This window comes from Colwellia sp. BRX10-1, assembly GCF_014077545.1.
Taxonomy (GTDB): Bacteria; Pseudomonadota; Gammaproteobacteria; order Enterobacterales; family Alteromonadaceae; genus Colwellia_A.
The window spans coordinates 230,686-288,356 of sequence record NZ_JACGWC010000002.1 but is presented as its reverse complement, the minus strand read 5'-3'; the positions used below and the strand labels follow the sequence as shown (position 1 = coordinate 288,356).

The window sequence follows — 57,671 nt, the reverse complement described above, 5'->3', positions numbered from 1 at the left end:
AAAAGGATAAACTCATCTATATTATGGCAAAAAGTTGATTGCAAATTACCTGCATATCGAGGCATGCTAGGGGCTGGATCATAGGGGAACAACAATGAATTTTAATCGTGCGGTAATTAAAGTAGGCAGTGCTTTAGTTGCACCAGACAATAAGGGCTGTAGTGGTAAGTATATTCTTGCTATTGCTCGTTTTATTACCGAATGCCAACAGGCAGGTAAAGAAATTATTATCGTTTCATCTGGCAGTGTTGCTGCAGGACGACAATTAATTAAGCACGGCTCTCCCGTACCCTCTATTCCCACTAAACAAGCGATGGCATCTGTTGGGCAAATGAAAATGATGGCGAATTGGCAGCGATTTTTTGATGTTCCTTGTAGCCAGTTACTCATTACCCATGGAGATTTAAAAGATCGCCAGCGCTACATCAATATTAAAAACACCCTACGCATTTTATTGGAAAATGGTGTTATCCCTATTGTTAATGAAAATGACACGGTCGCGACTGATGAATTGAAAGTCGGTGATAACGATAATTTAGCCGCCTTAGTCGCTTTAGTGAGTGAAGCTGACTGCTTATTCATCTTAAGCGATATCGACGGTGTTTATGATCAAGACCCGCGTGAAAACCCTAAGGCAAGGTTACTCCCTGAAATTCACGAAATTACCGCTGAAATTCATGCCATGGCTGGAACAACAAATAACGTTATTGCCACCGGTGGTATGAAAACAAAAATTCAGGCCGCCGAAAAAGCGGTTGAAAATGGCATAGAGACTTATATTTTAAATGGTAGTCGTAGTGAAGTTTTTCAACAGATATTAAAAGGTGAAAACCCAGGTACACATTTTAGTGCCAAACAAGCGGCGACAAAAGCACGCAAACACTGGTTAAAACATACCTTAAAAAGCAGTGGAAAAGTACATCTTGATGCGGGTGCAGTGCATGCTGTGGTTAATGAAGGTGCTTCGCTATTACCCTCAGGTGTCAGTCAAGTTGACGGTGACTTTGTCGCTGGAGAGTCTGTTGATATTATTGACGCACATTCTAAAAAGCTGATTGCTAAAGGTATTTGCCAATACAGTCAACGAGATTTGTTGCGTATTATGGGCTGTAATAGTGAACAGATAATCACTTTATTAGGCTGTTGTCCCAGTAAAGTGATTATTCATCGTGATGATATGGTTGTTTTATAAGGCTAGGTAACGGGATAATTAACTGAGGCTCTAGCGGCCAAACTGTTTACTTTGTGTTGGCTTTTGCTTAGTCACTCTTAATTTTAGACGTTCAGGCCATTGACCACTATGGTCACGTAAGCAAGACTCTTCACTATCTAAATGGACATTGTGGCGAACGTTTTTTAAGACAATACCCACTTTGAGTAACTGCTTTTGAATGACATCACGCAAGTGATCATCAACTTTTTGTTCTTTCGCTGCAATCACTTCTGCATCGATATCGAAAATACAGGTCACCACTAAACTTGCGGGAAAATTAGTGTAATTAGCACGGTGGGTTAACCAACAGAAACCATCAACTTCGTTAGTGAAGTCTTCGCAGGCTAATTTAAGTGCTTTACAAACATTATTATCGATTTTTTGCGTGGTTTTATTGAGTTTCATTATTTATATTCAGCAATGGCTATTAAAGATGATTTTTTCATTAAATGAGTATTATTGATAGTAAATCAGCAATGTTTTTAGTGGCGAGGTGTTAAATAAGGTTTAGCGGTTATCGGCAAGAGCGAGTTAAATTATAATGATAACTTAACGTTAAATGTCGAAGTCCGTTTTAAGAAGGTGTCACTTTTAAGGTATCAGTGAGTTTTTGTCGATAAGGGTGACTTAAGCTAATGATAAGCACCTCCATTATCTTCGGAGGTACTGTTAAAGCCAATAGATGTGGCTTTATGCTGCTATATAAGAACAGCAATAATCAGCTAACGTTTTTACTTTGATATCAAATTTAGCATCGGCGTCGACATAAAAGTGTCCACCTGCAGAAATGCTTTGCCATTGCGTCTCATTAGGTAATAATATTTCAACCTCACCAGCGATAATTTCCATCAATTCTTTTTCTGCCGTAGCAAAGGTATACTCGCCAGGCATCATAATGCCTAAGGTTACTACTGAACCATCTGCTAGCGTTACTTTTCTGCTAGTTACGTTGCCGTCAAAATAAACATTAGCGGCCTTGGTCAGTGTTACATTCTTTAATTCTGTCATGATAATTTTCCTCTTTGATATAAAATAAAGCGCTGCAGTGTAGCACTTGCTGGCCAGAAAATAATACCATTAGACTCTCTGGCCTAAGTGTTTACCTTTAGTGACCTACAACGCTCGTTTTATTTTATTGATTTGACTCTACAATGCGTTTCATATCTGTCATGTAACCACGTAATTTTTTACCTACGCTTTCGACACCATGGCTGCGAATTGCTTCGTTAACTTCAATTAAGCGTACGTTATCAACACCATTTGAGCTTTCTTTTAAGCCTTCACCTAATTCTTCAAGTGACAATTTGCTGGCAAAATCGCTAAGTAAAGGTTGTGCAGCATGGGTAAATAAATAGTTACCGTATTCAGCGGTATCTGAAATGACTACGTTCATTTCGTACAATTTGTTACGGGCAATACAGTTAGCAATTAACGGTGTTTCGTGTAATGACTCGTAATACGCTGACTCCTCAATGATACCGGCAGCAACCATAGCTTCAAAGGCTAGTTCAACACCGGCTTTTACCATAGCAACCACAAAGATGCCTTTGTCGTAGTATTCTTGTTCGGTAATTTCAATGTCGCAATCAGCTGCTTTTTCAAAAGAAGACTCAGCTGTTTCTTCACGCCATTTTAATAAGTTCACATCATCATTTGCCCAATCTTCCATCATAGTGGCAGAGAAGCGACCTTCGATAATGTCGTCCATATGTTTTTCAAATAACGGACGTAAGATGACTTTTAATGCTTCAGACATATCAAACGCTTTAACTTTAGCAGGGTTTGATAAACGGTCCATCATATTGGTAATACCGCCATGCTTTAAGCCTTCCGTTGTTGTTTCAATGCCGTATTGTAATAGCTTACGTGCATACGCAGCATCCATACCTTGCGCAACTAACTGCTTATGGCCAAGTACTGCAGCGGTTTGCAACATGCCGCATAAAATAGTTTGCTCGCCCATTAAGTCAGACTTCACTTCAGCAATAAATGATGATTCAAGTACGCCGGCACGATCGCCACCAGTAGCTGATGCGTAAGCCTTAGCTATTGCTAAGCCGTTACCTTGTGGATCATTCTCAGGGTGAACAGCAATTAAAGTAGGTACACCAAAACCACGTTTGTATTCTTCACGTACTTCAGTACCCGGACATTTAGGGGCAACCATGACTACAGTAATATCTTCACGAATTTTCATACCTTCTTCAACGATATTAAAACCGTGTGAGTAGGCTAAAGTTGAACCCTGTTTCATATGAGGCATAACAGCAGTAACAGCAGAGGTATGTTGCTTGTCTGGTGTTAAATTAAGCACTAAGTCAGCTTGTGGAATTAATTCAGCGTATGTACCTACGGTAAAACCGTTCTCTGTTGCCCATTGCCAAGATTGACGTTTTGATGAAATGGCAGCTTCGCGTAATGCGTAAGAGATATTTAAACCTGAATCACGCATGTTCAAACCTTGGTTTAGTCCCTGCGCACCACAACCAACAATGACAATGTTCCAGTCTTTAATAAAATTACAGCCATCGCTGAATTCTTCACGCTGCATAAAACGACATTTGCCTAACTGACCTAATTTTTCGCGTAAACTTAACGTATTAAAATAATTGCTCATTGGGTTATCCTTTTGTCTCAAATCGACTCAACGTAATGCTGGCGATGTGATCATTAAATAGCTTTATCGGTCTTTCCGACGATGAAGTTATCATAGCGCAAGATTAATGTTGCTTAAAATGATATATTCGCAAGATGGTGTTGCATAAAGTGCAACGATTGGTGGGAAAAATGTTGTCAATGAATGGTAAGAGTAAATAATGGATCTTAAATCGTTAAAAATGTTTGTGCATTTAACCCACAGTCTTCATTTTGGGAAAACCGCTGAAGCGCACCATGTCAGTACTTCTACCTTAAGTCGAATTATTCAAAGGCTGGAAGATCAGTTAGGTTGTTTGCTATTACATCGTGATAATCGTTCAGTCGTGTTAACTGAGGCAGGCATGTTATTTTATAAATATGCCGAACAGCAACTTGAACAATGGCAATTATTGCAATTGTCGCTCGACCAAAAGCAGGCTGAACTACAGGGTAAACTTCACATTTATTGTTCTGTTACTGCCGCTTATAGCCATTTACCACCGCTATTGGAACGCTTTCGCCAACAACACCCGCTAGTTGAAATTGTATTAACGACCGGTGATGCTGCTGATGCCTTTGACCAAGTACAGCAAAAGTTGGTAGATTTTGCTTTTGGTGTAAAACCTGAAAGCTTATCAAGAATGTTTTATTTTCAGCATATTGCTACTGTGCCGTTGGCCGTTATTGCACCAACGATGGCTTGTCGAGTTCAGCAACAATTACAAGACGAAACAATTATTTGGTCTGAAGTACCGATTATTTTAGCTGAGCATGGTGCGGCGCGTAAGCGTTTTGAACTTTGGTATCGTAAAAAACAACAAGGTAAACCCAATATTTATGCAACAGTTTCGGGTCATGAAGCGCTTGTTAGCATGGTTGCTTTAGGTTGTGGTGTCGGCATGGCCCCAAAAGTTGTTGTTGAAAATAGCCCGGTAAAAGACCGGGTGCAATATTTACAAAATGTTGGTGATATTGAGCCGTTCGACCTCGGCATTTGTTGTTTAAACCAAAGTCGAGAACAAACCTTAGTGAAAGCCTTCTTTGGGGCAATTAAATAGTCTCAGCAACCGCTTTATCGCTAGAGAATAGCCATTATTATTGGCTAGAAGGCTTTTTGATAAGATGCTAATGCCAGATATATTCAATATGACGACTTTAATCTTATTAATTGTGATGTCCGGTTAAAAAGAAACAGCATCGGTTAAGTGTCTCAGTAATCGGTCCATTGCGCGATAAGACAGCGCTTCAATGATATGTTCATGTTGAATATCTTCAATACTATTCATGTCTGCCAAGGTGCGCGCTATCTTTAATATTTTATGGTGGGCGCGGGTAGACAAACCAAGTTTTTCAACGGCAAGCTCTAAAAACTCATGCTCATCAGTACTCAGTTTGCAAAATATCCGTGTTTCAGCACTCCCTAAGTGAGCATTTGCTTTCCCTTGCCGCTGTAATTGTAATTCTCTACACAGCGCAACCCTTTTCTGTATTTGCGCAGAACTTTCATTGTTATGATCATCCTTTGCCCACATACCCTTGGGTAAACGGGTCACCTCAATTTGAATGTCAATTCGGTCAAGAAAAGGCCCCGATAGGCGATTTAAATAACGTAGCACTTGTTCGGGTGTGCTGCGGTTATCATTGTAAAATCCGGTTGGGCTAGGATTCATCGCAGCCACTAATTGAAATTTTGCTGGGAAGGTTTGTTTGTACATTGCTCGAGAAATGGTGACTTCGGCTGATTCCATGGGTTCACGTAAAACATCGAGCACTTTACGAGCAAATTCTGGTAATTCATCCAGAAATAATACGCCATTATGCGCTAATGAAATCTCTCCCGCTTGTGGTTGGCTGCCACCACCAACCAGTGCCGCAGAAGAAGCCGTATGATGGGGGGCGCGAAAGGGGCGAGTTAACCAAGATTTATGATTGATTTTTTGATGACTAATCGAAGCGATAGCTGCAGCCTCTAACGCTTCACTTTCGCTCATTGGTGGTAATATTCCAGGTAAACGGCTCGCTAGCATGGTTTTGCCCGTACCGGGTGGCCCAATAAAAAGTAGGTTGTGCGCGCCACAAGCGGAGATTTCTAGAGCTCTTTTTGCCAGTGGTTGGCCAATAACATCAGCAATGTCTTTACTGGTAGGCACTTGATAATGCTCTACTGCTTTTGCAGACACCAAAGGTAGCGAGCGTTGCTTTAAAAAGTGTGGGTATAATTGACTTAAATGTTCTATTGATAAAATATTGGCCTGCTTAACCCAACTCGCTTGTTCAGCATTTTGTTTAGGAATAACTAAGGTTCTTTTAGCGTTAGCGCAAGCAATTGCCATTGGAATTTCACCAATAATTTCACGCAATTCACCAGAAAGCGCAAGTTCGCCAGCAAACTCATATTGGCTTAAATCTGTATTAGGCAGTTGCTCACTGGCAACCAAAATACCAAGCGCTATCGGTAAGTCGAAGCGACCTCCTTCTTTAGGTAAATCAGCGGGGGCTAGATTTATGGTAATTCGCTTTGCTGGGAACTGATAACCACAATTGATGATAGCGCTGCGCACCCGATCTTTTGATTCACGTACCGAGGTTTCTGGTAAACCGACAATATTAAATACCGGCAGTCCATTGGCTAAATGCACTTCGACAGTGACAAGGGGAGATTCAAGCCCAACCCGGGCTCTGCTATAAATACAAGCTAAGCTCATAAAAATCCATTTAGTTAGCATCCTGTAAGTTAAGTTTAGGCAGGATTTATCTAAAGTGCTAACGCATCATATAACTAAATTATTTATTTCAATTAAAAAACGCTAGTAAAAAAACTTGCACTTAATATTAGAGCTATGGTACTAATTTAAATAGGCAGCGCAATAGCCAACAAATTTAAAAGTTTTTCATTTTGTTTTTATAAAGAATCAAGGTAATTGAATAAACATGCAAAAATTTAGTTCAGTGATTATTAACATTCTCGTCGTGGTGATTATTAAATCATCGCGAGGTTGTTTGTTGAGCTAAGAAAAACTAAAGCAAAAAACAAACCCTCGCTCCGAAAGGAACGGGGGTTTTTTTATAGATAAAGATGAAAATAATGATGGTCAGTTTTAATATCAATATTTTATATCAATAAATCATACCAACTCAGCGCAAAGGAGAAAGCTCAAACTAACGGTTATGCAAAATGTATTCAGTTGGGTGGGTTAAAAAAAAGATGACAAGTGAAAAGAAACAAACAGGCGGTTCATTACTTTTTGACGTACTTCAGCAACACGGTGTTGAGCATGTTTTTGGTTATCCTGGTGGCGCTATAATGCCAATTTATGATGCACTTACCGACAGTGACATCCAACACTTCTTGTGTCGTCATGAGCAAGGTGCGGCATTTTCAGCAGTAGGTTATGCAAGAGCATCCGGTAAAGTAGGGGTTTGTTTTGCGACTTCTGGACCGGGGGCAACTAATTTAATTACTGGCCTTGCTGACGCCCTTGCCGATTCAATTCCTATTGTTGCCATAACTGGACAAGTTGCTACTTCGGTGATGGGCTCTGATGCTTTTCAGGAAATCGATATTTTTGGTTTATCACTCGCCTGTACTAAGCATTCTTTTCAGGTAACAGATATTAATGATCTTGAAAAAGTTTTACATCAAGCCTTTGCTATAGCATTGGAAGGGAGACAAGGTCCTGTTCTTGTCGATATCCCAAAAGACATTCAAATTGCGCATGTGGTTAGCCAAGGCAGTGTAGTTTCAACCTTGAAAAATAAAGTTAATTTACCACCGGCTAATGTTGGTTCTGCAATCGCTATGCTTTGTCATGCAAAACAGCCTGTTTTGTATGTGGGTGGCGGTGTAGGTATGGCAAACGCGGTCGATGAATTACGCGATTTTATTGATATTACCCATATACCGAGTGTTTCAACATTAAAAGGTTTAGGTGCTATTTCGCCTAATAATGAAAACTATCTTGGCATGTTAGGCATGCACGGCACTAAAGCGGCAAACTTAGCGGTACAAGAAAGTGATTTATTGGTGGTTGTTGGTGCACGTTTTGATGACCGAGTTACTGGGAAATTAACTGAGTTTGCGCCCCATGCGAAAGTTATTCATTTTGATATAGATACAGCCGAGATTAATAAACGCCGAGCCGCTGATTCAGCGATCTTAGGTGATTTAAAAACTAATCTACCTGCCTTATCGATTCCTTTAGAAATCAAAAGTTGGCAACAAAAATGTCAGCAAATGAAAGCTGATTTTTCTTGGGATTATAATCATCCTGGCAGCACTATTTTTGCACCAGCGGTACTTAAAGAGTTGAGCGATAAAATGCCGCTAAACAGTTGTGTTACCACTGATGTTGGTCAACATCAAATGTGGGCGGCACAGCATATGTCATTTGATCACCCTAGTAACTTTTTAACCAGTGCTGGAATGGGCACCATGGGCTTTGGCTTACCGGCCGCGATCGGTGCACAAGTTAGCCGACCAACAGATTGTATTATTACTGTTTCAGGCGATGGCTCTATCATGATGAATGTGCAAGAACTCTCAACAATAAAGCGTTTTCAGTTACCGGTAAAAATTGTTCTCATTGATAATGCCAAATTAGGTATGGTCCGCCAATGGCAAGATTTATTTTTTGATGGACGTTTAAGTGAAACAGATCTTTCTGATAACCCTGATTTTGTCATGCTTGCAAATGCATTTGACATTAAAGCTAAACAGATAAGCTCTAAGGCAGAGGTTTCTGAGGCGATTGAAGAGATGTTAGCGCATAACGGGCCTTATCTTTTACAAGTTAAAATAGATGCCGCAGATAATGTTTGGCCACTAGTTCCACCCAATACAGCCAATGATAAAATGATGGAGAGTACTTAAGATGAACCATTATCAATTACGTATAAAGGCTGATGATAAGCAAGTGGTGTTAGAGCGTATTTTACAAGTCACCCGCTACCGAGGCTTCCTAATCGAAGGCATTAAGGCGCGAGTTAATACCGGTACAAATATCGGCACTATAGAATTAATGGTGCGAAGTGAGCGACCTATTTCACTTTTAGTTGATCAAATTAATAAACTGATTGATATCAAAGACGTCAAGGTAGACAAAAATACCACGAAGTAATGTCGCTCATAACCAGTTATAATAATTGCGCAACAAGCACCCATAAAAATTCAGAGTTGGTTGGGTAATTAAACTACAGCTAACTCGTTAAAAATATTATAAATTAGGAAGAAAAATGGCTAAAGTAAATGCAGAACTAATTTGGTTTAATGGTGAACTCATGCCTTGGAAAAATGCTACCGTGCATGTAATGAGTCACGCTTTGCATTATGGTTCCTCGGTATTTGAAGGTATCCGTGCTTATGATACTCATAAAGGTACGTGTATTTTTCGTTTAGAAGAACATATTAAACGTTTATTTGATTCAGCAAAAATCTATCGAATGAATATCCCTTTTACCCAAGAAGAAATTGTTCAAGCCTGTAAAGATGCCGTTGCTGAAAATGGTTTAGCTTCTGCTTACTTACGTCCGTTGGCTTTTTTGGGTGATATCGGTATGGGGTTACGTCCACCTATTGATGCAAAAGCTGATGTAATGATTGCTGCATTTAGTTGGGAAGCTTACCTAGGCGCTGATGCTATTGAGAATGGTGTAGAAGTTGGAGTGTCAAGTTGGAATCGATTAGCACCTAACACTATGCCAACAGCAGCAAAAGCCGGTGGTAATTACCTTTCATCACAACTGATTTCAGCTGAAGCTGCTCGTCATGGTTATGCTGAAGGTGTCGCACTTGATATCAATAATATGGTTAGTGAAGGAGCCGGTCAAAACTTATTTTTGATCCGCAAAGGTATTCTTTATACCCCTCCTGGAACGGCTTCTATTTTACAAGGTTTAACCCGCGATACTGTATTTTTTCTTGCAGAACAATTGGGTTATGAAGTACGTGAAGAGCCAATTTCTCGTGAGTCATTGTACTTAGTTGATGAGTTCTTTATGTGTGGCACAGCAACGGAAGTTGTACCAGTAAAATCAGTGGACGGAATGCTTGTCGGTAATGGTACCCGTGGACCGATCACTAAAGCTATTCAAGAAGCATTTTTTGGTATTTTCAACGGAACGACTACTGTTCCTGATAATTGGTTAGATCCCGTTAAATAACGGTAATAAAAGCAACTCGTTGTCATTACCACTTTACCGGCATCGGCAATACTCGCTTCTCGCGATAAGCCCGTTACGCCTTCTTTGCTAAAGTGGCAAATGTTGAAGAGTTGCTATCACCGTAAACTATAAATAAAACCGATAAGGTTTTATTTTAAGAGCTTCTTGGAACAGTAGCTTTCAAAATAAAATTTTTCACAATATTAATTCACATTATCAATTGGAATGTAAATATCATGCCTAAATTAAGATCTGCAACTTCTACTCAAGGCCGAAATATGGCTGGGGCTCGTGCTTTATGGCGCGCAACAGGAATGACGGATAATGATTTTGGCAAACCAATTATTGCGGTTGTTAACTCCTTTACTCAGTTTGTACCCGGTCATGTACATTTAAAAGATATGGGGCAGCTTGTTGCTGGCGCTATTGAAAAAGCGGGTGGTGTCGCTAAAGAATTTAATACCATTGCGGTTGATGATGGTATTGCCATGGGTCACAGCGGTATGCTTTACAGCTTACCTTCGCGTGATTTAATTGCCGATTCGGTTGAATATATGGTTAATGCGCATTGTGCCGATGCTATGGTCTGTATCTCAAACTGTGACAAAATCACGCCGGGCATGTTAATGGCGGCTATGCGCTTAAATATTCCAGTGATTTTTGTTTCCGGTGGTCCAATGGAAGCCGGTAAAACTAAGCTTTCTAACCAAATTATCAAACTTGACCTTGTTGACGCGATGATCCAAGGTGCTGACCCAAAAGTCTCTGATGCGCAAAGTGACCAAGTTGAACGTTCTGCTTGTCCTACTTGTGGCTCTTGTTCGGGGATGTTCACTGCTAATTCAATGAACTGTTTAGCAGAAGCGCTAGGTTTAGCACAACCGGGTAACGGTTCAATGCTTGCAACCCATGCTGACCGTGAACAACTGTTCTTAAACGCGGGTAAAGAAATTGTTAAATTAACTAAGCGCTACTATCAAGAAAATGACGAGTCGGCGTTGCCACGTAATATTGCTAACAAAGCGGCGTTCGAAAATGCCACTTGTTTAGATATTGCTATGGGTGGTTCAACAAATACCGTGTTGCATTTAATCGCCGCTGCGCAAGAAGCTGATATTGATTTCACCATGAAAGATATGGATCGCTTATCAAGAGTTGTCCCGCAGTTATGTAAAGTTGCTCCTTCTACACCTAAATACCATATGGAAGATGTACATCGCGCTGGTGGTGTCATTGCAATTTTAGGTGAATTAGCTCGCGCTAATTTATTAACCATGGACATCAAAAACGTACTGGGTTTAACACTTGATGAAATGCTTGAAAAATACGATATAACGTTAACTAAAGACCAAAGCGTGATCGACTTTTTCCGAGCAGGCCCTGCAGGCATTCGCACCACTAAAGCTTTTAGTCAAGATTGTCGTTGGGATACTGTTGATGACGATCGTGAAAACGGCTGTATACGTTCACTTGAACACGCGTATTCATTAGAGGGTGGCTTAGCGGTATTAGCCGGTAATATTGCCCCTGATGGTTGTGTTGTTAAAACGGCGGGTGTATCAGATGATAATTTAGTCTTTACCGGTCCAGCTCATGTTTTTGAAAGCCAAGATGATGCGGTTTCAGGTATTTTAGCGGGCAAGGTTGTTGCTGGCGAAGTGGTTGTTATTCGTTACGAAGGCCCTAAAGGGGGTCCTGGTATGCAAGAAATGCTTTACCCAACCACTTACTTAAAATCTATGGGGTTAGGTAAAGAATGTGCCTTATTAACCGATGGCCGTTTCTCTGGTGGCACTTCTGGTTTATCAATTGGCCATGTTTCTCCTGAAGCTGGCAGTGGCGGTATGATTGCCTTAGTTGAACAAGGTGACATTATTCATATCGATATTCCTAATCGCGATATTACATTAAACGTCAGCGAAGCAGTTTTAGCTGAACGTCGCACTAACATGGAAGCAAAAGGCAAGGATGCTTGGAAACCACTTAACCGTGTACGCCCAATTAGCTATGCCTTGAAAAATTACGCGATGTTAGCAACAAGTGCTGACAAAGGTGCAGTACGTAACCGTGATTTACTTGACGGTTTAGTTGGGGCGTAAGGTGAATTTCTTGATGACCTTTTGGAATAAATATAATGACTGAAGCTGAACAGCAAGCTTTAGTGCTTGCGAAAGAAACTCAAGAACAAGGGCTCGACTATTTACGAAGAATTCTATTGGCACCCGTTTATGATGTTGCTATAGAAAGTGAATTAACATCATTAACTAAGTTGTCATCACGTTTAGGCAATCAAATTTTCCTTAAACGTGAAGACCAGCAACCGGTTCATTCTTTTAAGATCCGTGGTGCTTATAATAAGCTTGTTAATTTAACTGAAGAGCAGTGTATTCATGGGGTGATTGCCGCTTCTGCCGGTAATCATGCTCAGGGCTTGGCACTTGCAGCAAATAAGCTCGGTATTAAAGCCACGATTGTTATGCCAATAACAACACCTGATATAAAAGTTGATAATGTACGTCGTTTTGGCGCCGAAGTGCGCTTAGTCGGTAAAAGTTTCAATGAAGCGCAAGTTGCTTCATTAGATTTTGCCCGAGATGAAAATAAAACAATAGTTCCTCCTTTTGATGATATCGATATTATCGCTGGACAAGGCACGGTTGCCAAAGAACTTTTACAGCAGCACCCAAAAATTGACGTTGTTTTTGTTCCAGTCGGTGGTGGCGGTTTACTAGCAGGTATGTCGGTTTATTTAAAGCAACTACGACCCAATATAAAAGTTATCGGTGTTGAAGCAGAAGACTCTGCTTGCTTGAAAGCCGCTATGGAAGCCGGTAAACCGGTCGACTTAGAACAAGTGGGACTGTTTGCTGATGGGGTTGCAGTAAAGAGGATTGGTGAAAACACCTTCAATGTCATTAAACATTATTGCGATGATGTCATCACGGTAACAACCGATGAAATTTGTACTTCTATCAAAGACATCTTTGAACAGACGCGCGTGATTTCAGAACCTGCTGGCGCATTGTCACTGGCGGGCTTACAGAAGTATTGTAAAACCAGTGCTGGAGATGAAGCATTAGTTGCTATTCTGTCTGGCGCTAATATGAATTTTCACACGTTACGATATATTTCAGAGCGATGTGAATTAGGTGAGCAAAAAGAAGCGGTGCTCGCAGTAAAAATTCCAGAAAAGAAAGGTAGTTTTAGAACCTTCTGTCATGCCTTAGATGGACGAGTGATCACTGAGTTTAATTACCGTTATGCAACAAAAGCCGATGGCAGCCATAAAAGTGCTAATATTTTTGTAGGTGTTAGAACCAGTGGTGAAGATGATCGAAATCACTTACTGTCACAGTTAACTAAAAGAGATTATCGAGCAACAGATCTTACTGATAACGAATTAGCTAAACTTCATGTCCGCTATATGATTGGTGGCCAAAACTCTTCACCAACGCCAGAGCGTATTTTTCGTTTTCAGTTTCCTGAATATCCAGGCGCATTGGAAAAGTTCTTAGATACCTTAGGTGAGCATTGGAATATTACTTTATTTCATTACCGTAATCATGGTGCGGCTTTCGGTCAAGTATTAGCTGGCTTTGAAGTGAAGAATGATGATCAGCTTGCCTTTTTTAATCATCTAAAAGATTTAGGTTATGAGTGGCAAGAAGAAACCGAAAATAAAGCCTATCAAGCATTTTTAAATTAAATCGAGCGATTATTTAAATAACCTTTACTGATCATATACTAAAGCCACTTTAATTGAAGTGGCTTCTTATATTTTATACTTTTCAATTGCAGAAAAATTAGTTTATTCTATATCCATAAAAACTATATGGACAATTCATGATGCAAGTAAGCCAAGAAGATGAATCGGTAATACCCCCCTCTAAGTTAAAACCCTTGGATAAACATAAACGTGTTGATGCCTTAGATATTTTACGCGGCCTAGCTCTCGTTGGTATTTTATTGATGAATATTGAATGGTTTAACCGTGCAATTATTTCTTTAGGCGGACACGATACAACATTAACGGGTATTGACCATGCAATTGGTTGGTTAATTCGTTGTTTTGTTGAAGGTAAATTTTATAAATTATTCGCCCTTATCTTTGGAATGGGCTTTGCTGTTATGTTGTTACGTGCCAAAGATGCAGGTCGACCCTTTGGTGCTTGGTTTGTTCGTCGTATGTTGGTATTGCTGCTCATCGGTATAGCCCATATGATTTTTTTATGGGGCGGTGATATTTTACACCAGTACGCTATCGCGGGTTTAATCCTATTAGCTTGGGTTACCTATAAAAAAACAGAAGACCCAAAAGCTTATTTAAAACTAGCCTTAATGTGGCTAATGATTCCTCTTTTTCTGGTGAGTTTTTTGGGTTCTATATTGGGCATGGTTTTTAACGAGTCTAAGTATCAAGAAATATGGCAAAACGACCTTGATATATATACAGCAGTTGAACAGCAATTACTGACAAATACTGATGTTATATTAGAAAAGAACGATGCTATTGATAGTGAAGAGTCTAGTGCTGAAGAAGCTATACTTACCGATGAAGAACTGAGAGAAATCACTATTGCTGAAACTATTGAGCAACGTAAAGCATTACAGGCGGATATTGCTGAAGAAGATAGTGCCTTTATGCAAAATAGTTATTGGCAAGCTACAGAATACCGGCTTGGCTTTCTGGGATTTATGTTGATGTTCACGCCTATTATGTCGTTGTTCGTTTTAATACCAATATTTATTTTAGGTTTTTGGCTGGTGGTGACAGAAAAAATAACCAAACACCAAGAGCATCATAAATTTTTTAGTCTCTTGGCTAAAGTTGGTTTATGCGTTGGTATTCCATTAAATGTTGCTAGCATCTTAATTATTCAACACCCTGCCGCAGCTATTTCAGTCATGCTGCAAGGTGTTGGGCAAACACTTTTTTATATCGGCCAATATTTACTCTCGGCAGGATATTTAGGTCTCGTTGTTTGTGCGTTAAACAAACAAAAGTGGCAGCAGTTTTTTGTCGCATTTTCACCCATGGGGCAAATGGCATTAACCAATTATTTAATGCACTCAGTTATTTTAACGAGTATCTTTTATGGTTATGCGGGAGGGCAATACGGTGAGATATCAAGAGCACCGCAAATGCTTATTGTTATAGCCATTATAGTGACTCAAATAATATTATCTAAATGGTGGTTAAACCGCTACCGCTTTGGTCCCATGGAATGGTTATGGCGTAGCCTAACCTATAAACAAATGCAGCCAATGAAGTTGTAACCTGTGGTAAATTGAAGCGAGTTTACCTTTAAAAGTTAACAAGCAGCCATTGGCTGCTTGTTACATAAAGAAGATAGATTAACTTGTTTTATTGTTTACTTTAATGACGACAATTCTCTTTGTTTAGCAGAAGCAGTTAAGCAAAGAAGAGCCACCAGGTAATATAAGTTTACTTAGTGAAACTCTCAGGTATAGTAATTTATAATTAAGTTTTACTAATGCGAGTGAGTTTTATATGACCCAAAAAAGATTGCTCGTTGTTGAGGACAGTAAGTCAATTGCGCTAGTTATTGAAAAAATTGCTGTTTCCTTAGGATATTCCGTGACCATCGCTCACACCTTTGCTCATGTTAAAGTGTTGCTCGCCCAAGAACATAGTTTTTTCTTAGCGACGCTTGATTATGGTTTACCTGATGCGCCTAATGGTGAAGTTGTTCCCTATATTGTTCAGCACAATATTCCCAGTATTATCATGACGGGCCGAATTGATGACGCTACACATAAGAAATTACTTAACCAACCCATTATTGATTACATTACAAAAACGAATGCTCAGGCTTATCATTACTTACTTCGAATCCTTCATGGTCAACTTCATAACCCAAAAATTGGTGTTTTAGTCGTTGATGATTCTTTAGCCTCAAGAAATCATGTTTGTCAGTTACTTAAACGAAGAAACTTTACAGTTTATGATGTTGAAGATGGTACCAAAGCAATTAAAAAGCTTGAGGAGCAACCAGATATAAAAATTGTGATCCTTGAGCAAGATTTAACCGGGGTGAGTGGCTTAGAATTAGTGCATAAAATTAGAGCCAAACACCCAATTAATGAGTTAATCATTATAGCGGTAGCGAGTTCAGAAAAGAGTTTTCAATCAGCACGATTCATTAAAAATGGTGCCGATGATTTTCTACGAAAACCTTTTTGTCCCGAAGAATTCTATTGCCGCGTTATGCTAAATATTGAGAAGCTACAATATATTGAGAAACTAAAAGATATCAATTAAATTAAGTTTATCCTTAAAATAAAAAAGCAGCCGGTGGCTGCTTTTTTATGGGTAAGCAATGACAATAAACATTTATGTCAAATAACCCTAACAACATTTCTATATTCAACAATATTCTTAAATATTCACCTTTATATTATTGCAGGAATAACCAAGAATAAGTCTGCTGTCGACGGCATTTTAATACTTAATCTAAAAAGGAAAAGCAAATGACGCTTGGTGAACAGTTAAAAAAACTTAGAAATGAAAAAGCATTAAGTCAGCCTGATTTAGCTGATTTAACGGGAATAGAGCAATCTTATTTATCAAAGTTAGAAAATGATAAGTCAATGCCATCAAATGATATTTTTAGAAGGTTATTAGCCGCTTATGAGTTATCTTTAGCTGATTTTATAGCTGCATTCGACAGACGCTACGCTGAGTCTCAGCTTAAGCAAATACCTGATATAGAGCATTGGTTAAAGCAGCAACAGCAATCACAAATGTTAAATCAAAGGCGTTATCTTTATATATGCAGTGCACTGATTGTCCTTGCGCTTACTTTATTCTATGTCGGACAAAGTAAAATATTGTTTCCAGAGGTACAGTTTGGATACTATTCTCAAGGCGTTGTTTTAGCGGGAGAGCCAAAAGATATATTTGATGATTGGGAGAAGATGATCCCGCGAGAAGATGTAAAAAACCAGCTTTACTATAAAAAGAAGATGGAGATGACACAACGTAAGGACGAAAAATTCATATTGTCTGAGAAATTCTTAGGGAAAAACTATGTAGTAACATTACCAAAAGGTCTTCGGCTTTATCGTGCTGATAGTGAAAAAATGATTGCTCAGCCAATAAATGCATGGCTACGAATAGCGGGTGTATTCTTGTTTTTCATGGGAATTATGGGCTTTATTTTAGAGCGGCGTATATATAAAATAGTCACTTAGTCATACTCTTAGAAGCGATAAGTTAGTTGTACCGATAATAACTTATCGCTATTTGTGACTTTATTCAGCTAACTTAGTTTCGATTTCAGCGAGCTTATTTTCTAACTCAGCCAGTTTCTGACGTGTTTTTAATAATACTTGTGTTTGAACATCAAACTCTTCACGAGAAACTACGTCAAGCTGTGTTAATTTTCGTTGTAACACCACTTTGGTTTTTTCTTCAATATCTGCAGCTATATCTTTGAATTTAGGTGGAATTGCATCAGAAACTTGTTTGGCGATTTCTTCAATCTTTTTAGCGTTAAACATAATCATTATCCTTAGTTCATCAATGAGCTCATTGTAATGTATTTAATGGTTTTGCCAATGGCTAATTTATTAACTACAAGATATTTAACAATGTAGAGTTTGACCTGTGCGCGGGTATATACGATATAGAGCAAACAAGGTAAAATCATCGCCCTGAAAATCTAATTATCTGAAAAACTGAACACTATGAAACTTAACCCCGGACAAAATGAAGCGGTAAAATATGTTACTGGCCCCTGCTTAGTCTTAGCCGGCGCGGGTAGTGGTAAAACAGGGGTTATCTGTAAGAAAATTGCTTATCTTATTGAAAAATGTGATTACAAAGCTCGTAATATTGCGGCAGTAACCTTTACCAATAAAGCCGCACGAGAAATGAAAGAACGTGTGATTAAGATGATGGACAAAAGTTTAACGCGAGGTCTCACCGTTTCGACTTTTCACTCGCTGGGTCTTGATATTATTCGTAAAGAAATTAAAACCTTAGGTTATAAACCCGGTTTTACCTTATTTGACGACCAAGACACGTTGTCTTTATTAAAAGAATTAACACATGATGAGCTTGATGGTGATAAAGATTTACTGAGTAAATTACAGAGCATGATTTCCAATTGGAAAAATGACTTAATGTTACCTGACTCCGCGATAAAAATGGCTGGTGATGCAGATACCACGATGTTTGCTGAATTTTACCAGCTCTATCAAAAACATATGAAGGCCTATAACGCGCTTGATTTCGATGACTTAATTTTAATCCCTACCTTGTTATTAAAAAACTTTCCTGACGTTAAAGCACGCTGGCAGAAAAAAATTCAGTACTTATTGGTTGATGAATATCAAGATACCAATGCCAGCCAATATGAGTTAGTAAAATTAATTGCGGGTGAACGGGCCTTGTTAACGGTTGTTGGCGATGACGATCAATCTATATATTCATGGCGTGGTGCGAAACCGCAAAACCTTGTTTTACTCGGAGAAGATTTTCCGCAACTTAAGTTGATTAAGTTAGAACAAAATTATCGCTCAAGTGGTCGTATTCTTAAGTGTGCGAATACTTTAATCGCGAACAATCCTCATGTTTACGACAAAGCGTTGTTTAGTGAGTTGGCTTACGGCGTTGAACTGCGCGTTATTCAAGCGAAAAATGAAGAGCATGAAATTGAACGAGTGGTCGGTGAGTTAATTGGTCATAAGTTCTTAAACAAAAGTAAATTTAAAAATTATGCGATCTTATATCGTGGTAATCATCAATCGCGCTTATTAGAAAAAGCATTAATGCTTAACCGTATTCCTTATAAGATCAGCGGCGGGACTTCATTCTTCTCTCGCAGCGAAATTAAAGACATGATGGCATTTTTACGTGTTCTGGTGAACCCTGATGATGACAATGCATTTCTAAGAATAGTTAATGTACCACGCAGAGAGATTGGACCCACGACACTAGAAAAACTGGGTAATTACGCCAATATGCGGCAAATAAGTATGTTCGCCGCTAGTTTTGAGTTGGGGCTTGAACAGCATTTAACCGGTCGTGGTTTAGTGCATGTGCAAAGGTTTACTCGTTGGTTAGTTGAAACTGGCGATCACGCGGAGCGAGGTGATACTCCTGCCGTGCTTAGAGCGATGATCCGTGAAATAAATTATGAAGATTGGCTGTACGACACTTCGCCTAGCCCGAAAGCAGCAGAAATGCGCATGAAAAACGTTACGCAACTTTTTAGTTGGGTAACTAATATGCTTGAAGGGGATGAAGAAGAAGAGCCTATGTTATTGCCAGCCATTGTAACCCGCTTAACCTTGCGCGATATGATGGAACGTGGCGAAGATGAAGATGATGCTGACCAAGTACAATTAATGACACTACACGCTTCTAAGGGGCTAGAATTTCCTTATGTCTTCTTGATTGGCATGGAAGAAGGTTTATTGCCACACCAAACAAGTATGGACGAAGGTAACGTTGAAGAAGAGCGTCGATTGGCTTATGTGGGAATTACCCGTGCGCAACGTGAATTGATTTTTACTTATGCCAAAGAGCGCCGACAATATGGTGAAGTTTCTCGCACCGAAGCGAGTCGATTTTTACACGAATTACCGCAAGACGATTTAAGTTGGGAGCTAACAGAAACTAAAAAAAGCCAAGAGCACAAAGACAAAACCACTAAAATGGGTGTGGCGAATTTGCGTGATATGCTCAAGAATAAAAACAAATAAGTACTTTTTATGTTTTGGCTAAAGGTAGCTAAAATAGAAAAACTTCAATTAAGCCCGCCATTAATGATAATAAAATAACGCCTCTTTGCTTCAATGAGGCGTTATTTTTTATTAAAAATTTGCCATGAAAATTAAAATAATCTTACAAAGTTAAACAAATGAAATACAAAAGCTGAACAGTTAATGTTTTGTATTTTATTATAATTAATTTACACAAAGTTCGACCTCTAACTTAATAAAAGCTGATAAGTCTTTTATTGGTCAAACTTTTAATGAAAAATTAATTATATGGATATCGCAGTTGATGAGTTTAAAGAAAGTGCTGTTGAGTTGTTTTATGGGAATTTCCGTCAGTTCATGTGCATTCGTTCCTTCTTCTTCACCTGACCAGCCTTACTATTATGACTGCGATATGGTGACAAAAAAACTAACCTTAAAATCCACTCAAATGGGGGAGCTAGGAGATTGTGACGATGGCGGTATAGCGGAATGTATCATTATGACGGGTATTTTGAGTACAGCAATCTTGATTGTTTCTGGCAGTGTCGTTTTGTTAGGTAATACTTTGCATTGGTCAGAATATAAGTTGAAATGTTAGACATACAATAAGGTCATCTAAAATTAAAACAGCTCAACAGATATAATTTATTGTTGGTGGGTTTCCTATTCATTATTTTACGGGCTTGTAAAAATAACGTTGCGATTTGTGAAGGCTAATAACGCATAAATTACAACGTCCACTTCAAGTTCATTGCTGCCTTTGGTACTTCACCTATTAACGCTAACTAATGCCACTTTCGAGATATAAAGTTGAGGCAGCAGTTCTACATTTTAATGACTTCTTTGTATTATAAAGCTGACGTTTTTTAAAAAATAGCACTAGTTTAAATAATGAAATAACCAGAAATCAGAAACAAAAAAACATCAATCATTACAATTGATGTTTTATAGAATAAAAGTTTAACGAAAAATTAAGATTTTTTCTTCAATCGACGTGATGCTAAACCGATCATTCCTAATGCAAAAATAGCAAGTGTTGTAGGTTCTGGCACCGAACTAATTTCTGCGGTGATATTATAGCTATAATCACGACTTAAGCCATTATTAAAAGTAGATGCACCAAATGTTGGAGAATTACCAACACCTTGGCTTAAGTTACCTGATTGTGAGTTACCACTTCCTCCAGTAAGAAATAAAGAGTCTCCACCTATAAAAGGGATTACGCTACCAGAACTAACACCATTAGCATCTGCATCAAGAAAACCAGAAGTGATGGTCTCACCAGCAGCCAAGCTAAATTGGTTCAATGCTGCAGAAAAACCGAAACTAACATCACCTAAGCCAAAATAATCTAAACCTGAATACCGTGTGTCACCAATGGCCATAAGAGTAAAGTCGTTGGTTGTCGCATTATTAATTTTTACGACAAAAGGTGTTACCTGACCACGATAATTGCCAACAGTGAAGTTGAAATTACTAAGCGTTACAAGTTCAGTAGTACCTGAAGTATTTGTATAAGCATCATTTTCATTGATTACCATAATGGCTTGCCAACCATCTACACCGCCACCAGAAAGTGAATCACCTAGTGTGATAAGTCCAGCATGGCTGATATTAACTAAACAACCAGCAGACAGTATTAAACTTACTAAACTGGTATTTAAAAACTTAAATTTCATTTGATATTCCTTTTAATCCCTTCGCAACAATATTCGAAGGTAATTGCTAAAAGTGAAAGGTCATCACTTAACGTTATATCCTGCAAAGCAAAAAACACACCAAGTCAATATTACCTAATCATTTCAGTATGATATAAAGTATAGAGTGAATATCCATATATTAACTGTAAAATAACCAGACAGAATAAAATCATTAAATTGTTGGTTTTATAATAAAAAGAGCATTAGCTAACTTAATGCCACTTAAAGCTATAGATAAATTATTGAAAAAAATGAAGCTTAAAGCTCCCAAAACAGCCATTTCAGTAGTGTAATTAATTGTTGTGACTAACTATTTCTACATCGTCAAAAACCATCAAGAACGACACATATTCACCACCTAATAATTGACTTGTAATCTTATGCCATTACTTACACATCATCTACTATCGGATCACAAAGCGGACATACGAGAAAATAATTAATTTTATTCCGCTTAGCGCACAGAGTGATCGTTAATAATTTAAAATTGACTGGCAGCAATGGTGGAAAAACGGACTATTTTTAGTCGTCGTTAAAGGTCGTTACGTTAGCGATTATATTGTTGGTTAGCGGCCTTTATAACACTAGTAGTTAAGACCTCAAATAGGCACAAAATAATAATGCTTTGTCGTCTCAAAAAAATTATTTCGTCTCAAGCCGATAACGTCAACTTAGATTTAGTCCTCGAACGGATAACTCCTTAAGTAATTATCTCAGCTTAAGTTAATGTGAGATAACCTCATTACTGATATCTACTCAGACAGTTGAAGCAGGTATTAGTGAAATATAATGGCTGCACAAATACATAAGGTACTAAAAAGCAAAGTACCAATAATAACTTTATGATTTTTGTGTTGCTGCGTTTTTAATTCAGTGAATAAGTGCATTTGCTTTTGACGGGTTACTTGGGTCGTTTTTAAATAATCATAAAGCAGGTCTGGCATTTCAGGCAGTTTTTCATTCCAAAAAGGTAGATTCTCTTTTATCTTATTGAATACGGCTTTAACACCCATTTGCTGTTTTACCCAATTCTCTAAGAAAGGTTTAGCGGTTTGCCATAAGTCGAGTTGTGGGTATAGTTGTCGGCCTAAGCCTTCGATATAGAGTAAGGTTTTCTGTAATAAAACTAATTGTGGTTGTACTTCCATATTGAATCGTCTGGCGGTGTTAAAAAGGCTTACCAGCACTTGCCCAAAAGATATTTCTGATAAAGGTTTGTTGAATATTGGTTCGCAAACGGTGCGAATAGCAAATTCAAACTCATCAACACTGGTCTCGCTTGGTACCCAGCCAGAGTCGACATGAAGCTCGGCAACTTTCCGATAATCTCTATTGAAAAACGCGACAAAATTTTCGGCCAAGTAGCGTTTATCTTCACGGTTTAACGTACCACAAATACCACAATCTATCGCTATCCATGTTGGATCAGCAGGGTTTGTTGCATCGACAAAAACATTGCCTGGATGCATATCAGCATGAAAAAAACTGTCACGAAATACTTGAGTAAAAAACACTTCAACACCACGTTCAGCAAGTAATTTCATGTCTACGCCAAGCCCTTGAAGTGTCGCTATCTCTCCAACGCCAATACCATAAATACGTTCCATAACCATCACGTTTTCATGGCTAAAATCACTATAAACTTTGGGCACATATAATACGCTATCGCTAGCATTACCCTGGGAAAAATTGTGCTTTAATAAGGTTGCATTCGCGGCTTCACGGTTGAGATCTAGTTCGTCAACAATCGTTTTTCGGTATTCATTAACGACCTCTTTTGGGCGTAGTCGTTTACCATCAGGTAAAAATTTAGCGACAACACCCGCAAATAGCGACATGACTTTTACGTCAGCTAAAATTGTCTCAGTAATGTTGGGGCGTAAAACTTTAAGGACTACTTCAAAAGGTTGTCCGTCTTGCAGCAAGGTGGCTGTATGCACTTGGGCAATTGACGCCGAAGCAAGAGGTTTACTATTAAAATCACTAAAATGCTGATTAAATGTTTCTTCACCTATGGCTTCTAAAACAATAGCTTTGGCTAATTCACCATCAAAAGCAGGTACTTGATCTTGCAGTAATGCCAGTTCGTTGGCAAAATCTTCAGGAAGTAAGTCACGACGGGTTGACAACATCTGGCCAAACTTTACAAACACCGGACCTAAAGATTCAATCGCTAGGCGAAGTCGCAAGGCTGAAGGCTTATCTTGGTGTTTATTACGTAACCAGAATAATGTAAAGCGAATGAATTTTGCATACCAAGGTATCATATGGCTTGGGATCAGTTCATCAAGACCAAATTGAAGAAATGTTTTAATGATGCGATAAAGTCGTAAACTGCTCACAATGTTCCTTGAGAATTAAGTTGAGGGAATTATTTTTTCAGCAAGTCGCTGAATACGTTCCGCTACTGTATTTGTTTGCTTAGTTATTTCAGTAACCTGTTCACTAAAACTACCGAGTTGACTGGCTGTGACCACTAAGCGTTTTTCATGCACTAGCCATTCGCTGGCGTCTGCTTGTATCTGTTGTGTGGCAAAATTAATTTTTTTCGCCCAGCGCTTACCTAACTGCGACAACTTATAAGTAGGAATATCACCAATATGCTGAGCAATTTCGCTTTGCCAATCGATTTCTAATGATTGGGCAATATTAGCAAACTGTTGAGCAACTTTAATGTCACCTTGAACATCGAGTTTCTCTTGCTTGATTAACTCCGTAATTTGTTGCTCTTTCTTTAGTTCACGTAAGGTTTTTATACTCGTATTTATTGTACAGTCGCTACGTTCAGTTAGGCCAGTCACTAACACTTTGTTGTTATTAACAGAGAAACTTAGTGGAAAACCTAACTCAGTTAATAAAATGGTCAATGTTTTTTCTTCTAAGGTCTGCAAAACACCGGCACCCTTAACATTGATTGCGAGTGCCTGATTAAAGGCAAACTCTACGGTTGAACAAAGCGTTTGTTGAAACATTAACTGACTACTGAAGTTTGTCACGATTAAAATTTATACCCTTTGTGCAGAGCAACAACACCACCGGTAAGGTTTTTGAAACTTGTCTGTTCAAAACCCGCCGAATCCATCATTTCTTTTAATGTTTCTTGATCAGGGTGCATGCGAATAGACTCGGCTAAATATTGATAGCTATCACCATCTTTAGCCACTAATTCGCCCATTTTAGGAAGAATATTAAAAGAATAAAAGTCGTAAGCCTTACTGATTAACTGATGTTCTGGTTTTGAAAACTCTAGCACCAATAAACGACCACCGGGTTTTAATACGCGGTAAATAGACCTTAGCGCCATATCTTTGTCCGTAACGTTACGTAAACCAAAAGCTATGGTGACAATATCAAAGGTATTGTCTTCAAAGGGTAAGTATTGTGCATTGGCTTGTACGTATTCAATATTTTGTACTAAACCTTTGTCACGTAACTTATCTCGACCAACATTGAGCATAGAGCTATTAATATCAGCAAGAATAACCTTGCCTTCACGACCAACTAGCTGTGAAAATTTTGCGGTTAAATCGCCAGTACCACCTGCTAAATCTAGTACTTTGTTACCAGGACGTACGCCACTAGCATCTATGGTGAAGCGTTTCCAAAGGCGATGAATACCAAAAGACATTAGGTCATTCATCACATCATATTGCGCGGCGACAGAGTGAAATACACTGGCAACCTTTGACTCTTTCTCGTTTTTATCTACCGTTTGAAAGCCAAAATGTGTGGTGTTGTCACTTGAAGAATTTGATTCATTTTCTTGATGATTATCTTGTTGAGCGGCCATCTAACATTCACTTATCACTAAAATTACTGACAGTTTACCGTATTTTTTAGCAATTATTAACACTTGAAATCAAGTGGTGGTGTTTTTTATTAAATGGACTGTGCTGGTTAAACTTTATCCACTAATTAATATGCTGTATTATGGTTATTATTATTGTTATATACGGCGATGTTATGAAATTTTATTTAGGGGTCGTGATGACTTTATTACTGGGGTGTCAGCAAACATCAGCACCACTAACCGCTAAAAATAGCAGCGAACAAGTTATTATAAAAAAAATTGTTTGTCGTCAGTCAACGATACCACCACTTAAGAACACGCAAAAGTTAAAAGAGCGGTTAATTGCCAATGGTAAAATTGATGGCTCATTATCTAATGAAGAAATAGATCATGCAGTTAATAACTATATTCGTAAGAAAAACGCGGCTTTGAAAAACTGTGCTAAATAACAAGTTACACAAGGAAAACTCATGAAGATACCCTATCTATTAGCTTTGTTGGTCTTAATAAGTCAGCTGCCTTTACGAGCAGAAAATATTGATGATATAAAACGTTTTTCAAAAAGTGCACCAGCAGATGCTGGTGTTATTAACAAAGAGCGTATTCTCTATTGGTTAGAAAAAAGAGGCGAATTGTCAATAAACGCCACTGACCAACAAAAAAAACAAGCACTGTCTAACTATCTGATAAAAAAATCATTTCAACCTAAAGTTTTGCCTCAGGCCTTATCAAAAAAAGTGGTAGCCGCTGAACGTTTTAGTAGTGGAGAACGCCGTAAAAAGATGGGCTTCAATAGTCAGTTGAAAAAAACGCAAATAGCCCATTATTTATTACAAGAAACGGCAGATGCTGACGTTGAAACCACGGTTAATGTTTTAGCGATACTGATCGATTTTAATGATTTAAAGCATAACGATAATGGTTTATCAGCGAATGATACCGATATGTTTTATGCGAATTATTCGCCTGCCCATTATAATGAGCTTTTATTTTCTGCGAGTGGATTTGATGGTCCATCAGGACAAAATATTGAATCGGCTTATCAATATTATCAACATGAGTCTGGTCAGAAATTCTTTTTTACCGGCCAAGTTAAGGGGTGGGTGACTGCAGAAAATAATGCCAGTTATTATGGTAGCAACGACGAAGAAACCGAAAATGATCAAAATGTTAAGGCGCTTGTTGTTGAAGCAGTTACACAACTTGTTGCTAATGGCTTAGATTTATCCCCTTACGACAAAACTGATTTATTTGATTTTGACGGAGACGGAAATGTTAATGAACCTGACGGTATTATTGATCATATTATGCTTTTCCATGCGAGTATCGGTGAGGAAGCGGGTGGTGGTAATTTAGCCGAAGATGCTATTTGGTCACATCGAAGTTTTGTGCTCAATGATACGGGTGATCAACCAGCTACTATTCCCGGTTCTGAGATAAAAGCGTTTGGTTATACTATTAATCCGATTGATGCGGCTCCCGGCGTTGTTGTCCATGAATTTGGTCATGATTTAGGTTTACTTGACGAATATGATATCGATAGTAGTGATATTGGGGCGCCTGTTTCAGAGTGGTCAGTTATGGCTTCTGGTACTTGGCTCGGTTCTCCAGCAGGAACTCGCCCGTCTGCTTTTAGTCCTCTGGCCCGTGATTATCTACAGGAGCGTTATCAAGGCAACTGGATAACTCAACGGCAAGTTGATTTTGCGACATTAAACAATGAGAGTATCTCCTTGGTTAGTACCGTTGATCATACTGCGGTTAACCAGATTAAGGTGAACTTACCGCCATCTGTATTAGATTTTCCAGCAGCCTACGCGGGAGAATATCAATTTTATTCTAATAAGGGTGATATGTTGGAAAACAGTATGTCGTTCTCTGTCGACTTGCCAGCAGGTACCCCGACATTGTCGATGAAGGCACGCTGGGAAATAGAACAAGACTATGATTACCTGCAGGTATTAGTAAACGACACCGTAATTAAGGGAAATCACAGCAAAAATAGCAATCCGTATTACCCAAGCATAGGTGAATATATCAGCGGAAATTCAGCCGATATTGCCAATGCAGAAGGTGATTTAAAATGGACTGATTTAACCTTTGATCTTGCTAGTTTTGCTGGACAAAGTGTTGTCATTAAAATTAATTATGTTACCGATCAAGCGGAAGGTGGTTATGGCTTTGTCGCAGATGAAATAAAAGTATTCAATGGTGCGAGTGAGATCTTTGCTGTCGATGGCGAAGAAGAAAATCAAGCTACACTTTCAGGGTTTAGCCGTTTAGCTGATAAAATTGCCGGTTTGCCCCATTACTATTATGTTCAATTACGCAGTCATACCAGTGTTGATAGTCGCTTAAAAAATATCGGCTATGATGCGGGCGTTTTGCTTTGGTATCGTAATGAAAATATTGCTGATAATAAGGTAGACGAGCATGCTGGCCAGTTATTTATTGGTGTGGTTGATGCGGATCAAAACTTAGTAAAGGCGTCTAATGGCAGTAACAGAAATTCGGCATATCAGATACACGACGCTGCATTTAGTTTATACGACCAACAACCTTTTAACGGTGATGTGCATAATGTTGCAAAGAGTTTTTTTAGCGATTCCAATGATTACTCTTCGCCAAGTCAACCTGAGTCTGGTGTTATACTACCCAAACTCGACTTTAGCATGAAGGTCGACTTGCAGAGCTCTGATAGTACTTCGGCAACCGTAACACTTTCAAGCTCTTCGGAAGCGTCTGATTTAAGCGTTTCATTTTCTCATTCAGCTAATGATTTAGTGGTGACCTTTACTTCAAGTCCAGTCGGGGGCGATTCACAATATAGTTATGCTTGGAATTTTGATGATAATAGTACCAGTAACATACAAAACCCTAGTCACACTTTTACTCAGGCTGGTACCTATAGTGTTGAATTAACGGTAATGGATAGCACAGGCCTTAGCGTTAAAACGACCAAGAGCATTACAGTTAGTAAAGCACCTGCTGTTGTTGTTACCGCACCAGCAAAAGTGAAAACCTCAGGTGGAGGAGCAATAAGCTTTGGTTTATTGTTGAGCTTGTGTTTATTGAGAATAATAAGAAAGTAATTTAGGCTTTTCGTTTTTGCTTAGTTGTTTTATTTCTATATAAAGCAGCTTAAGCATTGGTAAAGTATTCGCGATCGCCCATCCAACGCTGAATAATCGCTTGGGCATTTTGTGGGTGTTTTTTCCAAATAAGATAAGCATGTTGCTGTACTTCTGGAATTAAATGCGCATCTCTGAGCAAGTCTGCTATTTTTAGATCGGCGAGACCCGTTTGCTTGGTACCTAAAAATTCACCTGGACCTCGTATTTCTAAGTCTTTTTGTGCGATAACAAAGCCGTCATTACTTTCACGTAATACCGCTAAGCGTTTGGTTGCGGTTTTAGAGAGTGGGCTTTTATACATTAAGACACAATGTGAAGCGACTGTACCTCTTCCTACACGACCACGTAGCTGATGGAGTTGCGCCAAGCCTAACCGTTCAGGGTTTTCAATGACCATTAAGCTCGAATTGGGCACATCAACACCGACCTCAATAACGGTTGTCGCCACCAATAAGTCTAGTTCGCCTTTTTTAAACGTTTCCATTACTGACTGTTTTTCAGCGGCTTTCATTCTTCCGTGTATCAAACCAATTTTTAATTCTGTTAGCTGCTCTTGTAAATACACCGCCGTATCTTCTGCTGCTTGGCATTGTAATACTTCAGACTCTTCAATTAATGTACACACCCAATAAGCTTGTCGATTGTCTTCTACGCAGCCTTTTCGAATGCGTTCAACTACATCTTCACGGCGTGTGTCAGGTAAGGCGATGGTATTTATCGGGGTTCTTCCTGGGGGAAGTTCATCAATAATAGAGGTGTCTAAATCGGCATAGGCAGTCATGGCTAAAGTGCGAGGGATCGGAGTTGCTGTCATAATCAATTGATGCGGATAATTACCCTCAAAAGCGCCTTTCTCGCGCAGTGATAAACGCTGATGTACACCAAAGCGATGTTGTTCATCAATAATAATCAGTGTTAAATTATGAAAGATAACTTTATCTTGAAATAAAGCATGGGTACCGACAATCATCTGCATACTACCATTTTCGATATGCTCTAGTGCGCTACGTCTTGCTTTTGCCTTCGTTTTTCCAGCTAGCCAGCCGACGCTGATATCAAGCGGTTCAAACCAGTTTTTAAAATTAAGGGCATGTTGTTCTGCTAATATTTCTGTTGGCGCCATTAAGGCAACCTGAAAGCCTTTACTGATAGCAGTGAGTGCCGCAAGTGCCGCAACTAAGGTTTTTCCTGAACCCACATCACCTTGTACTAAGCGCATCATTGGCTGAGTTTTCATCAGGTCCTGACGAATTTCTTGTACCACTCTTACTTGAGCATTGGTGGGTGAAAAAGGTAATGAGGCTAAAAACTTATCACTGAGTACTTTATCATCGATTAAAGATATTGAACGATGAGCATCACTAGACTGGCGTAATTTCAGCATACTTAAATTATGCGCCAATAATTCTTCTTTTATTAATCGTAACTGTGCTGGATGCTTACCCTCTTCCAACTGTATTACTGAAGTTTCAGGGGGCGGACGATGAATAAGCGCCAAAGCTTGCGCGAGAGAATAATTTTGCAAATTAAACTCCTCAGGTAATAACTCTTCAACTTGGCCTCGTTCTAATCTAATTAACGCTTGCTCGGTTAAGTTACGTAAAGTTATTTGTCGTAAGCCTTCAGTCGTTGGGTAAACAGGGGTTAGTGTTTCTTCTACCTCGGTTAAAGCTTGGTCTTCATCAAGGGATTTATACTCAGGATGAATTATTTCAAAACCACGAGCGCCACGTTTAATTTCACCATAACAGCGAATGTTCAGCCCCAATGCTAAGCTATTTTTTTGTGCAGCGCTAAAGCGAAAAAAACGTAAGTTTACGGTTCCTGAAGCATCTTGAACGGTAACCAGTAACATACGTCCCTTGCCATTAATGATTTGGCTACCGGTGATTTCACCAATAATATTAGTGAAAACGCCAGGGAAACAGTCTCGTATTGCGGTAACACGAGTCCGGTCTTCATAACGATTGGGTAAATGAAAAAGTAAATCTTGTAGTGAGCGCAAGCCAACTTTTTCAAGTTTTTCTGCCATGCTTGGACCAACACCTTTTAAGCTGGTGATGGCTATTTGTGCGAGTTTGGCTAGCCCTTTTGACACTAAGTTATTGTCCTTTTATCATATAGTCAAATCACCTAAACGGCATATTTAAGGGCTTAGCTATAAAATTTCAGCAATGCTGTCGATTAATTATCTAATGCTTTCCAAGCTGCTTGAGTCATTTGCATCTGTTCCCACCATGATTCAGAGGCAATGATTTGTCCCTCTTCATCAATCACAGGATAAGGTAAGCCCTTACGTTTGCATGCCTCGGCAAAAATAGGATGACCACCTTCAAATAAGAAACGCTGACGGCGATTATCATCAATTCGAGCAGTGTCATACATTCCAGCTAATTGACGCTGACGTTGCGCTTCATACAAAACCACAGAAGAGGCGACAGAAACGTTTAACGATTGCACCATGCCAACCATAGGAATAACAATATCTTGATCGGCCATTGCAAGTGCAATATCTGAAGCACCAAACTTTTCTTGGCCTAAAATAATAGCCGTTGGTTTGGTGTAATCGATCTCACGAAAATCTACAGCGCTATCAGAAAGGTTGGTCACTAAAATTTGCATGCCTTGCTTTTTTAATTCATCAATAGCATCTTTAGTTGTCGTGTAGTTGTGCACATCAATCCAGTTTTGACTACCCGCAGCACTGCCGCCACGTACTTCCATTTCATCACTTTTCCAGATGGCATGTACATCACTAACGCCAACAGCATCGGCGGTGCGAACAACCGCGGCAAGGTTATGTGACTTATGAACACCTTCCATACAAACAGTTAAATCTGGTTGGCGTTTATCGAGCATCGCGTTTATTCTTTTTAATCTTTCAGGAGTCATTACACTTCACATCTACACTTTATGGTTCATCATCTAAAAATCGCTAAACAAATTTTTTATACGAGATTGTTTACATATTTTCGACGATTTGCTCTTAAATTTAACGGTTAGGTACAACCATTAAATTCAAGGAGGGAAAATATACTTTACAGTTAACAGCGAAAATTAGCCGACGTTAGGTAATTCCATCACGCCATCTATTTCAATTAATACGTCTTTGGGTAAACGAGAAACTTGTACCGCAGCGCGTGCTGGGTAGGGTTGTTGAAAATATTGACTCATTACTTCGTTTACTGTTGCGAAGTTGGCGAGATCCATCATGAAAATGTTTACCTTCACCATATCGTTAATATTACCGCCTGCGGCTTCACATACCGCAACTAAGTTCTTAAATACCTGATTAGTTTGCTCGGTAAAGTCTTCAGAAACAACAGTCATCGTCTCTGGAATAAGAGGGATCTGACCTGAAAGGTAAACGGTATTATTAACTTTTACCGCTTGGCTGTATGTGCCGATTGCACTGGGTGCGTTATCTGTACTGATAATTGTTTTCATAGTAATTCCTACATGGTAATTTTGTTAAAGACGATTGACTACTTATTGCGCACAACACGCTGAACATCAATCATCACTTTTATTTTTCGAATAATATCGGCTAAATGAACGCGGTCACGACAGGTTATCTCCATGTCAATCGCATATAGTCCCGAGTCTTTTTCACCAGAATTTAGCGCATGAACATTGGATTCACACTTAGCAATAACATTGGTCAATGCGGCGAGTGCACCTTGATGATTCATTATTTCAATACGTAATTTTGCAATGAAGTCTCGGTTAATATCACTGTCCCATTTCACTGGAAATAAGCTACCTTGTTCATGGTTTTTAATGTTACGACAACCTTGTTGATGCACCATTAAACCTTTACCAGGACTCAAGTAAGCTAATATAGCGTCTCCGGGAATAGGACGGCAACATTTTCCGTAACTGACCAACATACCTTCGCTGCCTTTGATTGGCATTTTGGTTTTACTGTTTGGATCGGCGAAGCCACTTTCTGCACTATCTATAGTAAATTCATCGGTTAATCGTCTAGCAATACCTATGCTTAACGCATTACCTAAGCCAATATTGACGAGTAGGCCATCAAGACTGGTATTACCGGTCTCCTTAACAACCTGATCAATTTTTGCTTGGTCAATGTCTTCGATATGGACTTTACCTAAGGCATGACTTAATAAACGTCGTCCTAAACCATAAGATTCTGTTTGCTCTTGTGAACGTAAATAAGTACGAATTTGTAAGCGTGCTTTAGCAGTAACAACAAAGTTTAACCAAGTGGCATTCGGTCGAGCGGCAGAAGAAGTTATAACTTCAATGGTTTGCCCTGAATCAATAGCTCGACTTAGTGGATAAGGTTTACGATCGACCTTAACCCCGACACATGAATTACCAACATCAGTGTGAACAGCATAAGCAAAATCGACAGCAGTTGCGCCCATCGGCAATTCAATAATACGTCCGTCTGGGGTAAAGACATAAATTTCTTCAGGAAATAAGTCTGACTTTACGTTCTCAATAAATTCAAATGAACTACCAGCACTTTGTTGTAATTCTAATAAACTTTGCATCCAACGACGAGCTTTCATTTGAGCTGTGGTGCCACTCTTGTCGCCGTCTTGTTTGTACAACCAGTGAGCGGCTACCCCTTTGTCTGCCATTTGATCCATATCTTGTGTACGAATTTGAATTTCAACAGGGATGCCATGTGGACCAATCAGTGAAGTATGCAGCGATTGATAACCATTTGTTTTGGGAATAGCGATATAATCTTTAAAGCGGCTTTCAATTGGTTTGAATAAGTTATGCACAGCGCCAAGTGTTCGGTAACAATTATCGATCTTATTCTCTACGATGACACGAAAAGCGTAAATGTCCATGACTTCATTGAACATTAATTCTTTATTGAGCATTTTACGATAGATAGAATAAAGGTGCTTTTCTCGGCCAATAACTTGCGCTTCAATCCCACTTTCTTTAAGACGAGCCGCAATTTCTTCTTGAATGTTATTAATAATTTCTTTGCGATTACCACGGGCTTTTTTTACCGCTGACTTTAACGCACGTGCGCGCATCGGGTAAAGGGCTTCAAAACCTAAAACTTCTAATTCACTTTTAATATCGTGAATACCCAAACGGTTAGCAATGGGGGCGTAAATTTCTAATGTTTCACGGGCAATACGTCGACGTTTATCTGGACGTAAAGATTCGAGCGTGCGCATGTTGTGTGTGCGGTCGGCAAGTTTAATCAGAATTACGCGTATGTCTTGCACCATGGCAAGTATCATTTTACGGAAGTTTTCCGCTTGCATCTCTTCTTTGTTATCAAACTTTAATTTATCAAGCTTACTGACACCTTCAACTAATTCAGCAACGGTATAGCCAAATAATTCGGCTAATTCGTCTTTAGTTACCGGAGTATCCTCAATAACATCATGGAGCAATGCCGCCATTAAGGTTTCATGGTCAAGGTGCATTTTTGCTAGGTTTAAAGCAACGGCTACCGGGTGAGTAATATAAGGCTCACCGCTTGAACGCATTTGTCCTTCATGCGCTTCACGCGCAACAAGGTAAGCTTGCTTTAATAAGTCAATTTGTACTTTAGAAAGATAGCTTGAAACAAGTTCTTTTAATGGTTCAAAAAGGTACACGCATTGAATCCTTGATGATTAAGCTGAACGGTCTTATTACCGCCAGTCAAAGCTTTGAGTCAGCATAACACAATACGTTATTCGTTAAATACTGACAATAAAAAACGCGTATCATTAACAATGATTACGCGTTTAGTTTATATCTCGTCGCTATAAGGCGACAAAAGATTTTATAGCTGTGGCTGAGCGCCACCAACAATGGCTGCAACAGCAGCAAGTTCTGCAGAGTCTTGCTGAACTTGTTCATGACGGTCGCTATTGTTCATTACTTCAGTAGTGATTAAACCGGCTTCAATTTCACGTAAAGCTATAACGGTAGGCTTGTCATTTTCAGGGTCAACTAAAGGATCTTTACCACCTGTGGCAATTTGACGAGCACGACGTGATGCGATTAACACCAAGTCAAAACGATTGCCTACTTTTTCTACAGCACCTTCAACAGTTACGCGAGCCATTTGGTCACTCCAACTTAAAATTTATAAAATAGTGCCGTAGTTTACTGAGCTACAGGCGATTAAGCAAGGTATATACCTATACTAGGTGAAAATACAGTAGAAATATTAGTCTTTTAATAATTCATCGAACATCAACTGATGCGTTATCGCTTGTTGCTGACATTTTAGGCGTTGGTTATTAACGATGGTGGTTAAGTCGCTCAGCGCCTGAGTAAAGTCGTTATTAACAATAATGTAGTCAAACTCAGTGTAGTGCGAGCATTCTGCTTTTGCTTGTGCCATACGAGATTTAATGGTGGCATCGCTATCTTGTCCGCGCTTTTTCAAACGGTCTTCAAGTTCTGCTTTTGAAGGCGGACTAATAAAAATTGTGGTGACACTGGGTTGTTTTATCCGTACTTGCTTGGCGCCTTGCCAGTCGATATCAAGAAAAACATCAATACCTTGTGCAAGTTGTTTATCTATCGCAGATGCTGAGGTGCCATAATAGTTACCAAAAACTTCAGCATACTCATAAAACTCATTTTGTTTAATCTGCTTTTGAAATTGCTCAACATTAATAAAATGGTAATGTTCAGCGTTATTTTCACCCGGACGAGGTGCTCGTGTGGTGTGAGAAACTGACACTTGCATCGGTCTTGCCGACTCTTGAGATAATAAGGCTTTAATTAAACTAGATTTTCCTGCACCGCTAGGTGCGGAAAGAATAAATAAATTACCGGGAGTTGTCACAATATTACCTTATAAAAGAGGTGAAAAATAAATAATGTTTATTATAACGAATTGATGGGGTATTTCATCTCTAAACTTGCTTACCGATAGCAAGAGCAGCATTGTTAATAAAAAAGCCAGCTTTTTAGCTGGCTTTATATTTTCATTAACAGGTCAGTTGATTAAACCAAAAGGTTTAACTTTCCCAGTTTAAGATAACTTTACCAGAAAGGCCTGAACGCATGGTATCAAAGCCTTTTTGAAAATCATCAATATCAAAATGATGAGTAATAATCGGTGATAAGTCTAAACCTGACTGAATTAAGCTCGCCATTTTGTACCAAGTCTCAAACATTTCACGACCGTAAATACCTTTAATTGTTAAGCCTTTAAAAATAACTTGGCTCCAATCAATGGCCATATCTTGACCAGGAATACCGAGCATAGCGATTTTGCCGCCGTTATTCATGTTTTCTAACATAGCTTTAAAGGCCATAGGTACGCCCGACATTTCCATGCCAACGTCAAAGCCTTCAGTCATCCCTAGTTCGGTCATCACATCAGTTAAACTTTCTTTACTGACATTAACCGCTCGAGTGGCGCCCATTTTTCGGGCCAAATCTAAGCGATATTCATTAATGTCAGTAATAACAACATGGCGCGCACCGACATGTTTAGCGACGGCTGCTGCCATAATGCCAATAGGACCTGCGCCAGTAATAAGTACATCTTCACCGACCAAGTCAAAAGACAAAGCCGTATGAACAGCATTGCCAAAAGGGTCGAATATCGCAGCTAAATCGTCAGATATTTCATCGGGTAATTTAAACGCATTATAAGCAGGGATCACTAAATATTCAGCAAATGAGCCTTCTCGGTTAACACCGACACCGACAGTATTTCGGCATAAATGTGTACGACCACCGCGACAATTTCGGCAATGACCACAGGTAATATGTCCTTCGCCAGACACCCGGTCACCTAAAGCAAAGCCTTTGACTTCTTGACCAATACCGACCACTTCGCCCGCATACTCATGCCCGACTACCATAGGAACGGGAATGGTTTTTTGTGCCCATTCGTCCCAGTTGTAAATATGAATGTCGGTGCCACAAATAGCGGTTTTTTTAATTTTAATTAATAAATCATTATGACCAAGTTGTGGTTTTTCACTCTCAGTCATCCAAATGCCGGGTTCGGCTTTTAACTTTGCTAATGCTTTCATGGTATTTCCTTTAATCCTAACCTTAACCAATAATGTTCATTGCTTTGCCAATACGAATAAAGGCAGAAATGGCTTTATCAAGTTGCTCTTGGGTATGAGCGGCTGAGATTTGAGTTCGAATACGTGCTTGCCCTTTAGGGACTACTGGGAATGAAAAGCCAATCACGTAGATACCTTCCGCTAATAAGCGGCTCGCCATTTCACTGGCTACTTTTGCGTCGCCTAACATCACTGGGATAATCGCGTGGTCAGCGCCCGCACAGGTAAAACCAGCAGCTTCCATATTTGTGCGAAAGTAACGAGCATTGTCTTTTAATGTTTTACGTAATTTGCCACCCTCGGCTAATAAATCAATCACGGTAATTGAGGCATTAACAATAGCGGGTGCTAACGAATTAGAAAATAAGTAAGGACGTGAACGTTGACGTAACCATTCAATCGTTTCTTTTTTACCTGAGGTGTAACCACCTGAAGCGCCACCCATAGCTTTACCTAGTGTGCCTGTTATAATATCAACACGGCCCATTACATCACAATATTCGTGGCTACCTCGGCCTTCTTCACCGACAAATCCGACAGCGTGCGAGTCATCAACCATCACTAAAGCATTATATTTATCAGCTAAATCACACACTGCTTTTAAGTTAGCGATAACGCCGTCCATCGAAAATACGCCATCGGTAGCAATTAATTTAAAACGTGCACCAGCGGCATCAGCTGCAATGAGTTGTTGCTCTAAATCGCTGGCGTCATTGTTAGCGTAACGGTAACGTTTTGCTTTACATAAACGCACACCATCAATAATTGAAGCATGGTTTAATGAGTCACTGATAATCGCATCTTCGGCGCCCAATAAGGTTTCAAATAATCCGGCATTAGCATCAAAACATGAAGAATAAAGGATAGTATCTTCCATGCCTAAAAATTGACTTAATTTTGCTTCTAGTGTTTTGTGAATATCTTGGGTACCACAAATAAATCGTACCGATGCCATACCAAAACCATGCTCGTCTAAGCCTGCTTTTGCTGCGGCGATAAGCTCAGGATGATTGGCCAAACCTAAGTAATTGTTAGCACAAAAGTTGACTACCGCTTCACCACTAGCTACGGCAATGTTTGGTTGTTGTGCTGTGGTAATAACACGTTCGGCTTTATATAAACCGTCTTCTTTAACTTGCTCAATTTGATCATTTAAATGCGCATAAAAACTTGCGTTGTTTGAAGAGTCGTTCACAACAATTCCTTATTAATAGGTTTGGATAATAATAGTATTATTATCCTAGACGAAGATTGAAAAAAGTGACACTAGTTAATTTTATGGTTATTTGATTAGTTAAATTGACATGTGACACTATCAAAATGACTATTGTTAGTGTCTAATTGGTTTTATTAACGGTTGACGGGTATAAATGATGATTACAGAAAAAGATGAAGAGCTACTCGCTATTTTACGATGCAACGCCCGAGCAAGTGTTTCTGACATTGCTAGAGCGACTGGCGTATCTCGCACAGCGATACAAAATCGTCTAACTAAGTTAGAAAATAGTGGTGTGATAAAAGCCTACAGTATTGTTTTAGGTAGTGAATATAGTAATCAGTTGATTTCGGCAAATGTATCACTAAAAGTAAATCCTAATCTTAGGCGAAATATTTGTATCGCGTTAAGAAAAATACACAATATTAGTCATATCTACTCTATTAGCGGTCAATATGATTTGTTAGCGACCATTCAGGCACAAACATTAAAAAAGTTAAATGAAATTCTTAATATGGTTTGTTCGTTAGAAGGGGTCGAACGGACAAACTCTTCTATTATCCTAGATACTGTGTTTGAAAAATAAAGCGTATTTACTGATCAGTTCAAAGTGGTGTTTAGCCATGAAGTCAGGTTGATTGCTAGGTACTTATTGCGGCGTAATAAGTTATGCCCTTGGTCAACGCCTTGAAAAATTTGGCTGGTAGAGTGACGGTCGCCATTCCATGAAAATAGCTCTTGGGCGGTTAAAAAACTATCGGCATGATGCGCTGAACTGACGAAATAAGCAGGAATATCAATTAAGTTTTTATAATGCTCTTTTTCCATATGATCCATAATAGGCGAAAGTATAACAAAGCTATTAATGCGAATTTTTTCTGCTAAGCGTACCGCTTCATTGACTGAGCAACCGCTGGCAACCAGTGAGATAGGTTGTTGCTCGCCAATTTTACTGCGCAAATAATTATAAGCCGCCAGAACATCTTTTTCCCAATACGAGGTCAGCATGGCAACTTCAGCTTGGTAGCTAACAATATCTTTTACTTGGTATTTTATCGTTTGGTGAGAAAAATCTTCAGATTCGCTTGCGCCATAGCCTCTAAAGTCAATGGCTAGTGCATTAATACCTTGCTCGGCTAGTAATTCACCCAGTACATTATAGCTTTCGCTACTGTGGGAGCAGTCATGGAGTAATAATACGCCGCCACCAAGCGCGTCTCCGAGATAATAATTAGCCGATAAGACAAAATCGTCGTCAGCGAGAAACGTTATTTTTTGCGGCGTATCTTTTTTATTTACTTGGCTAACATCTACTTGATTATATGTTGGTTCTTCATATTCTTGTGCGGATAATAAAGGCGCTAGTAGTATAAAGCTGACCATGGCGAACCCATGGTTGAATATGTTCTTGATGAAATGAAATTTGCTCATTTGCCTGCACTACTATTTTAGTTCCTTTAATATCACGACGATAACAAACTCCATCGGCTTTGGGTATTTTTATTGTTTGCTTAAGTCGCTATACTGCGTTTATCAACAACTAAAGAGTTTTTTCTGTGCGTTATCAATTATCTTTAATGTTATATCGACTTGTTTTTCTTTGCTTACTCCCGATCGTTTGGTTGTTACTTCAGTTTCGCTCAGTAAAACAAAAAGCTTATCGACAACGAATCAGCGAACGTTTGGGTTTTTTACCTCGAGAATTTAAAGCGGGTGGCATTATCGTTCATGCGGCGAGTGTCGGTGAAGTTATTGCTCTAAAGAGTTTTATCAGCCAGCTGCTAGAAACAAAACCTCATCGTGTTGTCACTGTCACTACTTTTACTCCAACGGGTTCAGAGCAAGTTAAAAAATTGTTTGGGGAACGTGTTCAACATTGTTATTTACCCCTAGACAGTACCTTTTGTGTGGCAGCATTTTTAAATAAATTGAAACCACAGGCGATGGTTTTTATGGAAACTGAGTTGTGGCCAAACTTAATCGCGCAAAGTGCAGATCAAGGAATAAAATTGTTATTGATTAATGGCCGCTTATCACAAAAATCAATGAACAATTATCGCAAGCTAGCTTGGTTAATCACACCGACAATTAACCGTTTTGATAAAGTGTTATGTCAAAGCCAAGTGAACTATGAGCACTTTTTAGCCTTAGGTGCCGATGCTGCTCGCTGCAAGGTTTCTGGAAATGTGAAGTTTGACATCAGTGTTAATCAAACAATAAAAGATAAGCAGCAAGAGCTGGCTGAATTTGTGGTCACCGAACGATTAATCTGGGTTGTTGCTAGTACTCATAAAGGGGATGAAAGTCTTGCGTTAAATGCGTTTGCTGAATTACTAAAAAGCTTGCCACAATTACTACTCATTATTGTACCGCGCCATCCAGAGCGCTTTAATGATGTCGCATCATTATGTTTAGCGCAAGGTTATAATATTGCCCGTCGCAGCACTCAAGAAAAAGTAACTCGTGATAAACAAGTTTGGTTACTCGATAGTTTAGGGGAGCTCTTACCGACGTGTGCTTTAGCTAGCGTTGTAACTATGGGGGGCAGTTTTTCGGATATCGGTGGGCATAATCCCCTTGAACCTGCGCTATTTAAAAAACCGATTGTCGTTGGCCCTAATATGAGTAATTTTGTTGAGGTTATGCAGCAACTCGTTGCTGAAAAAGGCATTATTGAGCTCACTGACCAAGACAGTGCGAAGATGACTGATGAGCTAAGTAAAATCATTGCTGATATTTTGTTATCAGAAAAAACGCAGCAAACATTGGGAGAAAATGCTTACCGCGTGGTAACACAAAACCAAGGAGCTAGTGCCCGAAGTGTAAAACAATTATTGACGTTACTTTAGTTTAATTAAGTTGTGCTTCAAATGTTAAAAAGACACTGCCCATTTGCTGGTCCGCCAAAGGAGAGTTTGGTGTGTCTTCTTTGTGCTCAGCAACTAATAAATATCGACCTGCAGCGTTCGGTGTGAAGGTGATTTCACCTTTTTCATTTGAGAGCAAAGTTAATGTTTGCGGGTTATTGCGGTAACGTGCGCCGTCGGCGGTAATTTCTACGGCAACATCTTTTTGTGCCTTACCATTAAATAAAAATTTGAAAGTCACCTTTTCATTTTCAGCAATATCTGATGGATGAGTAACCGGTAGCAATTCTAATAATTTACCTTCGGTTTTAAAGTTATCACTCGGTGCATTTAAAGTGACATAACTCTCTATTCTTGCATAACGATAAGTGGTTTTGATCGCAGTAGCTTCGGTTGGTAATTTGCCGGCTAGTTCTGTCTTATTAGCTGATAGTCTTTTATGGTCGCCGTCGATAGTATAAGAGGTGATAAAGCTAGCCTCACTGTTATTGGTGATTTTATAGGTCCCAGGATCTTTTAAGAAGTAATCAATGACACTTTTTCTATGGCCTTTATAGCTTGACGACGCTCTTGATGGCTTGCCATTAGGGGTAATAATTCTCACTAAATCTGCCCCCATAGCTTTATCAACATTAAAGGTTTCATTTGATGCAGTTATATCAACCATGATCCATTCGCCTTGTTCAGCAGACAAATTAAAGTGGCTTGGTAAAACCCAGCGAGAATGAGCGAAAGCTTGTGTACTAATGGCACAGGTTAAGGTGAACGCGATTATTTTTTTTAAAGTCATTTTATATTCCAAGTCTAGTGTTTACGTTTTTGAGTTAAGGGGATGAATACGTTTATTTCGGTAGCACAGTGAATTGTATTTCATCAGTTTCATGGCTTGCCGCTAAAGTAAATGTTGATTTTATGTTATTTAATACAAATGGTTGGCGCAAAATGGCTCGTCCACCGTTTTCTCTGACTACTTCAATAAATAAAGTATATTGTCCTTTTATTAGTGACTTTTTCTGATCATCTTCGGCCAAGAAAGTCAGAGGATATTTGCCTGCTGCGCGAGTCGCAGAAGTTATACCATCAACAAAGTCAGCATCTTTTTTACCGACCTTACGCCACCATCGTCGAATGTCCTTTAACCATTTCGTTTTTTCTCGCCAAAGTAATAAGGTACGTACTGGTTTTCCTTGTGAGTTTTCAATCCAGCTCGCAACATAGGGCGGATGATACTCGCCGAGTTGCTGCTTTAAAGTCAGTTCAAGCTCTAATTGTGCTGGCGCTGAGTTGCTCGGATTGGCAACGGCATTAAAATTTATCAAGCTTAATAAAATAAGTGATAACCCGATTTTGTTTATCTTCATATAAGTTCCTTTTGTGCTCACTCAAGTAGAGAGCGTTGTTCATGCTAATTGATTTAAATCCACCAGATAGCGGTAGAAATCATGGCGACAGTCACGGTTAAACTTACCGTTAAGGTACGATTAAATCGTCTTTGTGGCATGGCTAAAATAAAGCCACTTAGGGCAAATAGGATGCAAAGTAAACTGGTTATATCAATAATCCACCCCCAAAAAACACTGGTATTTCTTCCCTTATGTAAATCGTTCATTAGCGCCCACCAACCGTAGTCAGTTTCTTCAAAAAACAACTCTCCACTGACTAAATCGAGTGTAATAGCGGTATTTTTTCCTGCTCGTTTTATACTGAAAAACAACTCGTCTTGGCTACTTTCGAGGATCGTGTTGTTTAACGATACCGACAATTTTTGCTCAATAGCTGTCGAAACATTAACAATTTGTAGTGGTGTTAACGGCGGATTTTTAATCATAGACAAATCAATCATTAATGCTCTTTCTACAACGTCAGCTTTGCTGTCACGAAACCATTCAGGATGATTGAGGGTAATGCCGGTTACTGAAAAAAAGAGCAGTAAGCTCAACAATGCCATCGACACATAGACATGAATCAGACGAGAAAAACTTAAGGTACTTTTATTTATTTGCATAGCAGGTGTCAGGGTCTTTAATTTATTAATGAGCAACAAATAACTATTTGTTACCCATTATTTTTAGTCAATTTAGAATGATATCTGTGCGGCTAATCGGTAGCTAATTCCGTCGCCTGCGGTAACGCTAGATATACCACCACCAGCAAGGTAATCAGTATCGAGCAAGTTTTGTATGTTGAAGCGGAAATCAACACCTTGGCCATTTATTGTGGTCTTATAGGTTGCTCCAACATCGATACGGGTATAAGCATCTTTGGATATAGTGTTATCGCTATCGGCAAAACGTTCACCTTGATAAAATGCACCCGCATTAAGCGCAAGTTGGTCCGTTAATTCATAACGAGACCAAATTGATGCTGACCACTCTGGAGCATCAACAGGGGTTTTTCCTTGATAATTTTCATCTTTGTCGTATTTTGCGGCTAAGTTCATTAACGATGCCATAACAAAGAGCTTATCGTTTATTGCGCCTTGTGCAGCAACTTCGAAACCTTTGTGACGCTGCTCACCTGCCTGTTCAGTTTGCGTATCAAAATTAGGATCGCCGTTGATTGTTTCAGTGATTAACTTGCCTGTTTTGGTAATATCAAAAATAGCGGTCGTTACTAATAAACGTTCATCAAATAATTGCCACTTAGATCCGATTTCAAGTTGTTTAGATGTCATGGCCTCGAGCTTCATGCCGTGATTAATATCTCGATCGTTTTCGAGTGTTTCGCTGCTCTGGGGTTCAAACCCTTCTGAATAACTCGCGTAGAAAGTGGTTTGGGCATCAGGATGAAATAAAAGCCCAGCTTTAGGCAAGAACGACTCATTGTTCGCGCCTTCTTTACTTTGCTTGTCGTAACGTCCTCCGACCGATATTTGCCATTGATCATTTAAGGTGATTAAGTCTTGTAAATAAATGCCATAGTAATCATAGGCACTGGTGTAAAGTGAATCGTCAGTTGTGTAGCTGATATCAGGTCGTGCTGGCTCTTCTTGGTCGCTAGAGTAGTTAATTGACTCGCCATTTACTTTACGTTGTCCGTAGTAATAGTCTAAAGAATTAGCGCCAATTAATAATTGATGATCGAGACCGGCGAGGGTAAATTCTCCAGTAAAATCGATAAAAGCAGTTTTAAACTGCCAGTCATCAAAACGGTCGTAGGGATTAGAGGTATAGCTATCACCCTCTAAAAAAGTTGTGGGTTTTTTAGGAGACGATTCAAATCGTTGGCGTTTAAAGCTTTGTTCATTGTAGCCGAGTGCAACTTGCCACTGATTATTTAATGCATAGTTGATATCAACACCGATGTTTTCAACGGTAATGTCAGTAAATGCCCAAGACATATCACGAATGGTTTTATCATGACCAATAACATCGCCTTTTTCATCTAACCAAGAACCTGTATCTAACCCTGCTTCATCGTCCGTTCGGTCATAATGAAGGCGTACCATGGCATCGTCTGAAATATCATAGTCAATGACTAACGCACCTAGAAAACGATCGCGCTGACGTTGTTCATTGTTTTGGTACTCATGCTGATATTTAGCATCTTGTTTAACCAGTACACCTCTGTAACGTAATGACTCATCATCAGTTAACGAGCCACCAGCATCTAACGATAATCGGCTTGAACCTTCTTGGTCAACATCAACACCTAGCGTAAATAATGTTTTAGCTGTTGGCTTTTTTGTCACCATATTCACTAATCCACCAGGCCCTGATTGACCATATAAAATACTTGAAGGACCTTTAATCACTTCGATATTTTCTAAGATTTCGATAGGTTGTTGGTAGTGTGACCAATGCTGGTGGCCATCTCTAAGGTAGCCATTGGAAGAACTTAGTTCAAAGCCGCGTAGATTGAATACTTCACGATTACGTTGTTTAGAGCCGGCAGTTAAACTTGCGTCATTGGTTAATACTTCGCCTAATGTTGTCGCTAGTTGTTCTGCTATTACCGAGTTGGGAATAACGGTGACCGACTGAGAAGTTTCTAATAAAGAAACATTGGTCCGCATTGCGCCATGTGCTTGGTCAACTTTATAGTTATTAAAATAACTACCTTTAACTTCAATAACTTCAACAGAGCTATTATTGGTAGCGCTTTCATTGGCACTTGATGAAAAAGGCGTTAAGCCAACGAAAATTGCTAAGCAGACAGGTGAATACTTCATTGTTATTCCTAAGAGAAAAATTGAGAGATAAACTTACTTGGTGCGAATACTAATGATAGTGATTATCATTTGCAACAAATAAATTTACTTTATTGTCTTTTTCCCGATAACTGTTATTCGGTTGTTGTTGCTTGTTAAGTTAAATGTGGCGCAAGGATCCCTGGTCTCGCTAAAATAATGCAAGACCTTGTTTTGAATTTATAGCTGATGTGAGGCAGTTTAACCGTCACTATTATTTAAGGAGAAACTCAGGGTAGTGTTCATCAAGAAGTAGGTGCAGTTTTTCTTTAACTTGGCTGAAAGTAATACCATTCATTAAATCACTACCTTTGGCGCGAATCCCCCAAGGTAGCTGTTCAAGAGGTTGTCTATATTGTTCTTGGGCAGTATGTTGGTAGCAACTTACTACATAGTTTTGATATAAATATGGCCCGGTACGGCAAGGATTACTGTGCGCGTACAAGCCAATAACGGGTGTGCTAACAGTGACTGCCATGTGCGCTGGCCCAGTGTCAGGAGCTATCACCAAATGAGCTATTTTAAGCACACCAAGTAACTGTTTCAAATTGGTTTGGCCAACAAGGTTAACAAGGTTGCATTGGCTTAAACTGATAATCTCAGTGGCTAGTAATGTTTCTAATGTGGTCGGTCCGCCACAAATAACCACTTGAAAACCTAACCCTGTTAAATAATCGGCTATTTTTGCATAACCTTCGGCATGCCAATTTCTCTCAGCTTTACTTGCCGCGGGCGAAATAACCGCAATAGGTTTATCAGATGCTAACGATAGCCGCTCACTTGCCCAAAGTTCGTTTTCGTCACCAATGGGCATTTGCCAGCTAGGACTTTCGCTGGGAACACCGATAGCTTCTGCAAAACCAATAAAACCATCAAGTACATGTGGTTGATGTTGTGGCGCTATCTGATGATTAGTGAAAAGCCACTGGCCTTCTTTAGCTCGTTTTCGGTCGAAACCTATTTTTATTTTTGCTTTAATACAGCAACTCGCTAAACTGGCACGCAAGGCTACTTGCATATGTAATAGCACATCAAATTTTTGATCGGCTAACTCAGCACGTAAATCTCGATAGCCTTTTAAGCCTGCTTTCTTATCAAATATGACAAATTTTACCTGTGGCAATCCTTGTAATAAGTTCGCCTCTACTTTGCCTATCACCCAAGTAATTTTTGTTTGAGGATAAAAACGTTGAATTTGTTGCACCATAGCTACGGCGTGACAAACGTCTCCGATAGCAGATAAGCGTAATAAACATAAATTTTTTGGCGCTGTTAATTGACCCAGCATAAAGGAATCACCACAATAGAGCATATAAAGTATTTGAATTGAGTCTATTATCTTGAAACAGTCAGCAATTGTAAAACCTTACCAAGAAAAAATTTACCAACAAGCTAATATTTATTGTTGCTATAACGCCAATGCAATCGATGACTTTTCTCCTGAAATGCTTAATAGTGATTTTTGGCATGAAAATAATGCCATTACCGGCAGTGCCCAAGGGCGTGGTACTACTTGGTTTGTTCAGTACGACTCTCCAGAAGTAAACACCATGGAAAAACAACAGTGGGTGTTACGTCATTATTTTCGTGGTGGTTTAATTGGCAAAATAATTAATGATAAATATTTTTTTACGGGACAAAATAGTACTCGAGCCGCCCAAGAATACCATTTATTGAATACGCTACAGGGGTTAGCACTGCCAGCGCCAAAGCCGGTTGCTTTTCGAGTGATTAAGCAGGGGCTTTTTTATCAAGCTGATTTGTTATCTTCTCGAATTGAACATGCTCAAGATTTAGTCGCGGTTTTATCAAAAGCACCATTAGTCGAGCACATTTGGCGAGAAGTGGGCAAGGTGATCCGTCGTTTTCATGATGCTGGCATTTATCATCATGATTTAAATAGTCACAATATTCTGCTCGATGAAGAGAACAATGTTTGGTTGATTGATTTTGATCGCGGCGAACAACGAGCGGTTGCTCAATCATGGCAGCAAGCTAATATGGCAAGATTATTACGTTCTTTTGAAAAAGAAAAAGCAAAATTGCCAAACTTTAATTGGCAAAAATCAGACTGGCAACTTCTATTAGCAGGATACCTGCAGTCAAATGAGTGATTAACGGCATTAAAAATGCAAAATTTAATTGAATAATATTTTGATTTTCAACTGATCAGGCGGTTGGTGATTAAGCGATTTCAGCGACTTCCATACAACGTTTACGGTACATGGTACGCGCTTCTAAAAACTCAGGCATTGCAGATTCAGTGATATAAGGTTGAATAATCACTAATATTTTTAAGACGCCTTCATAAAAAACAGCATCAGTAATTTCAATGTTTTTATTTTGGGTTTGATAAAAGCTTAACCAGAAGGTGTTCACTAAACGCAAGATACTGACAATATCAGGTAAGTCTTCATCAGCAAACTTCATCATATGAGTACTACGTAATGACAACAGCATCTCACTGACACGGGTAGCTATTGATGATTGTACATCAACATATTTTTCATGTAATAAAGGGTTTTTTGCTAACAATACCGGCAGGTTACTGTAGAAAAATCTAAACTTCATCAGTGCTTGAAAAACAGCATCCATATATAAAATGATGGTATCGAGGGGCTTTACTTCGGGCGTTACAAAAGGGACTGTATCTAGTAATAGGTTACGTGCATATTCTTCGTAGATGGAAAGAATAATGTCTTCTTTATTGCGAAAATGATAATAGAGGTTACCCGGACTAATGCTTAAATGCGCTGCAATATGATTGGTTGTTACGTTGCGCTCGCCTTGTTCATTGAAAAGCTCAATGCTGGCTTGAATAATTTTATCACGGGTTTTCATGTCAGTTACTTCTGTTTTTATCATTGTATTATTTTCCATCATACTATCAAAATTGAACTGACGGAAAGGCTTTTCGAGTAAATACTTTAACAAATTCGTCTTTGTAAGTTTCCATTCACTAAAAATAGCCTTTACAATGTTTTTAAGTTTATAAAGAAGATACAACTAATGACGATAAAAGCGATTTACCCAGGAACCTTTGATCCGGTCACTAACGGCCACACAGATTTAATTGAACGTGCGAGTGCTTTGTTTTCTGAAGTTATTGTTGGTGTTGCTGCCAGCCCAAGTAAAAAGCCTCGTTTTGATTTAGCGCAGCGTGTTGCTATGATTGAAGAAGTGAGTCGACATCTGCCCAATATCACCGTGGTTGGTTTTAGTGGCTTGCTAGTCGATTTTGCTAAAAAAAATCAAGCCAAAGTACTGATCCGCGGCTTGCGCGCTGTGTCTGATTTTGATTATGAATTTCAATTAGCCAATATGAATAGACGTTTAGCCCCTGAACTCGAAAGTGTATTTTTGACACCATCAGAAGGAAATTCTTTTATCTCGTCAACCTTAGTAAAAGAAGTATCCTTGCATAATGGTGATGTGAGTCAATTTGTTCATCCTATTGTAAAAGCCGCACTCGACGATACTTAATCAGTTTGGCAGTTCGGACAGAACACCGAGCTGCGATTCGATTGTCTAACTTCTTCAAGAATCGTTTGGCAGCTATTACATTGCTTGCCTGCTCGACCGTAAACTAATAATTCTTGTGCAAAATATCCTGGGCGACCATCTGCTTGAGTAAAATCTTTTAAGGTTGTGCCGCCTTGGGCAATGGCTGCAGTTAATACTTGTTTGATGATATCGGTAAGCTGATCAAAACGTGCTGCAGAAATCGTTCCGGCTAAGGCCGTTGGTAGAATACCGGCTTTAAACAATGCTTCATTTGCGTAAATATTACCGACACCGACCACAACAGGGTTTGACATTAAAAAGGTTTTTATTGGTACTTTGCGATTCTGTGCCTTAGTAAATAAATAACCGTAAGTGAAGTCATCACTCAATGGCTCGGGTCCTAATTTACTTAATAAACCTCGCTCGTCAATATTGTCTTTAAACCATAATACCGCGCCAAAACGTCGAGGGTCATTCAAACGTAACGCTTTGCCGTGTGCGAAGACTAAATCAAAATGGTCATGCTTTGCGATAGGTGTATCGGCTTCAATAACTCTAATGGTTCCTGACATGCCTAAATGCAAAACTAAGGTGCCATGTGAAAACTTAATTAATAAATATTTTGAGCGGCGTTCAACAGCATGAACACTATGACCAATCATACTTTGTACTGTTTCAGGAATAGGCCAACGTAATTTTGCATTACGTACAACGACTTGCGAAACGGTTTGCTTTAAAATATGGGGACTAATGCCTTGTCGGCAAACTTCTACTTCAGGTAATTCGGGCATAGTAGCTCTATATCGGGTTTATGGTAAATTACAGTGTTAATGCTTGCATGCGATGAACAAAAGCATCGGCAAAGCGTGTTGCTGATTGTTCATCCATATTAAAATATAATGAAGGCTCAATTAGCTCAGCTTCCATAAGGGCAAAACCCTGCTCACAGCGTACAAAATCAATGCGAGCATACAGTGGCATGCCTATTTGCGTTTTTATCGCTTTAAGGGCTTGCTCTGCATGCTTTGTTAAGCTTGCTTCGGGTGTTATTGACCTTAAACGACCGCCATGTTCTTCCTGAACGCGAAAGTCATCGTCTTTTGGTGTTTTTAAAATGGCGTGACTGTAGTGGCCATTAAAATAAAACAGTGAAAACTCACCTTCATCAATAACATTTTTCATAAAGGGCTGAACTAAAAACTCACTGGCTGAAAACGCTTGGGCAAGTTGCGGATAAAATGTTTGATGATTTTCTTTTGTTAGCCAAAAGGTATTATCAGCATTTGCACTTATACGAGGCTTAATGACTAATTGATCAACATTTAATTCAGTAAAATATTGATCTAGCTGTTGCGGCGTTAAATTTTTCCGCCACAATGTTTTAACAATATTTACATCAAGGCTAACTAATTCACGTAAATATTTTTTATCAATATTCCACTCAACCGTTAGTAAACTATTTTCAAGGTGAGCACTAGATTGCTCAATATCAGTTAACACCTTTAAAAATTCAGCCGCATCGTCTTGATAATCCCATGGCGAACGAATAATAACGGCGGCATAGTCGTTCCAATTAACACTTTTATCATGCCATGACACCATGTGCATTTGCCAACCTAACGCGAGTAATGGTTGTGCAAGTAAATGGTCGTAAGCCTCAAAATTTTCAAGGTTGTCCATGGTCAGTATCGCGCAGTCTTGTATTTTATGATGAGTCATCGACATGATCTTCTTTATAGTTTTAGTGAAAGGGGGAAGTTAACTGGCTAATATTTCATTGGGAATGAGCTGTGAAAATATTGCCAACGGAAAAGCTAACCATCTTTTTTGCTGAGGATTAAAGACCAGCAATTCATTATCAGTAATAAACAAATTAAGTAATTGAGCTTGCGCTTCACCGGCTAATTCAACCGTAACAACTAACGCCATTTGGTGGTCAAGCTCGGGTGGAACAGTAACTATGTCACCTGTTATCTCATGCCATGTGAGCATCATTTGCTCTAATGCTTGTCCTGATATTTTTGCTGGTGTTGCTCGCCAAGTGCGTCCGATGCGTTCTATCGCCACTTGCTGGTTAACCGCTAGCGATAGAATAACAGCATGTTTGGCAAATAAGGTCTGCTGTTTATTATCTTGTTGCTCAGTTGATGAATATAATTTTTTATTGGTCACGTTAATCACCAGAATAAAAATCATCACTGAAAAAATGATAACGTTGTTCCAACCAGTACGAGAGAGCTTCATAAAAGACTCATTATTAAATACGATAATAGTGATGATACTAAATTTTAGGCAATAAAAAACCCAGCAATTGCTGGGTTTTTAAAAACTTGAATTAAATTACTTAATTTTAGCTTCTTTGTACATTACGTGCTGACGGATGCGTGGATCAAATTTCTTGATCTCCATCTTTTCAGGCATAGTCTTTTTATTCTTATCAGTAGTATAAAAATGACCAGTACCGGCACTAGAAACTAAACGAATTTTATCGCGCATAATAATTTCCTCTAAAAGTAGTTGTTAAACTTTTCCGCCACGGGCACGGATGTCAGTTAATACTACATCAATACCTTTCTTATCGATAATACGCATTCCTTTCGGAGTTAAACGTAATTTAACGAAACGATTTTCACTCTCCACCCAAAAACGGTGAGATTGAAGGTTTGGTAAAAAACGACGACGAGTCGCGTTTCTTGCATGTGAACGGTTGTTTCCAACCATTGGCACTTTGCCTGTTACTTGGCAAACTTTAGACATTCTGAGTACTCCAAAAATTAATTCCAGGTCGAACTATTATTCCCCAAGACCGTCGCCTCGGGATCCTGAAAAAGGTGGCATATTATAGTGAAACTGAAAAATGAAAGCCACCTTTAATAAGAAAAAACTATATTAACTTAATATTGTATTACTTTACAATGGTTTATCTGTTTTTTGTGGCAGTATAATGCAAGGTTTGAGTGATAATTGCACAGATAAATATCAAATTGTTGTTAATTTATGCCTGAGTCGAGCAATTTTTTCAGTTTATTATGCTGTTCTTCGTCACAAAGTTCGTTAATTAAAATACGAATAATATGTGATTTGGCTAATTTAGTTTCTTTGGCGAGATCTTGTAATTGGATAATCGCTTGTTCACTGAGAGTGAAAGTGGCATGACGAAAGGGCTTATTTCCTTTCATATTCTTACTCGCCAATTGCTGTTTTGCAGCAAGAATGGCTTGTTCAATAGAGACATTTTTGGTGTTGTCGCTATTAACAATTTCAGGGTGCCCTAACGCGTAATTTTCTGCGTCAGCAATAAATTCGTCAACAGTGAATTCCCTTTTCTTTTTATTTCCTTGTGTGGTTTTCTTTAGGTCAGTTAAACTCATGTGAGTTGTCCGGTTTCATTGCTAATAATTCTTCAGCTATAGCAGTCATTTCTATTGCTGCTTTACCCTGAGGTTCTATTTCGAGTACTGAAGAGCCTTGTTCTTCGCTGTCATCATAAACATTACGACTAAAGGTTACCGCGTTTAATACGTTAATACCATATGAGCGGCAAACATCTTTTGCTTCTAATATTCGTTTACCTTGGTTGGGCAACGATGGGCATTGGGTGATAACAAAAGAGGCGAGCATTTTTGGGTTAACCATTTTACAGGTACTGAGCATATCTTCCATGTGCGGCACGGTTTTTAGATCTCGACGTTTAGGGCGCAGCGGAATAATAACATGGTCAGCAACCGACATTGCAGCACGAAGCGCTAAGTTATCTTGGCCACCACAGTCAACAATTACATAATCATAATGCTGTACTAAACTGAGTAAATCGTTACGAATTTTACCGTATAATTGAATACAGTTTATCGCGGGTAACGACGGATCAGAATTTCTTGCTTGTATCCAGTCAGAGGTTGTTCTTTGTGGATCACAGTCAACCATCAACACGATAGCTTTTTTATCTCGGGCAAAATAAACGGCTAAATTCTGTGCTAAACAGCTTTTACCACTACCCCCTTTTTCGCCACCTACTAAAATCATCATAATATAAAATGTCCTTACCTCTTGTTGTAACATTTGCTGTTGTAACATTCGCGTCGAGAATTAATTATAGTGCAACTATTTTATTTTGCATTTTCATTTTCTAAGCGTAATGCCAATTCAAAATAACCGTTCGGTTGCTTAAGACAGCGGATCACTGTGCCATATAAATTTTGGCTGTTGGGGTTGGCTACCTTAAAAACGACGGTCACTTTAGTTTGTAGTGGAATGACATGGTCGCAATCGAGCTTTAAGCCGCCACGCGAAAAGTCCAAACAAGTAATTTTTCGTTGCACGGTTTGTTGCTGGTCATTTACCCAACGTATATCAACTAACTCTTTTTCCATATCTAAACGAAAAGATTGTCGTCGCTCGTCGTCGCTGCTCTGATTGGGTTTAGGTTCATTCATCTAAAGCTCCTTCTGTTATTTATTATTTATAATTCACCGTGTTCAGCAAACGAGTAACACTGATTACCGGCAACAATAATGTGATCGAGTACTTGTATATTAATTAAGCTTAGTGCCTGTTCTAGTCTTTTGGTAATTTGTTTATCCGCAATGCTCGCTTCGGCAATACCCGAAGGATGATTATGCGCTAAAATTACCGCGACGGCTTTTTGTTTTAGCGCCTGCTCAACCACTATTCTCGGGTAGACCGCTGCCGCGTTAATGGTGCCAAAAAATAATCGTTCAAAGGTTAACACTTGATGCTGGCTGTCGAGAAACATTACCGCAAAGACTTCTCTGCTTTCACCACGTAATTCACTGATCAAGTAATCTCGTGTCACCTGTGAAGAGGTTAACGCAGTACCTTTTTGCAATTGCTCGCTAAGATAGCGCTTTGACATCTCCAAACAAGCTTGTAACTGTACATATTTCGCCACGCCTAAGCCATGATGTTGACAAAACTCCTGCTCAGTTGCGCGATAGATGGCGGCAATGCTGCCAAAACTTTTTAAAAGCTGCTGAGCTAGCTCAACTACATGGCATCCCTTTACTCCCGTGCGTAAAAATATAGCCAATAATTCCGCATCACTCAAACTGCTAGGTCCTTTGTGTAGTAGCTTTTCCCTGGGTTTTTCATTTTCTAACCAATCTTTTAACATCACCGCATCCTTGCAAAGCAAATTTGTAAATGGGCAAATTAATGGTATCTTATCGCCACTTATCGTTATTAAGACTAGCAGTTTATGCAAATTTTACAGGGTAAAAAAATAGTTCTGGGTATTACTGGCGGTATCGCTGCCTATAAAACGCCAGAATTAGTGCGTCGTTTAAAAGATAATGGCGCAGATGTTCGTGTAGTGATGACAACAGCGGCAAAAGCTTTTATCACTCCACTAACATTACAGGCCGTTTCTGCCAATGGCGTTTCAGACAGTTTGCTTGATAGCCAAGCAGAATTAGCTATGGGGCATATAGAATTAGCAAAATGGGCAGACTTTATCCTAATTGCACCAGCGACTGCCGACGCAATTGCTCGTATTACCTGCGGTATGGCGAATGATTTATTAACTACATTATGTTTGGCAACAAGTGCGCCAATTGCTATCGCTCCAGCGATGAATCAACAAATGTGGCATGCGGCAATTACTCAAGAAAATATTGCTAAACTTATTTCACGAAAAGTTGCCGTATTTGGTCCTGGCTCAGGAGCACAAGCTTGTGGTGATGTTGGTTTAGGGCGAATGTTAGATGTTGACCCTTTAGTCAGCCATGTCTGTCAATTTTTTCAACCAGCGTCGAAGATTGCTCAGGTAGATTTATCGGGCCAACGTTGGGTGATCACAGCAGGGCCAACGCGTGAAGCTATAGACCCAGTGCGCTATATTTCAAATCATAGCTCAGGAAAAATGGGTTATGCCATAGCACAAGCAGCACAATTAGCGGGCGCAGAAGTCCAAATAATATCGGGTCCCGTGAGTATTGCTGTTCCCCATGGTTGTAAAAAAATAGCGGTGGAAAGTGCATTACAAATGCACCAGCAAGCGCTTGAACTTGCCAAAAAAGCCGATGTTTTTGTTGCCTGTGCCGCGGTTGCTGATTATCGAGTCAGTGATGTCGCAACGCAAAAAATTAAAAAATCAGCCAATGAAATGCAACTTATTTTAGTGAAAAATCCTGATATTGTTGCCGATGTTGCTGCTTTATCCGTAAAACCTTTTACCGTCGGTTTTGCGGCTGAAACACAAGATGTCGCACATTATGCGCTTGATAAATTAAAAAGAAAAAATCTTGATATGATTGCTGCCAACAATGTTGCGCTGTCAGGGCAAGGCTTTAATAGTGATGATAATGCCTTAACGGTTTTCTCCAATAAAAATAAAACGGAACTACCGTTAGCATCAAAAAAAATACTTGCCGAGCAATTAGTACAACTAATTTCGCAACATTATGTTGAAAAAAAATAAGAGAACGATTTATGACCGTAGCGCAAAAACCTAATCGCAAACAACAAATTTTAGAGTGTTTAGCAAAAATGCTAGAAACTTGTCCTGGCCAGAGAATAACGACCGCCAAACTTGCTGCTGAAGTGGGTGTATCAGAAGCTGCGCTTTATCGCCATTTTCCTTCTAAAGCGCGTATGTTCGAAGGTTTAATTGATTTTATTGAAGAATCAACGTTTTCACGGGTGAATTTAATCCTCAGTGATCACAAAGAAGCTTTGGTGCGTTGTCATCATATTTTGCATGTATTGTTGGTTTTTTCAGAGCGTAATCCTGGGATGTGTCGTATCTTGGCTGGTGATGCGTTAATGGGCGAAAATGAAAGATTACGAACACGTGTTAATCAGTATTTTGAAAAATTAGAAACGCAATTTAAACAAGTCTTACGTGAACGAAAATTGCGTGAAGGTAAGAGCTTTAGCATTTCAGAGCAAGCATTAGCAAATATCTTAGGCGCTTATGTTGAAGGAAAAATTAGCCAATATGTTCGTTCAGGTTTTACCAAGAAGCCTAGCGAAGATTTTAACGATCAATGGCAATTTTTAATGGCGGGTAAGTAAGTTTTGGGTAAAAATGCGACGACATAACCCTGAGCAATACAGATTTCAGTAAGTTGATAAACTAATAAGTATTAAAATAAAATTAAGGAAAAAATGTGAGTAATTTATCACAGCTTCATCCCATGCATTTATGGCAGTTATTTGAAAAAATATGCAGTATCCCACACCCTTCAAAGCATGAGCAAAAAATATCAGCTTGGATCCAAGCTTGGGCAAAAGAGCAAGGTTTATCGGTAAAAGAAGACGCCGTTGGTAATATCTTTATTAAGAAGCCAGCTACAGCGGGTATGGAAAACTGCCAAGGCGTCATTCTACAAGCGCATATGGACATGGTTCCACAAAAAAATGCTGATACCGTTCATGATTTTTTAACCGATGCTATCAAACCTTACACGGTTGAAGAAGCCGATGGACAATGGGTTACAGCAGAAGGTACCACCTTAGGCGCTGATAATGGTATTGGCTTATGCTCAGCTTTAGCCGTTTTGGCAAGCGATGATATCGCTCATGGTCCTTTAGAAGTTTTAGTAACCATAGATGAAGAAGCTGGCATGACCGGCGCTTTTGGCTTGGAGGCAGGCTGGTTAGAGGGTGATATTCTAATTAATACCGATTCTGAACAAGAAGGTGAAATCTATATGGGGTGCGCCGGTGGTATTGACGCCGAAGCTACCTTTAAATTGATTTTTGAAGATGTTACCCAAGATTTTACTTCATTTACCTTATCTCTTTCAGGTTTAAAAGGTGGACATTCTGGGGTAGACATTGATACGGGTCGTGCCAATGCAAATAAACTTTTAGTGCGATTTTTACTCGACGCAAGCCAAAATTTTGATTTGCGTTTAGTTGATTTAAATGGCGGGAGCTTGCGTAACGCTATTCCTCGTGAAGCTGATGCCAGTTTTGTTATTGCAGCAAAAGATGTGAGCGCTTTTAAACTTAGCCTAGACGATTATTTAGACAGGTTACGCGCAACATTAGGCAGTATTGAAACCGATATTGAGATGTTACTTATTTCACCAGAGGTTTTCGACCAGTGTTGGAGTCTTAAAACACAGTCGTTAATTTTAAACGCCCTTAACGCTTGCCCCAATGGTGTTATTCGCATGAGTGACGATATTGAAGGTATTGTAGAAACATCGCTTAACTTAGGGGTTGTTCGCTGTAAAGGGCGTAATTTTGTAGCTATGTCTCTTATTCGTAGTTTACATGACGATGGCCGATTACTGGCCGAGTCTATGGTGAAATCAGTCTTTACATTAGCAGGAGCAAAGGTTGAATTTTCTGGTGCTTATCCCGGCTGGAAGCCTAATACAGATTCAAAAATTATGAAAACTGTCCGTGATACTTACCAGTCACTTTTTAATAAAGTGCCTGAGATTATGGTTATCCATGCCGGTTTAGAATGTGGTTTATTTAAAAACGCTTATCCAAACTGGGATATGGTTTCGTTTGGCCCCACCATTAAATTTCCTCATTCACCTGATGAAAAAGTGAATGTCGAAGCCGTTGGGCTTTATTGGCAGTTACTGGTTGAAGTATTGAAGAATATTCCAGCAAAAGCTTAGTTTTTCTGTTGTTATGCTGAAGATGTTGCCTTACTTTTAATCAAGTAAGGTGCATAATTTCAACATAATGTGATTTAAATCAAAACAAGCGTTGTTAGGCTAAGGTCTAATAAACTTTTTCTGGTAAAACCGTATACTTGAAGAAGAAAGTTTTAAGGATTAAATTATGTTCCAGCCAGAAAAAATAATAGTTGCTGACGATCACCCTTTATTTAGACAAGCGTTATTAGCTGCGCTCGATGTTAAGTTTAATAAAACTCAGTGGTTAGAAGCACAGACAATCGAGCAACTTGAACAACAACTCGCTAATAATACCGACAGTGATTTAGTTTTGTTAGACTTAAATATTCCTGGCGCTCATGGTTTTAACACTTTAATTCATGTGCGTAATCATTTTCCGCAAATACCGGTAGTGATGATCTCGGCTCATGAAGATAACGATACTATTCGTAAAGCGATGGAATATGGCGCAGCGGGTTTTGTACCTAAATCGACGCCCGTTGAAACTATTATTTACGCCATTCAACAAATCTTAGCGGGAGAAGTATGGGTGCCAGAAAGCTTTGCTCAAGCGAGTAAAGGTGATGGAGAAAGTAATATTGCCGAACGTGTGGCGAGTTTAACTCAGCAGCAATACCGCATTTTAATGATGTTTGCCCAAGGCTTATTAAACAAACAAATTGCTTACGACCTTAATGTCTCAGAAGCGACTATTAAGGCGCATGCTACTGCTATCTTTCGTAAACTCAATGTTCGTAACAGAACGCAAGCCGTTATTGCTATTGCGCCACTGAATGTTGCTGAGCCAAATATTAATCACTAACCGCAACTATTAACTATTAACAATTACCAGTAATAGCAATGGGCTATTGCTTGCCAATTGCTTGTTAGCGCCCA

General features: G+C 39.2%; 55 protein-coding genes. 22 read left to right on the top strand and 33 right to left on the bottom strand.

Going from position 1 to position 57,671, the window contains the following annotated elements; translation table 11 throughout:
* Nucleotides 1-94 precede the first annotated feature (94 nt).
* Entirely contained in the window at nt 95-1,192 is a 1,098-nt protein-coding gene (proB, locus tag H4J75_RS03725; RefSeq protein ID WP_182221367.1) for a glutamate 5-kinase, read from the top strand.
* Between the two features lie 30 nt (nt 1,193-1,222).
* Here proB and H4J75_RS03720 read toward each other — a convergent pair whose 3' ends face one another.
* The 3 genes from H4J75_RS03720 to ilvC all read right to left on the bottom strand — a co-directional run bounded on the left by H4J75_RS03720 (nt 1,223) and on the right by ilvC (nt 3,830).
* On the bottom strand, nt 1,223-1,618 hold the full coding sequence (locus tag H4J75_RS03720) for a Fis family transcriptional regulator (protein ID WP_182214593.1): 396 nt from the start codon (nt 1,616-1,618) through the stop codon (nt 1,223-1,225).
* 285 nt (nt 1,619-1,903) lie between these two features.
* Nucleotides 1,904-2,221, bottom strand: coding sequence for a pyrimidine/purine nucleoside phosphorylase (locus tag H4J75_RS03715; RefSeq protein WP_070375377.1), 318 nt, complete (start codon nt 2,219-2,221; stop codon nt 1,904-1,906).
* Between the two features lie 124 nt (nt 2,222-2,345).
* Entirely contained in the window at nt 2,346-3,830 is a 1,485-nt protein-coding gene (gene ilvC, locus H4J75_RS03710) for a ketol-acid reductoisomerase (protein ID WP_070375378.1), read from the bottom strand.
* A 199-nt stretch (nt 3,831-4,029) separates the two neighbouring features.
* Here ilvC and ilvY point away from each other — a divergent pair, with 199 nt between their 5' ends.
* Nucleotides 4,030-4,908 (top strand): HTH-type transcriptional activator IlvY, encoded by an 879-nt coding sequence (ilvY, locus tag H4J75_RS03705; RefSeq protein WP_182221366.1) that lies wholly within the window; start codon nt 4,030-4,032, stop codon nt 4,906-4,908.
* 123 nt (nt 4,909-5,031) lie between these two features.
* On the opposite strand, the gene H4J75_RS03700 is transcribed toward ilvY, so the two are convergent.
* Complete coding sequence (locus tag H4J75_RS03700; protein WP_182221365.1) at nt 5,032-6,555, bottom strand: YifB family Mg chelatase-like AAA ATPase; 1,524 nt, start codon at nt 6,553-6,555, stop codon at nt 5,032-5,034.
* A 500-nt stretch (nt 6,556-7,055) separates the two neighbouring features.
* Between H4J75_RS03700 and ilvG the strand changes: the two genes are divergently transcribed.
* The 8 genes from ilvG (at nt 7,056) to H4J75_RS03660 (ending at nt 17,224) form a co-directional block, all read left to right on the top strand.
* Nucleotides 7,056-8,720, top strand: a complete 1,665-nt coding sequence (gene ilvG / locus H4J75_RS03695; RefSeq protein ID WP_070377107.1) for an acetolactate synthase 2 catalytic subunit — start codon at nt 7,056-7,058, stop codon at nt 8,718-8,720.
* A 1-nt stretch (nt 8,721) separates the two neighbouring features.
* A complete protein-coding gene (gene ilvM / locus H4J75_RS03690) occupies nt 8,722-8,967 on the top strand; it encodes an acetolactate synthase 2 small subunit (protein ID WP_070375381.1) in 246 nt (81 codons plus the stop codon).
* Between the two features lie 115 nt (nt 8,968-9,082).
* Nucleotides 9,083-10,009: a branched-chain amino acid transaminase gene (locus H4J75_RS03685; protein WP_070375382.1), complete on the top strand. Its 927-nt coding sequence runs from the start codon at nt 9,083-9,085 to the stop codon at nt 10,007-10,009.
* A gap of 236 nt (nt 10,010-10,245) precedes the next feature.
* Nucleotides 10,246-12,108 (top strand): dihydroxy-acid dehydratase, encoded by a 1,863-nt coding sequence (gene ilvD / locus H4J75_RS03680; RefSeq protein ID WP_070375383.1) that lies wholly within the window; start codon nt 10,246-10,248, stop codon nt 12,106-12,108.
* A gap of 35 nt (nt 12,109-12,143) precedes the next feature.
* Complete coding sequence (ilvA, locus tag H4J75_RS03675; RefSeq protein WP_070375384.1) at nt 12,144-13,715, top strand: threonine ammonia-lyase, biosynthetic; 1,572 nt, start codon at nt 12,144-12,146, stop codon at nt 13,713-13,715.
* A 137-nt stretch (nt 13,716-13,852) separates the two neighbouring features.
* Nucleotides 13,853-15,286, top strand: a complete 1,434-nt coding sequence (locus H4J75_RS20085; RefSeq protein ID WP_259366367.1) for a DUF418 domain-containing protein — start codon at nt 13,853-13,855, stop codon at nt 15,284-15,286.
* A gap of 235 nt (nt 15,287-15,521) precedes the next feature.
* A complete protein-coding gene (locus tag H4J75_RS03665; protein ID WP_070375385.1) occupies nt 15,522-16,292 on the top strand; it encodes a response regulator in 771 nt (256 codons plus the stop codon).
* Nucleotides 16,293-16,501: 209 nt separating this feature from the next.
* Complete coding sequence (locus H4J75_RS03660) at nt 16,502-17,224, top strand: helix-turn-helix domain-containing protein (protein WP_182214588.1); 723 nt, start codon at nt 16,502-16,504, stop codon at nt 17,222-17,224.
* Between the two features lie 60 nt (nt 17,225-17,284).
* Here H4J75_RS03660 and ubiK read toward each other — a convergent pair whose 3' ends face one another.
* Nucleotides 17,285-17,533, bottom strand: coding sequence for a ubiquinone biosynthesis accessory factor UbiK (gene ubiK / locus H4J75_RS03655; protein ID WP_070375387.1), 249 nt, complete (start codon nt 17,531-17,533; stop codon nt 17,285-17,287).
* 186 nt (nt 17,534-17,719) lie between these two features.
* Here ubiK and rep point away from each other — a divergent pair, with 186 nt between their 5' ends.
* Both rep and H4J75_RS03645 read left to right on the top strand, forming a co-directional pair.
* A complete protein-coding gene (rep, locus tag H4J75_RS03650) occupies nt 17,720-19,741 on the top strand; it encodes a DNA helicase Rep (RefSeq protein WP_182221364.1) in 2,022 nt (673 codons plus the stop codon).
* Between the two features lie 337 nt (nt 19,742-20,078).
* A complete protein-coding gene (locus H4J75_RS03645; RefSeq protein ID WP_182221363.1) occupies nt 20,079-20,339 on the top strand; it encodes a hypothetical protein in 261 nt (86 codons plus the stop codon).
* Nucleotides 20,340-20,712: 373 nt separating this feature from the next.
* On the opposite strand, the gene H4J75_RS03640 is transcribed toward H4J75_RS03645, so the two are convergent.
* From H4J75_RS03640 to ubiE, 4 genes are all read right to left on the bottom strand, one after another.
* Complete coding sequence (locus H4J75_RS03640) at nt 20,713-21,420, bottom strand: PEP-CTERM sorting domain-containing protein (RefSeq protein ID WP_182221362.1); 708 nt, start codon at nt 21,418-21,420, stop codon at nt 20,713-20,715.
* A 797-nt stretch (nt 21,421-22,217) separates the two neighbouring features.
* Nucleotides 22,218-23,783, bottom strand: coding sequence for a ubiquinone biosynthesis regulatory protein kinase UbiB (ubiB, locus tag H4J75_RS03635; RefSeq protein WP_182221361.1), 1,566 nt, complete (start codon nt 23,781-23,783; stop codon nt 22,218-22,220).
* Between the two features lie 15 nt (nt 23,784-23,798).
* The gene (locus H4J75_RS03630; protein ID WP_220465225.1) at nt 23,799-24,413 is read right to left on the bottom strand and encodes an SCP2 domain-containing protein; all 615 of its coding nucleotides are present in this window, start codon (nt 24,411-24,413) and stop codon (nt 23,799-23,801) included.
* Nucleotides 24,414-24,439: 26 nt separating this feature from the next.
* Nucleotides 24,440-25,231, bottom strand: a complete 792-nt coding sequence (ubiE, locus tag H4J75_RS03625) for a bifunctional demethylmenaquinone methyltransferase/2-methoxy-6-polyprenyl-1,4-benzoquinol methylase UbiE (protein WP_182221359.1) — start codon at nt 25,229-25,231, stop codon at nt 24,440-24,442.
* Between the two features lie 173 nt (nt 25,232-25,404).
* On the opposite strand from ubiE, the gene H4J75_RS03620 reads away from it, so the two are divergent.
* Nucleotides 25,405-25,680, top strand: a complete 276-nt coding sequence (locus H4J75_RS03620) for a hypothetical protein (RefSeq protein ID WP_182221358.1) — start codon at nt 25,405-25,407, stop codon at nt 25,678-25,680.
* A 21-nt stretch (nt 25,681-25,701) separates the two neighbouring features.
* A complete protein-coding gene (locus H4J75_RS03615) occupies nt 25,702-28,323 on the top strand; it encodes an immune inhibitor A domain-containing protein (RefSeq protein WP_182221357.1) in 2,622 nt (873 codons plus the stop codon).
* A gap of 49 nt (nt 28,324-28,372) precedes the next feature.
* Here H4J75_RS03615 and recG read toward each other — a convergent pair whose 3' ends face one another.
* The 8 genes from recG to H4J75_RS03575 all read right to left on the bottom strand — a co-directional run bounded on the left by recG (nt 28,373) and on the right by H4J75_RS03575 (nt 37,593).
* Complete coding sequence (gene recG / locus H4J75_RS03610; RefSeq protein WP_182214574.1) at nt 28,373-30,463, bottom strand: ATP-dependent DNA helicase RecG; 2,091 nt, start codon at nt 30,461-30,463, stop codon at nt 28,373-28,375.
* A gap of 86 nt (nt 30,464-30,549) precedes the next feature.
* Nucleotides 30,550-31,257, bottom strand: a complete 708-nt coding sequence (gene trmH, locus H4J75_RS03605; protein WP_182221356.1) for a tRNA (guanosine(18)-2'-O)-methyltransferase TrmH — start codon at nt 31,255-31,257, stop codon at nt 30,550-30,552.
* 165 nt (nt 31,258-31,422) lie between these two features.
* A complete protein-coding gene (locus H4J75_RS03600; protein WP_070375400.1) occupies nt 31,423-31,812 on the bottom strand; it encodes a RidA family protein in 390 nt (129 codons plus the stop codon).
* Between the two features lie 38 nt (nt 31,813-31,850).
* Entirely contained in the window at nt 31,851-33,968 is a 2,118-nt protein-coding gene (gene spoT / locus H4J75_RS03595) for a bifunctional GTP diphosphokinase/guanosine-3',5'-bis pyrophosphate 3'-pyrophosphohydrolase (protein WP_070375401.1), read from the bottom strand.
* 170 nt (nt 33,969-34,138) lie between these two features.
* Nucleotides 34,139-34,423, bottom strand: a complete 285-nt coding sequence (gene rpoZ, locus H4J75_RS03590; protein WP_070375402.1) for a DNA-directed RNA polymerase subunit omega — start codon at nt 34,421-34,423, stop codon at nt 34,139-34,141.
* Between the two features lie 105 nt (nt 34,424-34,528).
* Nucleotides 34,529-35,155, bottom strand: a complete 627-nt coding sequence (gene gmk / locus H4J75_RS03585; RefSeq protein WP_070375403.1) for a guanylate kinase — start codon at nt 35,153-35,155, stop codon at nt 34,529-34,531.
* 175 nt (nt 35,156-35,330) lie between these two features.
* Nucleotides 35,331-36,359: an L-threonine 3-dehydrogenase gene (tdh, locus tag H4J75_RS03580; RefSeq protein WP_070375404.1), complete on the bottom strand. Its 1,029-nt coding sequence runs from the start codon at nt 36,357-36,359 to the stop codon at nt 35,331-35,333.
* 22 nt (nt 36,360-36,381) lie between these two features.
* Nucleotides 36,382-37,593 (bottom strand): glycine C-acetyltransferase, encoded by a 1,212-nt coding sequence (locus tag H4J75_RS03575; protein ID WP_070375405.1) that lies wholly within the window; start codon nt 37,591-37,593, stop codon nt 36,382-36,384.
* 175 nt (nt 37,594-37,768) lie between these two features.
* Here H4J75_RS03575 and H4J75_RS03570 point away from each other — a divergent pair, with 175 nt between their 5' ends.
* Complete coding sequence (locus H4J75_RS03570; protein ID WP_310733750.1) at nt 37,769-38,200, top strand: Lrp/AsnC family transcriptional regulator; 432 nt, start codon at nt 37,769-37,771, stop codon at nt 38,198-38,200.
* Between the two features lie 14 nt (nt 38,201-38,214).
* On the opposite strand, the gene H4J75_RS03565 is transcribed toward H4J75_RS03570, so the two are convergent.
* Complete coding sequence (locus tag H4J75_RS03565) at nt 38,215-38,997, bottom strand: serine aminopeptidase domain-containing protein (protein WP_070375407.1); 783 nt, start codon at nt 38,995-38,997, stop codon at nt 38,215-38,217.
* A gap of 173 nt (nt 38,998-39,170) precedes the next feature.
* Between H4J75_RS03565 and waaA the strand changes: the two genes are divergently transcribed.
* On the top strand, nt 39,171-40,463 hold the full coding sequence (waaA, locus tag H4J75_RS03560; protein ID WP_083277978.1) for a lipid IV(A) 3-deoxy-D-manno-octulosonic acid transferase: 1,293 nt from the start codon (nt 39,171-39,173) through the stop codon (nt 40,461-40,463).
* 1 nt (nt 40,464) lies between these two features.
* Here the strand turns inward: waaA and H4J75_RS03555 are convergent, their stop codons facing one another.
* From H4J75_RS03555 to H4J75_RS03535, 5 genes are all read right to left on the bottom strand, one after another.
* Nucleotides 40,465-41,271: a DUF4198 domain-containing protein gene (locus tag H4J75_RS03555; protein ID WP_182221355.1), complete on the bottom strand. Its 807-nt coding sequence runs from the start codon at nt 41,269-41,271 to the stop codon at nt 40,465-40,467.
* Between the two features lie 52 nt (nt 41,272-41,323).
* Entirely contained in the window at nt 41,324-41,842 is a 519-nt protein-coding gene (locus H4J75_RS03550; RefSeq protein ID WP_182221354.1) for a DUF2271 domain-containing protein, read from the bottom strand.
* Between the two features lie 53 nt (nt 41,843-41,895).
* The gene (locus H4J75_RS03545) at nt 41,896-42,486 is read right to left on the bottom strand and encodes a PepSY-associated TM helix domain-containing protein (protein ID WP_070377110.1); all 591 of its coding nucleotides are present in this window, start codon (nt 42,484-42,486) and stop codon (nt 41,896-41,898) included.
* Nucleotides 42,487-42,558: 72 nt separating this feature from the next.
* The gene (locus H4J75_RS03540; protein WP_182221353.1) at nt 42,559-44,652 is read right to left on the bottom strand and encodes a TonB-dependent siderophore receptor; all 2,094 of its coding nucleotides are present in this window, start codon (nt 44,650-44,652) and stop codon (nt 42,559-42,561) included.
* Nucleotides 44,653-44,884: 232 nt separating this feature from the next.
* Nucleotides 44,885-45,958: a glycosyltransferase family 9 protein gene (locus H4J75_RS03535; RefSeq protein ID WP_182221352.1), complete on the bottom strand. Its 1,074-nt coding sequence runs from the start codon at nt 45,956-45,958 to the stop codon at nt 44,885-44,887.
* Between the two features lie 52 nt (nt 45,959-46,010).
* Here H4J75_RS03535 and H4J75_RS03530 point away from each other — a divergent pair, with 52 nt between their 5' ends.
* Nucleotides 46,011-46,784, top strand: a complete 774-nt coding sequence (locus tag H4J75_RS03530) for a 3-deoxy-D-manno-octulosonic acid kinase (RefSeq protein WP_220465224.1) — start codon at nt 46,011-46,013, stop codon at nt 46,782-46,784.
* A 70-nt stretch (nt 46,785-46,854) separates the two neighbouring features.
* Here H4J75_RS03530 and H4J75_RS03525 read toward each other — a convergent pair whose 3' ends face one another.
* Complete coding sequence (locus H4J75_RS03525; RefSeq protein WP_231907340.1) at nt 46,855-47,535, bottom strand: TetR/AcrR family transcriptional regulator; 681 nt, start codon at nt 47,533-47,535, stop codon at nt 46,855-46,857.
* A gap of 144 nt (nt 47,536-47,679) precedes the next feature.
* Here H4J75_RS03525 and coaD point away from each other — a divergent pair, with 144 nt between their 5' ends.
* A complete protein-coding gene (gene coaD / locus H4J75_RS03520) occupies nt 47,680-48,153 on the top strand; it encodes a pantetheine-phosphate adenylyltransferase (protein ID WP_070375412.1) in 474 nt (157 codons plus the stop codon).
* Here coaD and mutM read toward each other — a convergent pair.
* The 9 genes from mutM to radC form a co-directional block, all read right to left on the bottom strand.
* Nucleotides 48,150-48,965 carry a bifunctional DNA-formamidopyrimidine glycosylase/DNA-(apurinic or apyrimidinic site) lyase gene (gene mutM / locus H4J75_RS03515; protein WP_070375413.1) on the bottom strand — a complete coding sequence of 272 codons (816 nt, stop codon included), beginning with the start codon at nt 48,963-48,965 and terminating at the stop codon, nt 48,150-48,152. The two genes, coaD and mutM, sit on opposite strands and share 4 nt — an antisense overlap.
* A 28-nt stretch (nt 48,966-48,993) precedes the next feature.
* Nucleotides 48,994-49,899 carry a RimK family alpha-L-glutamate ligase gene (locus H4J75_RS03510; protein WP_259366366.1) on the bottom strand — a complete coding sequence of 302 codons (906 nt, stop codon included), beginning with the start codon at nt 49,897-49,899 and terminating at the stop codon, nt 48,994-48,996.
* A gap of 33 nt (nt 49,900-49,932) precedes the next feature.
* Nucleotides 49,933-50,418, bottom strand: a complete 486-nt coding sequence (locus H4J75_RS03505) for a hypothetical protein (RefSeq protein WP_070375414.1) — start codon at nt 50,416-50,418, stop codon at nt 49,933-49,935.
* A gap of 96 nt (nt 50,419-50,514) precedes the next feature.
* Nucleotides 50,515-50,670: a 50S ribosomal protein L33 gene (gene rpmG, locus H4J75_RS03500; RefSeq protein ID WP_070375415.1), complete on the bottom strand. Its 156-nt coding sequence runs from the start codon at nt 50,668-50,670 to the stop codon at nt 50,515-50,517.
* Between the two features lie 24 nt (nt 50,671-50,694).
* On the bottom strand, nt 50,695-50,931 hold the full coding sequence (rpmB, locus tag H4J75_RS03495; protein ID WP_070375416.1) for a 50S ribosomal protein L28: 237 nt from the start codon (nt 50,929-50,931) through the stop codon (nt 50,695-50,697).
* 233 nt (nt 50,932-51,164) lie between these two features.
* Complete coding sequence (locus tag H4J75_RS03490; protein ID WP_070375417.1) at nt 51,165-51,545, bottom strand: hypothetical protein; 381 nt, start codon at nt 51,543-51,545, stop codon at nt 51,165-51,167.
* Complete coding sequence (locus H4J75_RS03485) at nt 51,532-52,200, bottom strand: AAA family ATPase (RefSeq protein WP_070375418.1); 669 nt, start codon at nt 52,198-52,200, stop codon at nt 51,532-51,534. Before H4J75_RS03485 ends, H4J75_RS03490 begins: the two co-directional genes overlap by 14 nt.
* A gap of 80 nt (nt 52,201-52,280) precedes the next feature.
* Nucleotides 52,281-52,607 carry a PilZ domain-containing protein gene (locus H4J75_RS03480; protein ID WP_182214547.1) on the bottom strand — a complete coding sequence of 109 codons (327 nt, stop codon included), beginning with the start codon at nt 52,605-52,607 and terminating at the stop codon, nt 52,281-52,283.
* Nucleotides 52,608-52,633: 26 nt separating this feature from the next.
* Nucleotides 52,634-53,308: a RadC family protein gene (gene radC, locus H4J75_RS03475; RefSeq protein WP_182221351.1), complete on the bottom strand. Its 675-nt coding sequence runs from the start codon at nt 53,306-53,308 to the stop codon at nt 52,634-52,636.
* 81 nt (nt 53,309-53,389) lie between these two features.
* Between radC and coaBC the strand changes: the two genes are divergently transcribed.
* From coaBC to H4J75_RS03455, 4 genes are all read left to right on the top strand, one after another.
* A complete protein-coding gene (gene coaBC, locus H4J75_RS03470) occupies nt 53,390-54,610 on the top strand; it encodes a bifunctional phosphopantothenoylcysteine decarboxylase/phosphopantothenate--cysteine ligase CoaBC (RefSeq protein ID WP_182221350.1) in 1,221 nt (406 codons plus the stop codon).
* An 11-nt stretch (nt 54,611-54,621) separates the two neighbouring features.
* Nucleotides 54,622-55,206: a nucleoid occlusion factor SlmA gene (gene slmA, locus H4J75_RS03465; RefSeq protein ID WP_070375422.1), complete on the top strand. Its 585-nt coding sequence runs from the start codon at nt 54,622-54,624 to the stop codon at nt 55,204-55,206.
* Nucleotides 55,207-55,301: 95 nt separating this feature from the next.
* Complete coding sequence (locus tag H4J75_RS03460) at nt 55,302-56,774, top strand: aminoacyl-histidine dipeptidase (protein ID WP_182221349.1); 1,473 nt, start codon at nt 55,302-55,304, stop codon at nt 56,772-56,774.
* 163 nt (nt 56,775-56,937) lie between these two features.
* Nucleotides 56,938-57,597, top strand: a complete 660-nt coding sequence (locus H4J75_RS03455) for a response regulator (RefSeq protein ID WP_404842394.1) — start codon at nt 56,938-56,940, stop codon at nt 57,595-57,597.
* Nucleotides 57,598-57,671: the final 74 nt, after the last annotated feature.

Bases quoted from the DNA above. Each gene is read 5' to 3' on its own strand.
- proB (WP_182221367.1), top strand. From the start codon at position 95: ATGAATTTTAATCGTGCGGTAATTAAAGTAGGCAGTGCTTTAGTTGCA.
- H4J75_RS03720 (WP_182214593.1), bottom strand. From the start codon at position 1,618: ATGAAACTCAATAAAACCACGCAAAAAATCGATAATAATGTTTGTAAA.
- H4J75_RS03715 (WP_070375377.1), bottom strand. From the start codon at position 2,221: ATGACAGAATTAAAGAATGTAACACTGACCAAGGCCGCTAATGTTTAT.
- ilvC (WP_070375378.1), bottom strand. From the start codon at position 3,830: ATGAGCAATTATTTTAATACGTTAAGTTTACGCGAAAAATTAGGTCAG.
- ilvY (WP_182221366.1), top strand. From the start codon at position 4,030: ATGGATCTTAAATCGTTAAAAATGTTTGTGCATTTAACCCACAGTCTT.
- H4J75_RS03700 (WP_182221365.1), bottom strand. From the start codon at position 6,555: ATGAGCTTAGCTTGTATTTATAGCAGAGCCCGGGTTGGGCTTGAATCT.
- ilvG (WP_070377107.1), top strand. From the start codon at position 7,056: ATGACAAGTGAAAAGAAACAAACAGGCGGTTCATTACTTTTTGACGTA.
- ilvM (WP_070375381.1), top strand. From the start codon at position 8,722: ATGAACCATTATCAATTACGTATAAAGGCTGATGATAAGCAAGTGGTG.
- H4J75_RS03685 (WP_070375382.1), top strand. From the start codon at position 9,083: ATGGCTAAAGTAAATGCAGAACTAATTTGGTTTAATGGTGAACTCATG.
- ilvD (WP_070375383.1), top strand. From the start codon at position 10,246: ATGCCTAAATTAAGATCTGCAACTTCTACTCAAGGCCGAAATATGGCT.
- ilvA (WP_070375384.1), top strand. From the start codon at position 12,144: ATGACTGAAGCTGAACAGCAAGCTTTAGTGCTTGCGAAAGAAACTCAA.
- H4J75_RS20085 (WP_259366367.1), top strand. From the start codon at position 13,853: ATGATGCAAGTAAGCCAAGAAGATGAATCGGTAATACCCCCCTCTAAG.
- H4J75_RS03665 (WP_070375385.1), top strand. From the start codon at position 15,522: ATGACCCAAAAAAGATTGCTCGTTGTTGAGGACAGTAAGTCAATTGCG.
- H4J75_RS03660 (WP_182214588.1), top strand. From the start codon at position 16,502: ATGACGCTTGGTGAACAGTTAAAAAAACTTAGAAATGAAAAAGCATTA.
- ubiK (WP_070375387.1), bottom strand. From the start codon at position 17,533: ATGTTTAACGCTAAAAAGATTGAAGAAATCGCCAAACAAGTTTCTGAT.
- rep (WP_182221364.1), top strand. From the start codon at position 17,720: ATGAAACTTAACCCCGGACAAAATGAAGCGGTAAAATATGTTACTGGC.
- H4J75_RS03645 (WP_182221363.1), top strand. From the start codon at position 20,079: ATGGGAATTTCCGTCAGTTCATGTGCATTCGTTCCTTCTTCTTCACCT.
- H4J75_RS03640 (WP_182221362.1), bottom strand. From the start codon at position 21,420: ATGAAATTTAAGTTTTTAAATACCAGTTTAGTAAGTTTAATACTGTCT.
- H4J75_RS03630 (WP_220465225.1), bottom strand. From the start codon at position 24,413: ATGTTTCAACAAACGCTTTGTTCAACCGTAGAGTTTGCCTTTAATCAG.
- ubiE (WP_182221359.1), bottom strand. From the start codon at position 25,231: ATGGCCGCTCAACAAGATAATCATCAAGAAAATGAATCAAATTCTTCA.
- H4J75_RS03620 (WP_182221358.1), top strand. From the start codon at position 25,405: ATGAAATTTTATTTAGGGGTCGTGATGACTTTATTACTGGGGTGTCAG.
- H4J75_RS03615 (WP_182221357.1), top strand. From the start codon at position 25,702: ATGAAGATACCCTATCTATTAGCTTTGTTGGTCTTAATAAGTCAGCTG.
- trmH (WP_182221356.1), bottom strand. From the start codon at position 31,257: ATGACTCCTGAAAGATTAAAAAGAATAAACGCGATGCTCGATAAACGC.
- H4J75_RS03600 (WP_070375400.1), bottom strand. From the start codon at position 31,812: ATGAAAACAATTATCAGTACAGATAACGCACCCAGTGCAATCGGCACA.
- rpoZ (WP_070375402.1), bottom strand. From the start codon at position 34,423: ATGGCTCGCGTAACTGTTGAAGGTGCTGTAGAAAAAGTAGGCAATCGT.
- tdh (WP_070375404.1), bottom strand. From the start codon at position 36,359: ATGAAAGCATTAGCAAAGTTAAAAGCCGAACCCGGCATTTGGATGACT.
- H4J75_RS03570 (WP_310733750.1), top strand. From the start codon at position 37,769: ATGATGATTACAGAAAAAGATGAAGAGCTACTCGCTATTTTACGATGC.
- H4J75_RS03565 (WP_070375407.1), bottom strand. From the start codon at position 38,997: ATGGTCAGCTTTATACTACTAGCGCCTTTATTATCCGCACAAGAATAT.
- H4J75_RS03555 (WP_182221355.1), bottom strand. From the start codon at position 41,271: ATGACTTTAAAAAAAATAATCGCGTTCACCTTAACCTGTGCCATTAGT.
- H4J75_RS03550 (WP_182221354.1), bottom strand. From the start codon at position 41,842: ATGAAGATAAACAAAATCGGGTTATCACTTATTTTATTAAGCTTGATA.
- H4J75_RS03545 (WP_070377110.1), bottom strand. From the start codon at position 42,486: ATGCAAATAAATAAAAGTACCTTAAGTTTTTCTCGTCTGATTCATGTC.
- H4J75_RS03540 (WP_182221353.1), bottom strand. From the start codon at position 44,652: ATGAAGTATTCACCTGTCTGCTTAGCAATTTTCGTTGGCTTAACGCCT.
- H4J75_RS03535 (WP_182221352.1), bottom strand. From the start codon at position 45,958: ATGCTGGGTCAATTAACAGCGCCAAAAAATTTATGTTTATTACGCTTA.
- H4J75_RS03525 (WP_231907340.1), bottom strand. From the start codon at position 47,535: ATGATAAAAACAGAAGTAACTGACATGAAAACCCGTGATAAAATTATT.
- coaD (WP_070375412.1), top strand. From the start codon at position 47,680: ATGACGATAAAAGCGATTTACCCAGGAACCTTTGATCCGGTCACTAAC.
- mutM (WP_070375413.1), bottom strand. From the start codon at position 48,965: ATGCCCGAATTACCTGAAGTAGAAGTTTGCCGACAAGGCATTAGTCCC.
- H4J75_RS03510 (WP_259366366.1), bottom strand. From the start codon at position 49,899: ATGTCGATGACTCATCATAAAATACAAGACTGCGCGATACTGACCATG.
- H4J75_RS03505 (WP_070375414.1), bottom strand. From the start codon at position 50,418: ATGAAGCTCTCTCGTACTGGTTGGAACAACGTTATCATTTTTTCAGTG.
- rpmG (WP_070375415.1), bottom strand. From the start codon at position 50,670: ATGCGCGATAAAATTCGTTTAGTTTCTAGTGCCGGTACTGGTCATTTT.
- rpmB (WP_070375416.1), bottom strand. From the start codon at position 50,931: ATGTCTAAAGTTTGCCAAGTAACAGGCAAAGTGCCAATGGTTGGAAAC.
- H4J75_RS03490 (WP_070375417.1), bottom strand. From the start codon at position 51,545: ATGAGTTTAACTGACCTAAAGAAAACCACACAAGGAAATAAAAAGAAA.
- H4J75_RS03485 (WP_070375418.1), bottom strand. From the start codon at position 52,200: ATGATGATTTTAGTAGGTGGCGAAAAAGGGGGTAGTGGTAAAAGCTGT.
- H4J75_RS03480 (WP_182214547.1), bottom strand. From the start codon at position 52,607: ATGAATGAACCTAAACCCAATCAGAGCAGCGACGACGAGCGACGACAA.
- coaBC (WP_182221350.1), top strand. From the start codon at position 53,390: ATGCAAATTTTACAGGGTAAAAAAATAGTTCTGGGTATTACTGGCGGT.
- slmA (WP_070375422.1), top strand. From the start codon at position 54,622: ATGACCGTAGCGCAAAAACCTAATCGCAAACAACAAATTTTAGAGTGT.